This window comes from Rhizobium sp. 21-4511-3d, from assembly GCF_053522545.1.
On the sequence record NZ_JBNWCF010000007.1, the window covers coordinates 110,470 to 164,917 of the forward strand.

The window sequence follows — 54,448 nt, forward strand, 5'->3', positions numbered from 1 at the left end:
CGCCGATGACGACGCCGGCGAGGCCGAAAGCCCTGACGGCATCGATATCCGCCATCATCGCCGCTTCGTCGGCCGCGTCGAAGATGAACGGGCCGGCGTGCGGGCGGATCATGGCGTAAACGGGGATAGGCGCTGCGGCAGCGGCCTTCATCATGCCCGCGACCGGGGTCAGGCCGCCGACTTCGAGAGCAGAGCAGAGCTCGATGCGGTTGGCGCCGCCTTCGATTGCGGCGGCAAGGCCCTTGGCACTGTCGACGCATACTTCAAGCAAAACCGGCATCTCTCATCTCCCTCGTATTGGCGCGCCGAACGCTCTACGCCATGGCCGGCGATTTTGCGATGGGCTGGCGGACGATTTTGCGGACAGCCTCGATGATCATCGTGCAGGCATCGGCCGAGGCCTTCCGGTGATTGAAGGCGACATGATAAGAAATCGGGATCGGCTCAGCGAGATCGACGATCCGGACGCGATCAGCGATCGGCAACGCGCTGACGCGGCCAAGGAACGAGACGTAGCCGTGATTGGCGACGAGATCGACGATCACGGGCAGGGAATCCGCCGCCCGGATATCCTGATTGCGGAAGCGGCGGCTTACCATGCCGGCGCGGCTTAGTTCCGTTGCAGCGTCACCCAAGCCGGTGCGCTCGCTCGGCGTGCAGATCGGGTGGGCGGCGACCAGCGCTGCGACATCCGTCTCCGTGCTGCCGGGCGGGGCGATCGCGACGAGATCGGTGCGCAGCAGTTCGCGGTTCTGGAAGCTTTCGAGGCCGAAGACGGAATCGAGGATGGCGACGTCGATGCGGCCGGATTTCAGCGCTTCACGCAAATCGTCGGCGGTCATCGAAATCAGCGAGATGGCATTCTTGTTGCGGCCGCTATTCCAGTCGGCGACGAGCGCGCCAAGGCAGCGGGCCACCCAGCTTTCCGCACCGGTCGGGATGATCGAGCCGATGCGCAGCGAGCGCGCCGTGCGCTGATAGCGTTCGTCGGCCGCCGATTTCAGGTCGTTCCAGGCCTGGCTGATTGCCGAGAAGATCGCGTAGGCGCGCCTGCCATCCTCCGTCAATGCCGAGCCCTGGGCCTGCCGCTCGAAAAGCTTCTGGCCGGTGAACTTCTCCAGATTGGCGATCTGCAGCGAAAGCTGCGGCTGACCGAGGCCGAGGCGGCGGGCGGCGCGATTGATGCTGCCCTGATCGGCGACTTCGAGGAAGCGCTCCATCGTGGCGATCTTCACCGGGATGCGCGCGGCCCAGCCTTCGAACTCTTCCGGCGCCTCTCCGGATAGCTCGGCGAGCTGCGCGATCGCCTCCAGTATCGGCGTCAATCCCTGGCGCACCTGGCTGCTTGCGATCAGCGTCACCAGCTCTCCGGCGCTGCGCTCCGTCAGCTTCAGCGCCAGCTCGCTTTCGAGGTTCGAGACGGCCGCAGAGACCGTCGACGCAGCAAGCGAGAAGCGCCGCGCCGTCTCCCTGACCGACCCCGACGAGAGGACGTGGCTGGCGATAAAAAGAGCGCCAAGATGCAAAGCGCCGACCTCCGGAAGTGACTGAAAAGCGGACACTATTGTGTGTTCACGAAAAAAGATATCCCTTTTCGGAATCCGCAGGCTATCGTCACCGGACAAGAAAAGCGGGGCCGGTGGCTGATGGAGCGATTGAGCACCCGATGATCGTGGAAACACGCAAGGGGACAAAAACAAATCGCTGCGGCGTTGCAGAACGAAATGCAATTGCGCGCATGGCGTTGCTTTCACGGCGATAATCGCGCCGCGATCGCAAATACTGGAGAGGGGTTGCATCGATTTTTCGAGAGCGCACACTATTTCCATGATGCTCGTAGGTCCGGCATTCCGGCGGGTTGTCCGTCTGGGCCGGGGGATTTCACGCGTGGAGCTTTCCGCCAGGGTCTCCGCGTTCGTAAACGGTGTTAACCAAGGGGACACTCCATGCTGAAGAAACTCGCGCTTGCCGTTTCTATTTCCGCCTTCGCGGCGGGTGCGGCCCATGCTGCCGACGTCGTCGTTTCGTCGAAGATCGATACCGAAGGCACGCTGCTCGGCAACGTCATCGCGCTCGCCCTCGAAGCCAACGGCATCAAGACGCAGGACCGCATCGCGCTCGGCGCAACGCCTGTCGTTCGCAAGGCGATCACCGCCGGCGAAATCGACATCTATCCTGAATATACGGGCAATGCCGGCTTCTTCTTCAACAAGGCTGATGACGCCGCCTGGAAGAATATCGACCAGGGCTACGAGATGGCCAAGAAGCTGGACTATGACGCCAACAAGATCGTCTGGCTGACGCCCTCGCCCGCCAACAACACCTGGGCTCTCGCTGTACGCAGCGATGTCGCCGGCCCGAACAATCTTAAGACCATGTCCGATTTCGGCAAGTGGGTTGCCGGTGGCGGTGCTGCCAAACTCGCGGCATCCGCCGAGTTCGTGAACTCCGCCGGCGCGCTGCCCGCCTTCCAGACGACCTACGGCTTCAAGCTGACGGCTGATCAGGAAGTCGTTCTCTCCGGCGGCGATACCGCGGCGACGATCAAGGCTGCAGCCGACCAGACAAACGGCGTCAACACCGCAATGGTCTACGGCACCGACGGCGCTATCGCGGCGGCCGAACTCGTCGTTCTCGAAGACGACAAGAGCGTGCAGCAGGTCTATGCGCCGACCCCGATCATCCGTGAAGAAGTGCTGAAGGCCAATCCGAAGATCGAGGAAGTTCTCGCGCCGATCTTCAAGAGCCTGACGGCTGACGAGCTCCGGAAGCTCAACGCCAAGATCCAGGTCGATGGCGAACCGGCAAAGTCCGTTGCCGAAGGCTACCTGAAGGAAAAAGGTTTCCTGAAGTAATTCGCAGTGCTCCGCCCTCCGGGGCGGAGCATCCTTCTTTCCGGACAGGGATGGATCGATGGAAGAAACCTTAGCGGTCCGCAAACTGGACCGGCTCGGCGTGGTTCTGGTGATTGCTGGCGTTCTTGCCACTGCACTTCTGCCCTTCATCTATGTGAAGGCAAACCGCATTGCCTCAGGCAAGCCGATGCTTCTCACGCAGCTTCTCGACCAGCCCGCCGCCATCATTCTCACCCTCCTGCTCGTCGCCACCGCCTTTGCAGCGCTCTTCCTGCAGAATGCCGTGCTGCGGCTTGCGATCGGCACGCTGGCGCTTGCGGCGCTGATCGCCGCGATCGGCTTTGCCGCCACCGCCTTTACGCCGCCGAACAGCAATGCCGCGCGCATGACGCCCGGCGGCAGCTTCTGGATCCTGCTCGGCGTCGTCGGCCTGATCATCTCCGATGCGCTGGTCAAGATCCGGCTGACGCCCTGGATGCGGGTTGGCGCTCTCATTGCCTACAGCGCGCTGCTGGCCGTGTGCCTGACATCCGGGCTGCTCGACAGCCTGTCGATCATGAAGGAATTCGCCACGCGTTCGGCGCAGTTCTGGACGGAAGCCAAATCGCATCTTCTCCTGGCTTTCGGTTCGCTGGCGATCGCCATCGTCATCGGCCTGCCGCTCGGCATCTTCTGCTTCTGGGTGCCTAAACTTCGCGCCGCCGTGCTGCAGGGTCTCAGCCTCATCCAGACGATCCCGAGCCTGGCGCTCTTCGGCATCCTGATGCTGCCGCTCGGCTACATCGCCACGCATGTGCCGCTGGCCGCCGAGCTCGGCATTCGCGGCATCGGCACGGCGCCGGCGCTGATCGCGCTCGTGCTCTATTCGCTGCTGCCGATCGTCGCCAATACCGTCGTCGGCCTCGAAGGCGTCGATCTCTCGGTGCGCGATGCGGCAGCCGGCATGGGCCTGACGCGACGCCAGATCCTGACCGGGATCGACCTGCCGCTGGCCCTGCCCGTCATCGTCACCGGCATCCGCATCGTGCTCGTCCAGGCCATCGGCCTCGTGACCATTGCCGCACTCATCGGCGGCGGCGGCTTCGGCATCTTCATCTTCCAGGGCATCGGCCAGACGGCGATGGATCTGGTGATGCTCGGCGCCGTACCGACAGTCTTCTTCGCCTTCTCATCGGCCGTCATCCTCGATGCGGTCATCGACAGCATACGGGGATCCGCCGCATGACCATGATCGAGATCAGGAACGTCACCAAGCGCTACGGCGCCGCCACCGTTGTCGACAATGTCTCGATGAGCGTCGAAAAGGGATCGGTGACCGTCATCGTCGGCACGTCCGGCTCCGGCAAATCGACGCTGATGCGGATGATCAACCGGCTGGTGCCGATCACCGAAGGCGAGATTTTCGTTGCCGGCCGGAATGTCATGGACGCGCCGGTGACCGAGCTTCGCCGCAAGATCGGTTATGCGATCCAGGGCCACGGCCTTTTCCCGCATCGCACCGTCGCGCAGAATATCGCGACCGTGCCGCAGCTTCTTGGCTGGGATGGCGCGCGGATCGCCAAGCGCGTCGATGAGTTGCTCGGCCTCTTCAATCTAGACCCGGCCACCTTCTCCGAGAAATACCCGCATCAGCTCTCCGGCGGCCAACAGCAGCGTGTCGGCGTCGCACGCGCGCTTGCGGCAGAGCCGGAAGTGCTGCTCATGGACGAGCCCTTCGGCGCGCTCGACCCCGTCATTCGCGGCAAGGCGCAGGACGATCTGCTGGCGATCCAGAAGCAGTTCGGCACGACCGTCATTCTCGTCACCCACGACATGGACGAGGCCTTCCACCTCGGCAACCAGATCGCCGTGATGAGCGGCGGCAAGCTGCTGCAATGTTCGACGCCGGAGAAGATCCTCACCGAACCTGCCGATCCCTTCGTGCAGCAACTGACGGGCACGTCTGACCGGGCGCTGAAGCTGATGTCGCTTTCGCCGCTGAAGGAAAGTATGGCGCCGGCAAAGAGCGGCCTCGGCTTTACGCTGCCGCAATCGCTCAGCCTGCGCGATGCGCTGGCCGAGATGATCTGGCAGGGTGCCGATGAAGCGGCGGTAACCGATGGCGCGAAGGCGCCTGTCGGCTCGATCTCGATGGCAAAGCTTCTCGAACTGGGCCGCAAGGCATGAAGTTTGTCGTCGCCAATATCTTCCGTGTGGCGGCTTTCGTGCTGCTCCTGATCCTGCTCTTCAGGACGGAGTGGCTCTCCTTCATGCTCGTGCCGCTGACCAGCAACAACGCCCCACCCGTCTACACGCAGAACAGCCTGCCCTCGCTGGCGCTGGCGCATCTCGAACTCGTCATCGGCTCGATTATTTGCACGGCGATCCTGGCGATCCTCGCCGGTGTCTTCGTCACCCGCAAAAGCGGCGCCGATTTCCTGCCGCTGTCGCGCGCCATCGCCAATGCCGGTCAGACCTTTCCGCCGGTCGCCGTGCTGGCGCTAGCCGTTCCCGCGACCGGTTTCGGCGCCGGGCCGACGCTGATCGCGCTGTTTCTCTATGGCCTGCTGCCGATCTTCGAAAACACCGTTTCCGGCATCCGGCAGGTCAACCCCGCCGTGCTCGATGCGGCCGACGGAATGGGGATGAACCCGACGCAGCGGCTCTTCAAGGTGGAGCTTCCGCTCGCGCTGCCGCTGATCCTCGAAGGTCTGAAGGTGGCGACCGTCATCAATATCGGCACGGCGACGATCGGCTCGACGGTTGCCGCCAAGGGGCTTGGCGAAGTGATCATTGCCGGACTGATTTCCGACAATACCGCCTTCATCCTGCAGGGCGGTCTGATCGTCGGCCTGATGGCGGTGCTGATCTATGACGCGATGGGTGTCATCGAAAGCGCAATTACCCGCAGAATTGGCTTGCGCCCCGCCTGATCCGGCGGCTACCAAGGCTGCCGTGATACGGCAAGAGGAGGCCGCCTTGGCAAAGATGATCCACTCCATGATCCGCGTTCTCGACGAGGCGCGATCCACCGAGTTCTACGGCAAGGTCTTCGGCCTCAAGGTTGCCGATCGCATCGACTTCGAGACCTTCACGCTAATTTACATGAGTAATCCCGAGACCGGCTTCGAGCTCGAACTGACGGTCAACAAGGGCCGCGTCGAGCCCTATAATCTCGGCGACGGCTATGGCCATTTGGCCGTCTCGGTCGATGAAGTGGCTGTCGAACACACGCGGCTGGGGAAGGCCGGGCTCAATCCGGGCAAGCTGGTCGAACTCAACCGCGACGGCAAACTCTTCGCCCTGTTCTTCTTCATCACTGATCCCGACGGCTACAAGATCGAAGTCCTGCAGCGCCACGGCCGTTTCCAGTAAGAGCATCCGCATGATCGAGAAAACAGAGCTTCACACCGGCTGGACCCTTTCCTGCAACGATACAGCCCGGCCTGGACTGCCCGAAGCCATCCCCGCCACGGTGCCCGGCTGCGTCCATACCGACCTGCTGGCGGCCCGCCTCATTCCGGACCCCTATCTCGATGTCAACGAGATCACCAACGACTGGATCGGCCGCTGCGAATGGGTCTACCGGCTCAGCTTCGATGCGGCGCCTGAAACCGGCAAGGTGCAGGAGCTGGTCTTCGACGGGCTGGATACGATCGCGACGATCCGGCTGAACGGCGAAGAGATCGGCCGGACCTTCAACCAGCATCGCACCTATCGCTTCGATGTTTCGAGCCGCCTCGAGGCCGGATCCAACGAGCTGACCGTCACCTTCCATTCCGCCTATGCTTATGGCGCGGAGATGGAAAAGCAGTACGGCTACCGGCCGAACAACTATCCCGGCCCCGGCAACCTGATGCGCAAGATGGCCTGCAACTTCGGTTGGGACTGGGGTCCGACGCTGGTGACGGCCGGTATCTGGAAGCCGGTGCGGCTGGAAAGCTGGGATCGTGCCCGGTTGGCGGAGACGCGCGTTTCCGCGACGCTTGCCGGGGGTGATGGCGTCGTGACGATCAACGCGAAGATCGCTGCTGAGCAGGACGGTTCGGGCTGCTTGATCGTTGCGCAGATCGGCGGCATTTCGCGAACGATCGAGGTCGATGCTTCAGGCGAGGCAAGCGTCCAGGTGACGGTTCCCTCACCGCAGATCTGGTGGCCGCATCATCTTGGTGGGCAACCGCTCTACCCGCTCTTGATCGAACTTCGCGATAGCGATGGCCATATGCTGGACAGCTATTCCAAGGAGATCGGTTTCCGTTCCGTACGCCTCGACACCGCGCCCGATGAGCACGGCTCAGCCTTCACATTCGTCGTCAACGACGTTCCGCTCTTTGCCTGCGGCGCCAACTGGATCCCCTACGATTGCTTCCCGTCGCGCGTCACCGCCGAGCGCTATGCGGCGCGGATCGACGAGGCGAAGGCGGCCAATATCAATCTGCTGCGCGTCTGGGGCGGGGGCATATTCGAGCGGGACGAATTTTACGAGGCTTGCGACCGGGCCGGCATGATGGTCTGGCAGGATTTCCTCTTTGCCTGCGCCTCCTATCCCGAGGAGGAGCCACTGCGCAGCGAAGTGGAGGCCGAGGTTCGCGACAACGTTGTCCGCCTGATGCCGCATGCGTCGCTGATCGTCTGGAACGGCAATAACGAGAACATCTGGGGCTTCGACGAATGGGGCTGGCGCCCGATCATCAAGGACGGCGTCAGCTGGGGTCTCGGCTACTATCTCGATGTCCTGCCGAAGCTCTGTGCCGAACTCGACCCTGACAGGCCTTACTATCCCGGCAGCCCTTACTCGGGCACGATGGATATCGAGCCGAACGACGATCGTCACGGATGCAAGCATATCTGGGATGTCTGGAACGATGTGGGCTGGGAGGTCTACCGCAACTATATCCCGCGCTTCTGCTCGGAGTTCGGCTGGCAGGCGCCGCCAAACTGGGCGACGCTGGAGGAGAGCGTGCATGATGCGCCCCTGACGCCGCAATCGCACGGAGTCTTTCATCATCAGAAAGCGACGCAGGGCAATGAGAAGCTGATCCGCGGCCTTGCCGGACACCTGCCGGTGCCCGAGACCATGGATGACTGGCATTTCGCGACGCAGCTCAATCAGGCACGCGCCATCCGCTTCGCGATCGAGCACATGCGCTCGCACCGGGCGATCTGCAAGGGTGCTGTTGTCTGGCAGTTCAACGATTGCTGGCCGGTGACCTCATGGGCAGCCCTCGATTCCGCCGGGCGGCGCAAGCCGCTCTGGTATGCGATGCAGCAGGCCTTCGATCCGCGCCTGCTGACCATCCAGCCGCGTGGCGACAAGCTCGCGGCCGTTGCCGTCAATGAGCGGACGCTGTTCTGGCGATCGAAAATCTCGGGCAAGCGCGTTCGGCTCGACGGCACGGTGCGGGCCGAGTTCGAATTCTGGCGGCTGCTCTGCGACCGGTTCGAAGCGAAAGAGTTCGAGCTTGCAGACGATATTGCGACGCCTGACAACGCGGCGAACGAGGTCGTGGTGGTGCAGATGCTCGACAAGCGCGCCTTCCACTATTTCGTCGAGGATATCGATCTGAAATTGCCGAAGCCTCAGATGCAGGTTTCAGTGAGCGCCGTTGCTAATGGCGCCGATGTGACGGTCACGGCAGGCACCTTCCTGAAAGATCTTTGCCTGATGGCCGACCGGCTGGATCCGGCTGCCGTCGTCGACAGCATGCTGATCACTCTCCTGCCGGGCGAAAGCCATACCTTCTCGATAAAGACAGGGAAGATGTTCAAGGCTGAGGACATCACGCAAGGCGTCGTCCTGCGCTGCGCCAACGATCTGCTGCCCTAAAACGCCAAAAGGCCCCGCACGCGGCGGGGCCCTTTCCGGCTCGTCCTAGCGAACGACTTACATCCAGTACGGCGGCACACCGTAATAGTCGTAAACACGGCGGCCATTATCGTTGTACCAGGTGTCGTCATCGTCCGCATAGCTCGGCGCGCCTTCGATCTGCTCCTTGGTGAGATCGATGCGGTAGCCGTCGAGCTGCGTATCGTAGTTCAGCTTTTCCCACGGCAGCGGATAGTGATCGTGGCCGATCCCCAGGAAGCCGCCGAAGCTCAGTACGGCATAGGCGACACGGCCATCGCGCTTGCCGATGATCAAGCGCTCGATCGAGCCGATATGCTTGCCATCTGCACCATAAACGCGGGTGCCTTCCACGCGGTCGCTGGCAATCAGCGAATGCGTGTCCTTGACGTTGGGATCGCGGCGGCTGGCGTCTGTACCCTGATTAAGCATTTTCAGCTCCTTTGCTGTTTGCATGATTGGAAAACGCCAGGCCGGAATCATTGTTCCCGCGTCCGTTTCAAATGTACGGGGGTGAATTGTTGACGTTTACGTCAAAGTTAGTGTAACGCTTATAGCGGCTTGAACCGTTCGGCCATTGGCATAAGCTGCCCGCAAGGATGATGGAGGATCGTCCGGCCGGCAGCCGCGAACCGGCACCGTGGCCGGATAGGGAGAGAGACACGATGAACAGCATTTCCGTGCATCCAGGTGGCGAAGAGCGGCAGAAGCCCTGGCTCGCGACCTATCCGGATATCGTACCGGCCGAAATTCCGCCGCTGGAATACGAATCGGTTGCCGAACTGCTGGAAAAGTCCTGTGAGCGCTATGCCGATCGCGTCGCCTTCTCCAGCATGGGGAAGATGCTGACCTATCGCGATCTCGAAGCGCAGACCCGCAAGGTCGCCGCCTGGCTGCAGAGCCTCGGCCTGCAGAAGGGCGATCGTGTCGCCGTGATGATGCCGAACGTGCTGCAGAACCCGGTCGCCGTCTATGGCATCCTGCGCGCCGGCCTCACCGTCGTGAATGTCAATCCGCTTTATACGCCGCGCGAGCTCGAACATCAGCTGCGCGATGCCGGCGCGAAAGCGATCTTCGTGCTGGAGAATTTTGCGCGCACCGTGGAGCAGGTTCTCGTCAAGACCGACGTTCGCCATGTCGTGGTCACCTCGCTCGGCGAGATGCTCGGCGCCAAGGGACTGATCGTCAATCTGGTGGTGCGCAAGGTCAAGAAACTCGTGCCATCCTGGTCGATCCCGCAGCACAAGACCTTCAAGCAGGTTGTGTCGGAAGGTGCAGGCCGCTCGCTGCAGCGCCCGACACTCAGCGGCGATGATATCGCCTTCCTGCAATATACCGGCGGCACGACGGGTGTCGCCAAGGGCGCGATCCTGACGCATCGCAACCTGCTCGCCAACAAGCTGCAGCTGCAGCTCTGGCTGAAATCGGCCTTCGACAAGAAGAAGCAGCCGGATGTGCTGAACTTCCTCTGCGCCCTGCCGCTCTACCATATCTTCGCGCTGACGGTGAATTCGCTGATGGGCATGTCGCTCGGCGCGCATAACATCCTGATCGCCAACCCGCGCGACATTCCGGGCTTCGTAAAGGAATTCAGCAAGGCCAATGTCCATATCTTCCCCGGCCTCAACACGCTCTTCAACGCGCTGATGAACAATGCCGAGTTCGCCAAGCTCGACTTCTCGTCGCTCGTCATGTCGCTCGGCGGCGGCATGGCCGTGCAGCGGCCGGTGGCGGAGCGCTGGCTGAAGATGACCGGCTCGCACATCACCGAAGGCTATGGTCTTTCGGAGACGTCGCCTGTTGCTACCGCCAACCGCTTCGATTCCTCAGAATTCACCGGCTCGATCGGCCTGCCCATACCGTCGACCGAACTTGATATCCGCGACGAGGACGGCAATTCGCTGCCGCTCGGCGAAATCGGCGAGATCTGCATTCGCGGACCACAGGTGATGGCCGGCTACTGGAACAAGCCGGATGAGACGGCGCGCGTGATGACCCCGGACGGCTATTTCCGCACCGGCGACATGGGCTTCATGGACGAGCGTGGCTATACCAAGATCGTCGACCGCAAGAAGGACATGATCCTCGTCTCCGGCTTCAACGTCTATCCGAACGAAATCGAGGAAGTGGCGGCCATGCACCCGGGCGTTCTGGAATCGGCAGCCGTCGGCGTGCCGGACGGCCATTCGGGCGAGACGGTCAAGCTCTTCGTCGTGCGCAAGGACCCGAACCTGACCGAGGCCGACGTGAAGGCGCATTGCGCCGCCAACCTCACGAACTACAAGCGGCCGCGGATCATCGAATTCCGTGACGAGCTGCCCAAGAGCCCGGTCGGGAAGATCCTGCGCAAGGATCTGCGCGGTTGATCCTCACGCACAATTGAAAGCAACCATAAGATGTGATTTCATCAGCCCGTTTCAATAGCAGAAGCAGCATGGGCCGAGACCAGCCGGCCCACCGGTGAGGATGGGCCGCACCGGCTTTGGCAAGAGCCTTGCTTTGCGAAACGGAGGTAATGCCATGTGGTATAAACCGCTAAGCGTTACGCTTATGGTGCGGAGAACCCGGACGAGCTGGTCAGTGTCCGTCCGGGTCACAATCCAAAAGTCATAGGCAACGGCAGGCGGAGCTCGAACTCCGCCTGCCACTCCCCAAATATACCCGCACTCTCCCTTTTCATCAAGCGCGGCACAACTTGTGTCATTTTTTGCAGGCAGCTTGTGGCTGAACTTGATTTGCGCCCTACAAAGCGAATAGTTTCCGCAACCCTCTCCGCCTCCAAAGGAGCCTCCCATGAATGCCATCGTCGAAAAGCTGAAGAGCACTGCGGCCGCCACCAAAGCCACCGATATCCGCGCTGCCTTCGCCACCGATCCCAAGCGCTTCTCGCGCTTCACCGCCTCCCTCGACGATCTCCTGATGGACTATTCGAAGACCGCGGTGAACGACGAGATCCTGGCGCTGCTCGTCAAGCTCGCCGAAGAAGGCGGCGTCGCGAAGAAGCGTGACGAGATGTTCTCCGGAAAGGCGATCAACTTCACCGAAGATCGCGCCGTGCTGCACACAGCGCTGCGCAACCGCTCCAACACGCCAGTGCTCGTCGACGGCAAGGATGTCATGCCTGACGTCAACTCGGTGCTCGCCGCCATGGGCAAATTTGCCGATGGCATCCGCTCGGGCGCGCTGAAGGGCGCGACCGGCAAGAAGATCACCGATGTCGTCAATATCGGTATCGGCGGCTCGGACCTCGGTCCGGTGATGGCGACGCTGGCGCTGGCGCCTTTCCATGACGGTCCGCGTGCGCATTTCGTGTCCAACATCGACGGCGCGCATATTGCCGACACGCTGAAGCTCGTTCAGCCTGAGACCACCCTTTTCATCATCGCTTCGAAGACCTTCACGACGGTCGAGACGATGACCAACGCGCAGACGGCGCGCAACTTCATTGCCAAGGCTCTCGGTGACGCCGCCGTTCAGTACCACTTCGCCGCCGTTTCCACGGCGCTCGACAAGGTCGCCGCTTTCGGCATCGGCAGCGAGCGGGTCTTCGGCTTCTGGGATTGGGTCGGCGGGCGTTATTCGCTCTGGTCTGCCATCGGCCTGCCGATCATGATCGCCATCGGCCCTGACAATTTCGGCAAGTTCCTCGATGGCGCCCATGCCGTCGACAACCATTTCCGCAAGGCGCCTGTTACCGAAAACCTGCCGATGCTGCTCGGCCTGATCGGCTTCTACCATCGCAACGTTCTTGGCTATCCGACGCGCGCCGTGCTGCCCTACGACCAGCGCCTGTCGCGCTTTCCGGCTTATCTGCAGCAGCTCGACATGGAATCGAACGGCAAGGGCGTGACGATCGACGGTACGCCGGTCGAAGGCAATTCCGGTCCGGTGGTATGGGGCGAGCCCGGCACCAACGGCCAGCACGCCTTCTACCAGCTGATCCATCAGGGCACGAGCATCATCCCGGCCGAGTTCATGATCGCCGCCAATGCCTTCGAGCCCGAGCTGCGCCACCAGCACCAGCTGCTGATGTCAAACGTTCTGGCGCAGTCGGAAGCGCTGATGAAGGGCCGCACCTTCGAGGAAGCCAAGAAGCAGCTGACCGACAAGGGCATGGACGACAAGAAGGCCGACTTCATTGCGCCGCACCGTGTCTTCACCGGCAACCGCCCGTCGATCACCTTCGTCTATGACAAGCTGACGCCCTACGCGCTCGGCCGCCTGATCGCGCTCTATGAGCACCGCGTCTTCGTCGAAGGCGTGCTCTTCCGCATCAACTCCTTCGACCAGTGGGGCGTCGAGCTCGGCAAGGAACTGGCGACCGGCCTGCTGCCTGTCGTCGAAGGCAAGGAAAGCGCTGCCGGCCACGACTCCTCGACGCAGGGACTCGTCGCCGCTCTGGCAAAGCTTGCCAAGTAAGGCACCTTTCGATCGCTTTTCGAGCCCATCCGCCAGCGCGGGTGGGCTTTTTTGTTTGATGCTGTCGAATGACGGGCCATCTATTCGTCCTATGGGAAATGCACGAGGAGATGCCCATGGAATTCACCGACAACGAGCTTTTCAAATTCGATGAACAAGGCGCCGAGCCGCTCCCCGCCTCCGGCGCTGAAGGCCGGGTTTCGAATGATGGCGCGGAGATCTGGTACGCCAGCTATGGCGCCGGTCCGGCGGTGATCCTGCTGCATGGCGGGCTCGGGAATGCCGGGAACTGGGGCTATCAGGTGCCGGCCCTCATCGATGCCGGATATCGTGTCATCGTCATCGACAGCCGGGGCCATGGCCGCAGCACGCGCGATGACCGGCCGTTCAGCTATGTGCTGATGTCCGGCGACGTGCTTGCCGTGATGGATCGTCTGGAGATTGAGAAGGCATCGGTCATCGGCTGGAGCGACGGCGCGTGTACGGCGTTGATCCTTGCCGACCGGCATCCGGAGCGCGTCTCGGGCGTGTTCTTCTTCGCCTGCAACATGGATGCGACTGGAACGCTAGAGTTCCGCCCGACGCCCGTCATAGACCGCTGCTTCAGCCGTCACCGGAAGGACTATCAGGCGCTTTCGACAACACCTGAGGATTTCGAAGCTTTCGTGGCGGATGTCGGGAAGATGATGCAGAGCGAGCCGAATTATACGGCGGGAGAACTAGCGGCGCTCAAAGTGCCGGTCACTGTTGCGATCGGCGAGAGCGATGAGTTCATCCGCCGCGAACACATCGATTATCTCGCGAAAACAATCCCTGACGCCGAGCTTGTTCTCATACCCGGCGTCAGCCATTTTGCGCCGCTGCAGCGGCCAGCCCTCTTCAATCGCGAGGTGCTGGCCTTTCTCGGCAGCCAGACCTGATCTCAGAGGCCGATTTCGCGCGCCCATGGCGGGTTCGCGCCAGCACGGGAGACGGTGACGGCCGCAGCCTTGGCGCCGAGCGCCAGGGCATTGCCCAGTGCCTTCTCATCGAGAGAGGCGACCTGCGCCTTGGTCAGCAGGTTGTCCATCTTCAGCGACGCCAAGACGCCGGCATCGAACGTATCGCCGGCGCCGACCGTATCGACCACGGTGACGCGCTCGCTCGGCACGGTAACCTTGCGCTCGTTGGTGTAGCCGGATGCGCCCTCGGCGCCCTTGGTGATGACCACGAGCTTGGCGCCGTGCTTCAGCCAGTAGGCCGCGAGATCGTCATGGCTGCCTTCGAGGCCGAACCATTCGAGGTCCTCGTCGGAGAACTTCAGGATATCCGACTTGGCGGCCATGCGCTTGATGCGCGCCATGTGGGCTTCCTTGTTCTTGATGAAGCCCGGGCGGATGTTCGGATCGAGCGAGATGACGCGCTTGGCGGCTTCGCGATCGAGCAGCGCCTCATAGGTCTCGCCGCAGGGGCTCGGGATCAGGCTGATGGCGCCGAAATGCAGCGCTTCGCAATCGTCACCGAGAACAGGAAGGTCATCGGTGGTGATCATCCGCCCTGCGGTGCCCTCGTCGTAGAAGGCGTAGGTCGCCTGGCCGTTGACGAGCTTGACGAAGGCGATGGTCGAAGGCCGCGGCGTGATTGCGCAGGGGCTGTAGTCGACATTGCTGGCCTTCAGCGTGCCGAGCAGGATTTCGCCCATCATGTCATCGGCAATGCCGGTGAAGAAGGCCGTCGGCACGCCGAGGCGGCCGAGCGCGATCGCGGTGTTGAAGATCGCGCCGCCGGCATAGGGCGCGAAGCCCTTTTCGCCCAGCGTCGTCTCACGCGGCAGCATGTCGATCAGCGCTTCGCCACAGCACAAAATCATCGCAATTCCTCCCAGAAGGCTCTTGTTGCCTCAATCCAATAAGTGAGCTTTTGTCAAAAGGCTAGAGCGAAAGCTCACTGACGCCGCCATTCCGGCCGGACCAGGCAAGCGGCGCGTCCAGGAAGGCTTCCACTTCGCTCAGCGTCTTTTCGTCAAACAGCTTCTGCTCCTTGGCGACGGCCAGAACGTTGCGCCAGGTAGCGATATGGTGGAGCTTCACCTTGCCGTCGGCAAAGCGCAAGGCGCCTTCGTTGAAGATGCCGTAATAGAAGAGCGCCATGCCGTGATCGACGATGCCGCCGGCCGCGCGGATCGCATCGATGAAGGTGAACATGCTGCCGCCGGCGGTCGTCAGGTCCTCGATGACGAGAACGCGCGACCCCTCGGGCATATGACCCTCGATCTGGGCATTGCGGCCGTGACCCTTCGGCTTCTTGCGGACATAGATCATCGGCAGGCTGAGGCGATCGGCCAAGAGCGCTGCGAAGGGAATACCCGCCGTCTCGCCGCCGGCGATGCAATCGAAGCGCTCGAAGCCGGCGTCGCGGGTGATGACGCTGGCGGCGAAATCCATCACCGCCGAGCGGACGCGCGGATAGGAGAGCAGCTTGCGGCAATCGATATAGACGGGGCTGGCCATGCCTGATGCCAGCTTATAGGGCTGCTCGGCGTTGAAGTGGACCGCCTTGATTTCCCAGAGCATCTTGGCAAGGAGTTCCGCCATAATGGCGCGGTCGGGAAATGTCGTCTTGGTCATGGCTCTCTCCTTCGGCTTACGGTGCTATGCGGCAATAGCAGCAACGAAAAAATCTTTCCAGTGCCGGAACTTTTTGCACGTTCGACGCGGGCGCGAGCGCCATCCGGAACGGCAAAACCATAGCGCGTTCGCAGCGTAGAGCCCTCGATTTTTTCCACAAATCCGCGCAAATTTAAGGACCTACTGATAAATATTGGGAACCAAGGCTTTTGGCCTTACCGGACCGGCAAACCACCGGTATTCGCTAAAATTCTAATGGATGCCTTAGGATTTGAAAAACACCTGACAGGCCAATTTCTGCGCGGTTCTGAAAGCCGTGCAAGGAGTCCGGAATGAATCTGGCGGTGTCCGAAATCACTCAGAAGTTCAACGCGTCACTCACTTTCAAGATTTTCTCAATATGCTTTGCATCGACGCATATCCCCCTACTCGCCCTGATCACCTACCTCGTCACCGGCTTTCGCAGCGAAGCCATCCCGGTGCTTGGAACGGTGTTGGGCGCCACGCTCATCGGCACGGCGTTCTGCCTGGCATCGGTCTGGATGCTGATCAAGCCGCTGCATGAGATCGCAAAGACTGTAGAGACCTATCGCGCCAACGGCGCGGTCAAGCCGGTGCGCAGCAAGCGCACGGATGAGGTCGGTGTCGTCACCAACGGCATTTCGGTTCTCATTGTCGAGCTGGACGCCACCCTCTCGCAGCTGCGCCGTCAGGCGACGACAGATGTACTTACCGGCCTCGGCAATCGCCGCTGGCTGAAGGATATCGGCTCGATGGAGATCGCCCGGGCCGCTCGCGAGAGCACGGCAATCAGCGTTGTCGTCTTCGACCTCGACCATTTTAAATCGATCAACGACGAATTCGGCCACGATGTCGGCGACCAGGTGCTGATGGCGGCGGGCGCGACGATCCAGCACAATCTGCGGCCCTACGATATTGCCGCCCGCATCGGCGGCGAGGAATTCTGCCTGGTTCTGCCTCGGACTGGTACCACGGCAGCGATCGCCATTGCCGACCGGCTGCGCAAGGAACTGGCCGCCAAGGCGATTGGGCCGCTTCCGGCCGGACGCGTGACCGCAAGCTTCGGCGTCTATCGTGGTGACCCCAAGAGCGAGAGCTTGAAGGTGATGCTGACGGCAGCAGACCGGAAACTCTATTCGGCAAAGAACAATGGCCGCAACGCCGTGCACTGGGCGGCAGCCCGGTCGGTCTCCGGCGAAAGCGTCGCCAGCTAGACCAAGCGCTCGAGATCGGCGGGCAGCATCTTCTTGTAAAGCGCGATCGCCGTCTCCCCCTCCTCATCATCCAGCGAGATCGCATAGCGCACGGCCGCCGCCAGCAGCTGCATCAGCAGCCGCGCGGCCGGCAGCAGGTCACTTTCCCTCCGTTCGGGCCAGAGGCGCTTCAGCACCGAAAACAGTGCCTGCGCATGAAACTCCATGTCTTCGGCATCGACGGCTCGCAGCAAACGGTCTGCCTGCGTCGCATGCCAGATATCGCGCATGACGGGCTCGCGGCGGAAGAACTGGTAGTATTCGTCGGTGATCGTGCCGAGCGCCCGGTGCAGCGAGGCGGCATCCGTTACCTTCGACAGCTCCTCCTCGACGCACCGCCTGCCCTCTTCGTTGAACCGCTCGGCAAGGGTGCGGATGATCGAGGTCTTGTCCGGGAAATACTGATAGAGGGCACCGAAGGAGAGCTCCGCCTTCTCGACGATCTCGCTCATCTTCAGGGCATCGCTGCCGTTTTTCCCTATCAGCTCGGCAGCCACAGCCAGAATCTTCTCAAAGCGATCGCGGCCGCGCTGCTGGCTCGGGATGCGTCGGGGTTGCCCCACGGGCACGGCTTGCCGCCTGCGCCGCACCGGCGTCTTGTCGTCCATGCGCATCCCTCCTCGGTTGACAAGGAAAATAAGAGAGTTTATCTCATTTTGCAAATGAGAGATTTTCTCTTGTTTTATGGAGGGGTTTCGCCATGGCATTCATTCTTCCCATCCTGCTCGTCGCCGCGGCGATCGGTAGCGGCCTGATCGCCGGCATATTCTTCGCCTTCTCGACCTTCATCATGACGGCCTTTGCGCGTATCCCGCCCGAGCAGGGCATCGCGGCAATGAACTCGATCAACGTAACGATCGTGCGCTCGCCCTTCATGCTGCTGTTCATCCCGGTCGCGATCCTCTGCATCGCGATTGCGGTCATGGCGTTCATGGATTGGCGGGGGAATGCCAGCATCTGGATGATCGGCGGCGCGGCCGCCTATATCTTCGCCTCTTTCATCTCCACCATTGCCTTCAACGTGCCGATGAACGATGCATTGGCGAATGTCAGCGGTAACGGCAGCGAAGCCGTGACGCTCTGGAACCGCTATCTCAGCGACTGGACCTGGTGGAACCATGTGCGCACGCTGGCGTCGCTGGCTTCCGCCATCGCTTTTGTCCGTGCGCTGATGATCCTTTGAATGAGGCGGGAGGGCATTCATCCCGCCCTCACCGTCACTTCTTTTCGCAGAAGGCGATCCGGTTGCTGAACGGATCGGTGACCGTCATCTCAAGCCCCCAGGGCGCGTCCTCGACCCCCGGCTTCATGTAGCGATAGTCCTTGGCCGACAGTTCTGCCTGGAAGGCGCGCACGCCTGTCATCCACACGAATGCCTTGGCGCCTGGGCTCGCATCGCCGGAATGCTCGCTGAGATGCATGATCAGCTTGCCGCGCGAAACCTGGCAATAGAGCGGGAAGTTCTCGCCGAAGCGGTGTTCCCAATCGAGCGTGAAGCCGAGGAAGCCGCAATAGAATTCCATGGCCTTTGCGACATCGAAGATGCGGAAGATCGGGATCGGCGGCTCCAGCGCAATCGCTGAACTCGAGCCTTCCGCCTCGTCCAGCTTGGCGGCGAGGATATTCCATTGGTCGAAGCCGAATTGCCGGGCCACGATCTCCAATGTCTCGCTATGGGTGAGGGAAATATCGCGGCAAGCCAGCGCTTGCCGCAGTGCTTTTGCCATGATCTTGGCATCGCGAAAATCGCGCATGGTTCATCCTTCCATCGGCAGCGAACAGGAAGATCAGTGCCCGCGTCTGCTGACCCGTTCGCCATCGTTTGCCATTGGCAAGGATGTGAAGGATTTCATCTGGATGCATTCACCTTAGCGCTTGCGCGCCGCGGGACGGCTGGCTGCATCCGGCCAGTCCCGACATTAGCAACTCGTGCCGGATGATCAAGAGGCGCTGCGCACCGAGGGCGCGGCCGGAACCGCCTGCAGGTGGTTTGCAAGCTCGACGCGGTTGCGCCCGGCGCGCTTGGCGGCATAGAGCGCCTTGTCGGCCTCGCTGAGCATGGTATCGAAATCCATCGGCGCGGCACGGCCGGGCGCGACACCGATCGAGACGGTGCATTTCAGCACTTCGTCATCGATATAGATTTCACGTTCCTCGAAAGTACGGCGGATGCGCTCGGCGATCATCTCGGCGCGGCCGGGCATGATCTCCTTGAGAACGAGCGCGAATTCTTCACCGCCGAGGCGGGCAGCGGTATCGCCCGAGCGGCAATGGGCGGCGAGTTCGCCGGCAAAGATCTTGAGAACGCGGTCACCGGCGGCATGACCATGACGGTCGTTGATCGACTTGAAATGGTCGAGGTCGAAGATGATGACGGCGGTCGACGAGCCCATCTGGCGTTCGCCATGACGATCGAAGAGCGCGCGGCGATTGAGAAGGCCGGTCAGAGAATCGGTGATCGCCTCCTGGCGGTGCCTGGCGGCAAGCCGCCACTGGTGCAGCGCCAGCGATAAGGCGCCGATGCCGGTCATGCTGGCGATGCAGACCGCGAGGCTCAGATCCTCGGCCCAATTGTTGGGCGCCACCCCCAGCACCAGCTTGCCGTCCCAGATCAGCACGGCGGCGCAGAGCGCAAAGGATACGCCAGTCAGCGTGTAGAGCACCGTGATGCCCATGATCGGCGCGGGCGCCTCGGCTCTTGCCCGCCAGTATTGAAGCGCGGTCGCCAGCAGCAGCAGGGTGATCGAGGTGTTGTCGGCGATGAAGCCGAGGCCGTCATACCCGGTCGCCATCGCGCCCACCGGCAGAAGCATGGCCGACAGTGCGCGGATGAGGATTCCCGCGAGCGGCAGACGGTTGGTGCGAAACTGATAGCCGGCGCCCCAGATCGCGGCAAAGCCCGCCTGAAAAAGCACAAAGCTCGCGATACCCATGACAATGCCGGGCGACGAAACATAGATGCTGTAGACGAAGATGCCGCTGACGACGAGCACGAGGCCGCAGGTGCATGTGAGCAGGAAGGTCTCGGCACGGCGTGCGAACCAGCTGCCCATCAGGGTCACAGCCAGACACGTTGCTGAAACGCCGAGCGCCGAAGGGAATTATAATCCAGCATCATGCTTTGGTAACTCCGCGGCTCCTGCCGCGCCCAATAATCCGTCCACAGGCTATCGTGCCACTGGTGACGAATGTCTTACGCATTCTGTTAAAAAATCATGGACCGCGAACACGAATGTTAGAGCGGTAACAATTACACAGTAAAAGCGGCGGGAATACCCGCCGAAATTGACAGTTTTCGCGCTTTATTCAGCGCTTTACGTCCCAATGAAGCGGGAACATCGGGTCGAAGACCGTTACCGGCCCTGCGCCAGTCTCGATCTTTGACGGAACCGTAATCGCTTCCTCGCGCTTGACCAGCGTGATCGTCTCTTCATTCGGCTGCAGGCCATACCAGGCCGGACCATTCAGCGAGACGAAGGCTTCGAGCTTGTCGAGCGCGTTCTCCTGCTCGAAGACATGCGCCACGCAGCTCATCGTGTTGATCGAGGTATAGATGCCGGCGCAGCCGCAGGCGCATTCCTTCAGCGGATCGACATGCGGCGCGGAATCCGTACCGAGGAAGAAGCGCGGATCGCCGCTGACGGCGGCGGCGCGCAGCGCCAGGCGATGGTTCTCGCGCTTGGCGACCGGCAGGCAATAATAATGCGGGCGGATGCCGCCGACGAGGATGGCGTTGCGATTGATGATCAGGTGATGCGTGGTGATCGAGCCGACCAGATTGGCCTTGGACGACTTGATATAGTCGATGCCATCGGCCGTCGTCACATGCTCCATCGTCACCTTCAGTTCCGGCAGACGCTTGCGCAGCGGATCGAGCACGGTTTCGATGAACACGGCTTCGCGATCGAAGATATCGATTTCAGGCGTCGTGACTTCGCCGTGGACGCAAAGCGGCAGGCCGATCTTCGCCATGCGCTCCAGAACCGGCATGGCCTTGTCCATATCGCGCACGCCGCCATGCGAATTGGTGGTGGCGCCGGCCGGGTAGAGCTTCACCGCGGTGATCAGCCCGCTCTTCTTGCCCTCTTCGACATCATCGGCGCTGGTATGCTCCGTCAGGTAAAGGGTCATCAGCGGCTCGAACCGGTCGCCTGCAGGCAGAGCCTTCATGATCCGCTCGCGATAGGCGCGCGCATCCGTGGTGGTGACGACGGGAGGCACGAGGTTCGGCATGATGATGGCACGCGCGAAATCACGGCTGGTATCGCCGATCACCCCCTCCAGCATGGCGCCGTCGCGCAGATGCAGATGCCAGTCATCGGGACGGCGGATGGTGATCGATTGCATGGGAGCCTCCGGAGCGCTGCGGGTGGCGCTTCGATAGCATCAACAGGCCGATGGAAACAACCGTTTAGACAGCGCGGCAATCACTTGTGAGCGACGGCTGCAAACCGGCCGACGATAACGCCCAAAGCGGAGGCGCAGACGGCATAGCATGCGTAGGCGGCGGCCTGGCTCGCGAGCGGAATGCCGGCATCCAGCAGCTTTCCGGCTACCAGCGGAGCGCCGCCGGTAACGACGATCCGGATCGCCTCGAAGCGCGAGCGGACATAGCCAAACTGCCCGGCACCGAAGAGATCGGCCCAGAGGATGGTGCCGAGCTTCAGATCGATCGCGGCGGACATGCCGAGGAGGCTCATATAGACGGGCGCCGCCCAGAAGCCGTCGAAGAGTGCGATCAGGCTCAGCCCTAGTGCGAGCGGCAAGAGGAAGACCGGCAGGATGCGGACGCCGCGAATCCTGTCGATGACGGGTGCCACGAGAGCCGATGTCGCCGCCTGCGCGATGGCAAAAACGGAAAAGCAGGCCGCCAGCCATTCGAGCGGCCAGCCCTTTTCAGCTGCAAGGACGGCCTGATGGAAGATCATTGCCGTCAGGATGAAGGAGACCGCCAGCATCGTCGGGCACAGGAGCAGCATCAATGCGAGCTTCGGCCGGGCTGCTTGCGGCTTCGCCGCCTGAACACTGGTCTTCGCCGCATTGCCGGACGCATCATCCCGCGGTAGCAGCAGGCACGATGCGCAGACACCGAGAGCGACCGCTACGCCCGTCAGCAGCCACGTCCCCCGCCAACCCGCGACGCCTATGACGGCAACCGCAACGGCCGGAATGAAGACCAAGGCCGCCGAATAGGCGAGGCTGACGACGGCCATCGCCTTTCCGCTGTCGGCCGGGAAGAACCGGACCATCGACGTCATTGCCGTGTGCACCATCAAGCCCTGACCGGCAAGCCGAAGCAGGAAGAGGCAGACGGCAAAGAAGAGAACCGACGCAGGAGAGAGCGCAATCATCGCGCAGGCGATGCCGAGCAGCAGGCCGGCGCCGAGCGTGAAGCTGCGAAGGCTTACCCTGTCGATTTTCTGGCCTAGGGAGGGCAGCGCCAAGGCCGACGCGAAAGTCGCAATGGCAAACACTGTTCCCAGACTGCCGTCACTGAGCGCGTAGTGGCTGCGGAACGCCTCAGAAAACAGCGAGAAGAAGAATGTCTGTCCGGCGCTCGACAGGACCATCAGGATGACCGCGTAACCGAGGAGCCGGGGGTTCTGGCGTGCAAAGGCAAGATAGGATCGCAGCATCGGCAAAGGCAGACTTGAAAATCGCGTGAGGCTTGAAAACAGATGCCTGCCGCTGAAAATGAAAAACCTCCGGCTCTAAAGCCAGAGGTTGAATGGATGTCGCGATTCTCGCCGGTCGGCAAGTGCCGCAATGATGAGCCCTAGAGCGCGATCTCGAGGGTGACATCGGACGGACGGCGGTTCTCCAAAATGAGGCGGCCGTTTGGAAGGTCGTTGCCGTAGACCTTGGCGCTGGCTTCTTCTTCGCTGAGCTTGTAGCCGCGCCAGCGCTCCCAGAGGCGCTGTTCGAGAACCTCGATCGGCGGGGCGAGCATGATGGTGAAGTCGAAGATGCCGTCGAGATCGGCCCATTTACCCTGTGTGAAGAGCAGGTAGTTGCCTTCAATGATGATGAAGCGATCGTGGGGTGAGATGGGGCGGGCGGAGGCGATGGCGAGCTCGCGTGAGCGGTCGAAGACCGGGACCAGCACTTCCTGATCGGCCGGGCGGACGGCGCGGACGATGTCGAGGAAACCGCGGACATCGAAGGTCTCGGGGATACCCTTTCGGGCAAGCAGGCCGCGCTCGATCAGCACGGCATTGTCCATGTGGAAGCCGTCCATCGGCAGCACGGCCGCAGTCTCCCCGCGGGCCTTGAGGCCATTGGCGAGATTATCGGCCATTGTCGACTTGCCGGCACCGGGCGGACCGGCGATGGCGATCAGGAAGCGCTTCGCAATTCCGGCGCGGTCGAGCACCGCGCCGGTAATCTCGTCCATCCTCAGGTTCATGCGGCGACCGTCTCCTGGGGAGCGGCCTTGGCGCCGGTCATGAAGGCGACGGCATCCGACATCGTGTATTCCTTCGGATTGATCACCGTGAGACGGCGTCCGAGACGGTGGATGTGGATGCGGTCGGCGACTTCGAAGACATGCGGCATGTTGTGCGAGATGAGCACGATCGGGATGCCGCGCGAACGGACATCGAGAATGAGCTCCAGAACGCGGCGGCTCTCCTTGACGCCGAGGGCGGCCGTCGGCTCATCAAGGATGATGACCTTCGAGCCGAAGGCTGCGGCGCGGGCAACGGCGACACCCTGGCGCTGACCGCCGGAGAGCGTCTCCACCGCCTGGTTGATGTTCTGGATCGTCATCAGGCCGAGCTCGGAAAGCTTGGCACGCGCCTGCTTTTCCATCGCCGAATGATCGAGCTTTCGGAAAAACTGGCCCATGAAGCCGGGTTTGCGGAGCTCGCGTCCGAGGAACATGTTGTCGGCGATCGACAGCGCCGGCGACAGGGCGAGGTTCTGATAGACCGTTTCGATGCCGGCCTTGCGAGCCTCGATCGGCGACGAGAAGTGGATCGGCTGGCCTTCCAGCCGGATCTCCCCCTCGTCGGGACGGATAGCACCCGAGATCGCCTTGATGAGCGAGGACTTGCCCGCGCCGTTGTCGCCGATCACGGCGAGGATTTCGCCGGGATAGAGATCGAAATCGGCATGATCGAGGGCAGTGACGCGACCGTAGCGTTTGACCAGGCCGCGTGCCGTGAGCAGAGGTTCGAGTGCCATCAGCCTGCTGCCTTTCTGATCCACTGATCGATTCCAACTGCGGCGATGATGAGCACGCCGATCAGGAGGTAAGTCCATTGCACGTCGGTGCCGAGAAGGCGAAGACCGAGCGAGAAGACGCCGACGATAAGCGCGCCGAACATCATGCCGAGAATGGAGCCGCGGCCACCGAAGAGCGAGATGCCGCCGATCACCACGGCGGTGATGGATTCGATGTTGGCGAACTGGCCGGCAGTTGGAGACACGGAACCGATACGGCCGATGAGAGCCCAGCCGGCCAGCGCACAGATTAGGCCCGACAGGACATAGGTCGATACCAGCATGCGCTTGACGTTGACACCGGAAAGACCGGCGGCCTCAGGATCGTCGCCGACGGCATAGAGATGCCGGCCCCAGGCCGTGTGGTTCAGGACATACCAGAGAACCGCCACGAGCAGGACCATGGCGATGACGCCATAGGTAAAGACCGCGCCGCCGATGCGGAAGGTATTGCCGAAGAGCTGCAACAACGGCGCCTGGGTTTCGATATCCTGCGCACGGATCGTCTCGTTGGCTGAATAGAGGAAGTTCGTGGCAAGCACGATCTGCCACATGCCGAGGGTGACGATGAACGGCGGCAGCTTCATCCGGGCGATCAGCAGGCCGTTTATGTAGCCGCAGAGGGCGCCGACGGCGAAGCCGCAGAGAACGGCGAGCTCGACCGGAAGACCATAGCGGAACACGAACTGTCCCATGACCACCGACGAGAGCACCATGATGGCGCCGACGGAAAGATCGATGCCGGCCGTCATGATGACAAGCGTCTGCGCGGCGCCGACGATACCGGTGATCGCCACCTGCTGCAGGATCAGCGTCAGCGAAAATGCCGAGAAGAACTTGGTCCCCAGAAGGGCGCCGAAGATGATCAGCGACAGCACAAGGACGATCAGCGATACGGCCGATGGCGACGAGTGCAGGAAATGCCTGAATTTCTGGATGACCGAGTTGTCGTCCGTGTCAAAGGAAGCAACGTCCTTCGAACTGTCCTTGAGGACTTTTTCATAATCGTGATGCGGTGCGGCTGTTGTCGGCTCGCTCATGGAAATCCTCCGCGTGACCCCACTCCCTAAGGGGCATCCCGCCACTTTCAGGCAGGACGTGGGATAAGCTGCACCCAATTCGGCGCGCTGTCAAAGATGAGCAGGGAGCGGAGATGCCGCTTTGGCATCTCCGCGTTTTGGTCAGGCTAGGCGGGGATCAACCCCAGCACTTGCCCAGGCCTTCCTTCGTGTCGATCGACTTGACGCCGGAAACCGGCTTGTCGGTCACGAGGGTAACGCCGGTGTCGAAGAAGTTCTTGCCTTCGGTCGGCTTCGGCTTCTCACCGGAGTCGGCGAACTTCTTGATCGCTTCGATGCCGAGAGCGGCCATCTGCAGCGGGTACTGCTGCGAGGTGGCGCCGATGACGCCATCAGCAACGTTCTTGACGCCCGGGCAACCGCCGTCGACGGAAACGATCAGCACGTCCTTCTCACGGCCGACAGCCTTCAGCGCTTCATAGGCGCCGGCAGCAGCCGGTTCGTTGATGGTGTGGACGACGTTGATGGTCGGGTCCTTCTGGAGAAGGTTTTCCATCGCGGTACGGCCGCCTTCTTCGTTACCGTTGGTGATGTCGTGGCCAACGATGCGCTTGTCGTCTTCGTCGCCGATCTTGTTCGGATCCTTCGGGTCGATGCCGAAGCCCATCATGAAGCCCTGGTCGCGCAGAACGTCGACGGACGGCTGGGACGGGGTGAGGTCGAGGAAGGCAACCTTGGCATCGGCAGCCTTGTCGCCGAGCGTTTCCTTGGCCCACTGGCCAATCAGCTTGCCGGCGAGCAGGTTGTCGGTTGCGAAGGTCATGTCGGCAGCGTCGATCGGCTCAAGCGGGGTGTCGAGAGCAATGACCAGCAGGCCGGCGTCACGCGCCTTCTTGATGTTCGGAACGATGCCCTTGGTGTCCGAAGCGGCGATCAGGATACCCTTGGCGCCGTCAGCGATGCAGGTTTCGATTGCGGCGACCTGGCTTTCGCTGTCACCGTCGATCTTGCCTGCATAGGACTTCAGGTTGACGCCGAGTTCCTTGGCCTTGGCCGTCGCGCCTTCCTTCATCTTGACGAAGAAGGGGTTGGTATCGGTCTTGGTGATCAGGCAGGCCGAAACGTCGGCGGCCATTGCCGGAGCCGAGAAGGCGACGCCGAGTGCGAGCGCGCCGAAAGCGAGAACTGATTTCTTCATGAGAACTCCTCCCAGAGATTAACCGGATCGCCACGATGGCCGAACCCGTATTTTCAAGCACGAACGCGGCCGCGGATTTCGCGTTTAGCCTCCTCCCAGGCCGCTCGATGCCGTTCACGTTGGCGATTAAAAGCGAAAAGAAAATCGCTTGTCAATAAATAAATCCAATTGAATTATTAATTCGGTATGGCATGCTGGTTGAAAATCAGGCATAGGCCGATGGTCGGGAGGAGTGGCCAATGGCATCCCTGGAAGGCCCGGTGCACGCACCGGCCCAACCGCCAATATTGAACCCCGCCGGGGGCGCGAACCAGATCCGGGTGCGCGCCTACAACGAGCGGCTCGTGCTTTCGCTGGTGCGCCTCTACGGCGCGCTGTCGAAGGCCGATATCGCACGCCGCAGCGGTCTATCGGCGCAGACGGTTTCCGTCATCATGCGGGAACTTGAGAGGGAAGGTCTGCTTTCGCGCGGAGCGCCGATACGCGGGCGTGTGGGCCAGCCATCGATCCCGATGCATCTCAATCCAGACGCCGTCTATTCCTTCGGCGTGAAGATGGGCCGGCGAAGCGCCGACCTGGTGCTGATGGATTTCGTCGGCAATATCCGCATGCAGCTGCACAAGACCTATGCCTATCCCCTGCCCGGCGATTTTCTCGATTTCATCGTATCAGGCATTGCCGAGCTTGAGGGACGGCTGGATGCGCAGCAGCGCGGACGGATTGCCGGGATCGGCATCGCCGCCCCCTTCGAGCTCTGGAACTGGGCCGAGGAAGTCGGTTCGCCGCCCGGCGCCATGGATGTCTGGCGCGGCTTCGACCTGCAGGGCGAGGTGACCAAGCGGGTTTCCTACCCCGTCTTCCTGCAGAACGACGCGACGAGCGCCTGCGGCGCCGAGCTCGTTTTCGGCGTCGGCCCCTCCTATCCCGATTTCGTCTATTTCTTCATCGGCTCGTTCATCGGGGGTGGCATCGTCCTGAACTCGGCCATCTTTTCCGGCCGCACCGGAACGGCGGGTGCCATCGGCCCCCTGCCCGTGCGCGGCAAGAACGGAGAGACGCTGCAGCTGCTTGAAATCGCTTCGATCTTCGTGCTCGAAAACATGCTGCGCGAACGCGGCATCGATCCCGAGCCGCTCTGGTATTCCGCCGACGACTGGGTGGATTTCGGCGAGGCCATGGAGCTCTGGATCCAGGATTCAGCCAAAGCGCTGGCGCAGGCGATCGTTGCGGCCGCCTCGATCATCGACTTCAGCGCCGCCGTGATCGACGGGGGCTTTCCGGGCTGGGTGCGCGAGCGGATCGTTCGGGCGACAATGCGTGAAGCCGAGAAGCTCGACCTTCAAGGCGTCGTCATGCCCGAGATTATCGAGGGCGCAGTTGGGTCGCAGGCACGCGCGATCGGCGGGGCGAGCCTTCCGATCTTTGCGCGCTATCTGACCGATCAGAACGTGCTGTTCAAGGAGATTGAAAATGCTGAAGGGGCTTGATCCGCTCTTGAGTCCGGAACTGCTTTCGACGCTGCGCGCCATGGGCCACGGCGACGAAATCGCCATCGTCGACGGCAACTATCCGGGCGTCGAACATGCCCGCCGCCTGATCCGTCTTGACGGCCATGGCCTCATCCCCGTGCTGGACGCCGTGCTCAGCGTGCTGCCGATCGATGACTTCGTGCCTGAAGCAATCTTCCGCTCGACGGTCAAGGCCGAGCGCGACAAGCTCGATCCCGTGCATGAAGAAATGATCGACTGCTGCGCCCGCCACGAACCGCACCGCGCCGTCACGCCGCTCATCGGCCAGGATTTCTACGGCCGCGTCCGCGCCGCCCACGCCATCATCCAGACGAGCGAACCGCGGCTCTACGCCAACATCATCCTGCGCAAGGGCGTGATCTATCCGCAGACTGCGGACCAGCATGGCAACGCCAAAGGCAAGAGCGATCCTTTCGAGTATTGAGGTCATTTGCGATGCGTTGCAAACTTCAATAAAGTAGCTACATTAAATTCATGAAGATCGTCTGGGACGAGCCGAAGCGGCAGTCAAATCTTGATAAGCATGGATTTGACTTTGCCGATGTCGATGAGCTCGACTGGCGCCGCGCTGTTATCGAGGTGACCAAGCCTGACGCCGAGGGCAAACAGCGGATGAAGGCAATTGGCTACTATCGTGATGGGACAGCCGTTGTGATTTTCGCGACGCTCGGAAATGAAGCCATATCCATCATCAGCTTTCGAAAGGCTAACGCGAAGGAAAGGAGCAAGCTTGAATGGCCAAAACCCTAAAGACATTTCAGCCCGGCCGTGGCTACTCCAAGGATGATTGGGACGCCGTCGATTCACCACCACTGACGGACGAAGAACTTGCCGCCATGCGTCCCGCGCAAGACGTTTTGCCCAAAGCATTTTTCGATGCAATGGACGAGCACCGGCGCGCACGCGGCCGGCCACCGATCGAACATCCCAAGAAGCAGATCACACTGCGCATTGACGAGGATGTCGTCGCGAAATTCCGTGAGAGCGGCAAAGGCTGGCAAGGACGAATGAACGCCGCCCTGCGGAAAGCTGCCGGGCTCTGAGCCCGGCATTATTCCTTAGATCTCACCCGCTTGGGGACCCCAGACATCGGTCAGGGCGAAGCCGCCCGGGTGCGGGTCGAAGGGGTCGAGGGCGACCTGTGAGAGGCCGAAGGTGAAGCCGCGGCCGGTGATGGTCGGGATGATTGCCGGGCGGCCCGCGACTTCGGTGACGGACTGCAGGCCGACTTCGAATTCCGAGCCGATGATCGAGCGCGACGTGAAGATGTCGCCGGGCTTTGCCTTGCCGCGCGCATGCAGGGTGGTGAGGTTTGCCGAGCTGCCGGTGCCGCAGGGTGAGCGGTCGGCGCGGCCGGGCCACATGGTCGTGCAGGTGCGCACGGCGCCATCCGGCTCGATATCGCGGAACATCACATAGGCGACGCCCGAGATCGCTGGGATCTCAGGATGGACGACCTGGATGTCGCGGTTGATGATGTCCTTCAGCACCATGCCGGCGCGAACCAGCTCGGCGGCATTGGACTTCTCGATCTTCGAGCCGATCTGGCCGACATCGACCAGCGCATAGAAGATGCCGCCGTAGCAGAGATCGACTTTGATCTTGCCCCATTCCGGCGTTTCGACCTCGACATCGAGCTCGTGGACGAAGGCCGGAACCATCGTCAGGCGCACCTTTTCGCAACGGCCGTCGCGGCAGGTGGCGACGGCCTTGACCAGACCGGCGGCCGTTTCGAGCGTGACGACCGTTTCCGGTTCCTTCATCTCGACGATACCGGATTCGAGCAGCGCGGTCGTGACGCAGATCGAATTCGAGCCGGAGCTCGCATGTGCCTGGTCGGGCTGCAGGATGATGAAGGCCGCATCGGCATCCGGATGCTTCGCCGGCAGCAGGAGATTGACGGAGCCGATCGGCGCGCCGCGCGGCTCGAGGCAGAGAAAGCGGCGAAGCTCGGTGCCCTTGGGATCGGTGTTCAGCCAGTGCAGCTGGGCCGCCACGGTTTCGCCCGGGATTTTCGGCACGCCGCCGATCGCGACCTTGCCGATTTCGCCTTCGCAATGAACGTCCAGAAGCTGGATCGTGCGCTTCCATCTCATCTGCCTAGTCCTTCCAATGCGAGCTCAGGCTCGTCATGCAAATCAATATCTATCGATGCGGAACGGCTTCATGTCGATCGCCGGCTTCTCTCCGGAGACCATATCGCCGATCAGCTGCGCCGTCGTCGCTGCCAGCGTCAGGCCGAGATGGCCATGGCCCGTCGCGTAGAACACGCCGGGCACCTTCGACGAAGCCGAGATGATCGGGATCGTGTCCGGCAAGGCCGGGCGATGGCCCATCCACTCGCTGGTGTCCTCGACCTTCAAGCCGGGAAGCACGCGCTGTGCATGGCGTACCAGAACACGCGGGCGGCGGAAATCGGGCGCGGCATCAAGACCGGCGAGTTCGACATTGCCGCCGATGCGGATCCCCCCCGCGGTCGGCGTGACCATGAAGGCGCGGTGCGGCCAGATCACCGAATAGCGCATGGAAATGCCGGGCTTCATGATCTGCGTGTGGTAGCCGCGCTCGGTTTCGAGCGGGATCGGCTCGCCGAGTTTTTCGGCAAGCGTGCGCGTATGGACACCGGCGGCTAGGACGACCGAACCGACCTCGATACGCCCGCCGCTTTCCAGGATGACGGTTTTAGTTCCATCGGGCTTGCGCTCGATTCCCTGCACGCTGCCGGACAGGAAGCGCGCACCGGCCGCCTCGGCCGCGGCTGCAAGCTTGACGACCAGCTGGTAGGGATCGCGGATCGACTTGTTGTCGGGCAGCAGCACCGCCTTGGCGACCTTGGACGACAGCGTCGGCTCATAGTGCTGGATCGCGCCGCCGTTCAGCACTTCGAACTCGAAGCCGTAGCGCTGCATCATCTCGATATGACCGCGGTCGCCGGCAAATTCGGCTTCCGTCTCGTAGATCGCCAGGCAACCTTCATCGGCCATCAGGTCAGGCGCGCCGATCGCCGAGAGCATGGTGCGGAAGTCGCCGAGCGCGCGGCCGGTCAGCAGCATGCCGGCATCCTCGATCTCGCGCAGGCGCGATGGGCGGCCGGCGGCGATGAAGCGCAGGAACCAGGGCAGCATCTTCGGCGCATAGGACGGGCGCAGCCAGACCGGGCCTTCCGGATCCAGCAGCCAGCGCGGGATCTTCTTCCAGGTCGTGGGGCCGGAGCCGGCCGCGAAATCGAGCGCGATGCTGGCCATATTGCCATAGGAGGTGCCGCGACCCGGCTCGCCCTTGTCGATCAGCGTCACCTGGAAGCCGCGCCGCTGGAGCTCGAAGGCAATCGAGGCGCCGATCACACCTGCGCCGACCACGGCAACCGTTTGCTTCACATTATCCGTCATCGCGCCATCCATTCCCATCGGCGCCATGCAGATCGCCGCCAAAGGACGTGATATATCAGATCAATCCACTTGCCTACGGGAATTTTATTGGCTGGGCAGCCCGGCGCCGACGCTGTCTCCGACGGAGCCTGCGGTGTTCTCCACCGACTGGCCGAGTCGCTTCAGCTGGGCATCGTAATTGCGCCGGGTGCGCGGATCGAAGATGGCGATCGGCGTGCTGACGGCAACGCTGGCGGCGCTGCCGACCGTTTGCGCCGCGCCGATGGCGACGGCCCCGACAGCTTCGCCGAGACCGACATTCGAATCCGTGATCGTCTGTCCCGCAATCAGGCGATCGCCGATCAGCTTCACTACTTCCGGGCTCTCGGCGAACTTGCCGTGGTTCAGGCGGTCGCCGCCCTTGAGCTTGGTAAGATCGAGCACTGTGATGCCCGCCGCTTCGAGTTTGCTGCGGTAAGGCTCGACCGAGGGATCGATCTGGCCGAGGCGATCGACATTGCCCGAGATGCGGCGCGACAGGGCTAGCGCCCGGTCATCCCGTGAGACGAAGATGGTGAAATGCGGCTTGTCCTTGCCGAGGCTGACAAACTGGCGGCCGAAGACATCGACATCGAGATCCGGCGACGCCAGGATGACATTGTTGATCTTCGGGGCCACGCGTCCATCGCGGATCGCCATCTGCCGCAGCGCCTCGACGGTCAGCCAGGTGCCCATCGAGTGCGCCATGATCGTTACGTCGCTGACGGCGGGGTTCTCGGCGGTACGGCGCAGCAACTCTTCCAGCGCATCGCGGGAATAGTTGGTGCTTTCCTTGTCATAATTGTAATCGAAAATCGAGCCGCGCGACGGCCAGGTGAAGACGACGGGCGCGACGTCGGCATGCGAGTCGTGAACGATCTGCGCGAAGCGGTAGACCGCATCCTCATAGAGATTGTTGAAGCCGTGAACGAAAATCAGCACCCGGCGGCTCTTCGGCATATGGCCCTTCAGCCAGCCCTCGCCCGCCTTCTCGCCCTGCAGCGGATCGACAGAGACAGTGACGAAATCGCGCAGCGGATCGGCGGGCAGCCGCTTCGGCCACTGGACCTGGCCGACCTTGCGATTGGCATCCGGCGGGATCGAGACATCGACAGCGTTGACCATCAGACCGGTTCCGCGCTCGCCGGAGAACAGAACGCCTGGATCGGTATCCGGTGCACGGGTGGTCGCGACCAGCAGATTGACCTGAGAGGTGCCTGGCTGCGTCGCGCCTACGGGGGTCATGACGCCGACGGCACGGCCACCGCAGCCGGTCAGCAGAAAGGCTGCAAGCGTCATCGCAGCAAGCGTCTTTTGCATCGCCCCTGATCCGCCGAGCATGCCATCTCCCCGTTACTGCCGACAGTCCGGCCGCCCGCCAAATAAGACGGCCAATGCAGCGGAGTCAAATAAGGCAGGCCGATCGCGTCCGGGTGAAACTTTATCTTCGTCTTGTCCGTTCTTCACCCAATACTCATGGATAGATGGACGGATGCAATGAAGGCTATTCTGATCGCCCTCGCCTCGGCGGCATTGCTGATGCCGTCGCTCGCGCATGCGGAACGGCTGGCGGAAGACGACATCCGGCGCGATATTATCGGCAAGACGATCTATCTCGCCACACCGCTCGGCGGTGAGCTGCCGCTCAACTATCACACATCGGGCGCCGTCGACGGCAGTGGCAAGGCGATCGGTCTCGGCCGCTATTTCAAGCCCAGCGATACCGGCAAATGGTGGATCCAATCGGACCAGCTCTGCCAGAAATTTCAGACCTGGTACAAGGGCGCACCGATGTGCTTCCAGCTGGAGCGCGCAGGCCCCGGCAAGGTGAAGTGGACGCGCGACAACGGCGAAACCGGCGTGGCGCGGATCGGCGACTGATTTTCAAGGACTGAAATAGAAAAGAGCTCGGTGCGGGAGGAGGTGCACCGAGCTCTTGATCTTGACTGGCAACTGGGAGGAGGAGTGTTACCAGTCTTCGTAAGAGCGCTGGGAGGAGGAGTGCGCTACTTACGGAGATATAGATAGCCCATTCATTTGATCAGGAATAGGGATATTACCGCAACGCAGCAATGCATCATTCGCATAGCTAACTGTAGCACATTTGCGAAGTCGCCTCATTTTGCAGCAATTTTAATCAACCGGTCAAATTCCTGACCGATTTTCGGCCGGATGCGGGGCATGGCGACGGTTGCCGCCACACCTTTCGTCACAATATCAGGCGGCCTTGAAAAGCTTCTTGCCCTCGGCATCGAGCGCAGCGAACTCCTCATCCGACAGCGTGATGCCGACAGCGGCAACGTTTTCTTCCAAATGCTTGACCTTCGAGGTGCCGGGGATCGGCAGCATCACGGGGCTGCGCTTCAGCACCCAGGCAAGGGCGATCTGGCTCGGCGCCGCGTTGTGCTTCCTGGCGATCGTATCGAGCAGCGAGCCCGGCTTGGCGAGGTCGCCAGCGGCGAGCGGATACCAGGGGATGAAGCCGATATTGTGCTTTGCCGAATAGTCGAGCACATCCTCGCTGGTGCGATCGACCAGATTATAGCGGTTCTGGACGGTGGCGACCTTGAAGTATTTCGATGCCGCCTCGATATCGGCGACGGAGACTTCGCTCAAACCCGCATGGCGGATCAGACCGGAGGCCTGCAGCGACTTGATCGCATCGAACTGCTCACCGGCCGGGACCTTCGGGTCGATGCGGTGGAGCTGCCAGAGATCGATCCTGTCGACGCCGAGATTGCGCAGGCTCTTGTGCACCTGCTGGATCAGATATTCGGGACGGCCGACGGGAAGCCAGATATTCGGGCCATGCCGGGTCAGGCCGCCCTTGGTGGCGATGATGGAACCCTTGCTGTAGGGATGAAGCGCTTCCTTGATCAGCCATTCGGAAATGTCGGGGCCATAGGAATCGGCAGTGTCGATGAAATTGACGCCGAGTTCCGGAAGGCGCTTCAGCGTACGGATGGATTCGGCATGATCGGCCGGCTGGCCCCAGATACCGTCGCCGGTGACGCGCATGGCGCCGAAGCCGAGCCGATTGACCTCGAGATCGCCACCGATCTTGAAGGTGCCGGATTGTGCAGCATTCAAAGCGGACATTGTCTTTCCTCTCTTATCGATGCGTGAAAACAATCAAAACGGACGAGAGGCAGCAGCCGGAGCTGGCCGGACATCCAAATGCGCACAGCTCGGCAATTCCGCTTCCGGCGGCAAGGCAGAACAATGCTGAAGATAGATGGGCAGCGACCATGTGCGGGGCAATATGCTGCCCTCGTCAGCCGGCACGTTTTTGAGAGGTGTTGGGGCGCCTACACGGTCTATTGATCGTAGACGGCCCGATAGCCTTCCGACGAGGCGCAGGCGGTGTAGGCACGGCGCGCGGCACTACGCGAGACCGCCTTGCCTTCATCCTCATCATATTGACCGCTGATCTGCGAGCGCTCCTTGTAGAGCCGCATCGATTCGTCATAGGCCGCATTGCCCTCCCCCATGCACATCGCATGCGCGACGAAGGACGGATTGGTAGGCGTACCAACAGGATAGAGAACCGGAGAATTGGCACGATCGACGCAACCGGCAAGCAAAGCCGCCATACTGGCGACCGAAACCACAACCAAACCACTTGCCTTCATTGCATTCTCTCCTGCGCGCGAAGATCTCGCAGATACCGCCTGAAGATTGCGCGAAGCTAGGCTGGAGCGCAGACGCATCGCAAATCAATAAAGTTCAAATCGCGGACACTGCCGCAATAAAAATTGGCAGTCGCGGCGCGCTTTACTTTGTCATATAGATTTTTCTTTATCTGAACTTAGATAATTCGAATTTTAATCAAATCTAAATGACGAATACCCTAAAATCTTTGGGCCATGATATTTGGCGAATCCTTCATTTGAACAGCCCCCGTATGAGGAAAAAATGATCAAGTTTGTAAAGCGTCTATTCAGAGACGAGTCTGGCGCCACCGCAATTGAATATGGTCTTATTGCAGCGCTCATTTCCGTCGCGCTGATCGCAGGCGCCTCAAGCCTCGGCAACTCGATCAACGCCACCTTCGGCGGCGTATCTACCAAAATGGCGAATGCGACGAGCGGTCAATAAACACCGCGACAGCTCACACGAACGACTCGCCCGCTGTCATGCGCGGCGAGTTATCTCGAAGACCACCTGATCCGAATGATCCGCCAGGCGCGAGGATGTCATTTTTCACGGCGCAGCGTCAAACGTGCACTTCTAGCTTCGGTCTAAATTTAGATGAGAAGAGAGAGTGGCGCACCCGAAGAGATTCGAACTCCTGACCCCCAGATTCGTAGTCTGGTGCTCTATCCAGCTGAGCTACGGGTGCGTCTCGAAGCGGCTGAACCGCTTGCGTGGCGATCCTCTAAAGGGTCCTCCGGGGGAATGCAATAGGGTTTGTGAAAAAATCGCGACTTTCGTTCCACAGAGCTGATCTGCGGAATTTGCATTACTTTTCAGCGTGGCTGCGGGAGCGGTAATCGTCCAGGGAAACCGGGCGATCCGGGATCTCGATGCGGAATTGCGTGCCGGCCGCGGGTTTTTCCACAAGCGCGATGGTGCCGCCGTGGGCGAGGACCAGCTCGCGGGCGATCGTCAGGCCAAGTCCCGTGCCACCGGAGCGGGCAGAGCCGCGGAAGGCCGTAAAAAGGTTCTGACGCGCCTTCAGCGGCATGCCTGGACCGGTATCGTCGACAATAATGCTTACGACGCTGCCGACGCGCTGGCCCGAGACGGTGATTCGCTTGATCCCATCCATTCCGAGCTCGCCCGGCATCATCAGCGCCTGCAGCGCATTGCGGCAGAGGTTGTGGATGACACGGAAGAGCTGCTCGCTGTCGCCGTCGATCTCGAGATCAGTCGACATCTGCTCGACGAACTCGACGCCGCTTGCCGGATCGATCGCCAGCATGTCGCGGACATCCTGGGTGAGCTCGTAGAGACGGATGCGGCGGCGGCGCGGCGCCGATTCGCTCGCCTGGCCGTAAGAGAGCACTTCGGTCGTGTAGCCGACGGCGCGGTCGATGGTTCTGAGCAGCTTCGGCGCGAAGCTCTTGACCATGGGATCATCGACATCGACGAGACGGTCGGACATCAGCTGAGCCGAGGCCAAGATATTGCGCATGTCATGATTGATCTTCGAGACGGCAAGGCCGAGTGCGGCAAGGTTCTTCTGCTGCTTCAACGTCTTCTGCAGTTCCACCTGCATTGCGGTCAGATGGCGCCCGGCAACGGCCAGTTCGTCGCGCCCGCCCTCGCCGACGAAGACGTTCTGCGGATTTTCGGGATCGGCCGAGAAGTCCTGCATGCTGCCGGTCAGATTGCGGATCGGCCGGATGAGAATGCGGTTGATGACGAAGAAAACCAGCGTTGCCGTGAACAGCGAGATCAGGATCGACAGCAGGAGAACGTTGCGGGCATAGACGAACATCGCATTGCGCAGTGCCCGGTCCTTCATGACCACTTCGACCCCGGTCGCGGTATCGCCGACAGGGCCGTAGACGCGGATCATCCGGTTGCCGCCGAAGATCAAGGTATCCAGCGCATCGCAGATGGCGCTGACGGGCGTCACCTTGGTCAGATCATATTGCTCGTCGACCGATGTCGGCATCTCGCTCATCGCCAGCAGGCGGGAGGTGCCGTCCTTGCGTAGAACGATCGCCTTGGTGCCGGTGGCTTCCAGCGTTTCCTTCTGGACGGAGCGCGGCAGCTCCACGGGCTGCAGACCATCGATGACGATCGCGGCGGCGGCAGCTGTGTTCAGCTTGTCGTCCAGCCAGCGGATACGCATGCTGGCGATGGAGGGGAAGAAGATCAGCACTTCGGCGAGCATGATGAACAGCACGATCATCCAGAGCAGCTTGCCCGAGAGACCACTGAGCCACCCTGCCGGGCGTTCACCGCCAGCAGCCATCGTTACATTTGTTGAAATTCCGCTTTGGTCTTGCACCGGCATCGCTGTTTCCGTTCGGCGCAAGCGCCTGCGAGGCAGAGACTTATATTAGACGGATTATTTTGCACTTTCAAATCTTCGCGAGGCGCGGCAGTTCGTCACAAAAGAAAACGCCGCCCGGAGGCGGCGTTTCCTGAATTCGAGCGCGTCTGGCGATCAAAACTCTTCCCAGCTCTGCTCGGCGACCGCAGCATTGCCGTTGAAGGCACGAGCGACGGTGTTCATGGCACGGCGAGCGGGCGAAGCGACCGGGCGATGCTCTTCGCGGCGGGCAACAGCGACCGGAGCCGCAGCATGGCCCGTATTCGACACCTTGAAGCGCGAGATGAGGCGCACCAGGCCGTCGGCCTCTGCCGAGAGCTTGTGGGTCGCAGCCGAGGTTTCCTCGACCATCGCGGCGTTCTGCTGGGTCACCTGGTCCATCTGGTTGACGGCAGTGTTGACTTCCTTGAGGCCGGTCGACTGTTCCTTCGCCGCGGTTGCGATCGAATGGATATGGTCGTTGATGGCGATGACGCGGGTTTCGATTTCGGAGAGCGCCTCGCCCGTTGCCTGCACCAGCTTGACGCCGACATTGACTTCATCGCCCGACTTGGTGATGAGCGCCTTGATGTCCTTGGCGGCGGTGGCAGAACGCTGCGCCAGTTCGCGGACTTCCTGTGCGACGACAGCAAAGCCCTTGCCGGCTTCACCGGCACGCGCTGCCTCGACGCCTGCGTTCAGAGCAAGCAGGTTGGTCTGGAAGGCGATTTCATCGATCACGTTGATGATCTGGCTGATTTCGCGGGATGCCTGCTCGATACGGCCCATGGCGTCGACGGCGTTGCGGACGACGACACCGGAGGCGCCGGACTTGTCCTTGGCTTCGGAGACCATAACGCTGGCTTCCTGAGCGCGTTCCGTCGAGTTCTGGACGACCGCGGTGATCTCATCGAGTGCGGCAGACGTCTCTTCGAGTGCAGCGGCCTGCTGCTCGGTACGCTTCGACAGATCGTCGGTCGCAACGCGCAGTTCGTTGGTGTTGCCGTTGATCGCTTCGGTGGTTTCGCGAACTTCGCGCATCGTCGTCTGCAGGGTGACGAAGGTGCTGTTGACGTTCTGCTGCAGTTCGGCAAAGGCGCCCTGGAACTCGCCGCGCATCGTCTGCGTCAGGTCGCCCTCGGCGAGGCTTGCAATAACGCGGCGGGTTTCGTTGACACCGCTATCAACGCTCGAAAGCAGCGAGTTGATGTTGCCGGCAAAGTGGTTGAGGCTGTCGTCCTCGTAGTCCTTCTCGATGCGGCGGCTGAAATCGCCGGCAGCAGCGGCGGCGACGACGACTGACATGCTGGACTGCAGGTCGTCGCTCTTGGCGCGCATCGCGGCTTCCTGAGCATTCAGGCGCTTCACGGCGAGACCGTTCTGCTTGAAGACGGCGACGGCAGCGGCCATGTCGCCGATTTCGTCCTGGCGGCCGGCATAAGGCACTTCGGCGTCGAAATTGCCATCGGCAACTTCCTTGATCGCGGTCGTGACCTTCTTGATCGGATGGCTGAGGTGGCTGGTGCCGATGTAGAAGCCGAGGCCGACGCCAGCGGCAATGCCGAAGGTGGTGATGGCAAGCACGAGCCAGAAGATGGACTCACGGAACGCCTCGATCTCGTCGTCAACGGCATCGAGTTCAGCGCGGTCGGTCTTGACGATGGCGTCGATCTCGGCCTGGAAGGCCTTGCGGTTGGCGCGGTTGGCGTCGTTGTTGCCCTGATCGTTTGCGGCAGCCGGGCTCACTTCAGTACCAAGACGAGCGGTCTCGGTTCGGAAGGTGCGGAATTCCTTGGAGCGATCGACGAGCTTGCTGAAGGTATCCTTCTGGCTATCGGGCACGAGCGGCGCCCAGCTGGCGATAACCTTGTCGATCTCGTCGAGATCGGTTGCAATGCCCTTGGCGAAGGGTGCGACGTCCTTGACGTCCTTGGCAGCGTAGATGCCGCGGGCCTCCATGACGACAGCCGTCACGAAACGGTTCAGGCGCTCACCGGCATAGGCGCGGCTGGAAGCGCTTTCATATGCGGTCAGCTTATTGTTGTATTCGTTCATAGCGAACAATGCCGTGGCGCCGATAACGAGCGCAACGCCGGCCATCACGCTGACCAGCAAATTGATCTTTCCACGAATTTTCAAAGTATAGTCTCCCTGGGGGTGAAGAGAGCCTGGAAAGCAATTTCCCAGCCGATGAACAAAATATCGGCGAAATTTCTTAAAGTTATGTTTCGGATTTTAGTTGTTCCGACTACAAGAAATTATCCCTATTATTCCGGAACGCAGCACGATTTTCGCAAAAATTGCAGGCGTTGCGGCCGAGACACCGGAAAATCGTAACGGCAGCCACACATCTGCCGCAAAATTCAACCTTTCCGGGCTCTGTCGTAGTCGTTAACACCAATGTGCGACTTTTTGCATTGTGCAACTTTGATGGGCAGCGCCGGCAAGATCATTTACGCTGGTATAATTGACTTCCGGGGTCACCATCCGTATAAGCCGCCGCACGTCCGGTCATTCAAGGTCTCTGACCTCGTCCGTTCGCAAAACAACGCTCCTTGCACTTTGCAAAACTTAAGAAGGGCCGCACTCCGCGGTGTTTAAATAAATGAAGCGTACCTACCAACCATCCAAGCTTGTCCGCAAGCGCCGCCACGGCTTCCGTGCGCGTATGGCCACCAAGGGCGGTCAGAAGGTTCTGTCTGCTCGCCGCGCCCGCGGCCGCAAGCGTCTTTCGGCCTAAGGCCGGAATTGCCCGATAAGAGATGGCGGGCGAATTGACGACCAAAAAAGAACAAGAAAAATCGACTGTCGGGCGGCTGAAAAGCCGCCCGCAGTTTCTTGCTGCGCGCAATGGCGAAAAACGTCGCGGCGGCTTCTTCCTTCTCGAGGTCCTTGACCGGAAGGAACCCGACACCGAAGCCCGTGTCGGCTTCACAGTCACCAAGAAACATGGCAACGCAGTCGAGAGAAACCGCATGCGGCGGCGTCTTAAAGAGGCCGTGCGGCTTCATGCAGGGTTTGCAATGCAAGCCGGACACGACTATGTGGTTGTCGCAAGAAGGGATGTCTTGAAGGCATCTTTCCAACAGTTGACTGCGGAGCTCAAAGCCCGCGTTGAAAACAAGCCGAAACAAAAGCGGTCGAATGAAGGCCGCTCCAGGAACGTATGATGCAAAACAACCGCAATTATTTCATTGCGATCGCTCTTTCCGTGCTGATCGTTCTTGGCTGGCAGTTCCTTTATATGAACCCGCGCATCGAAGCGCAGCGCAAGGCGCAGGAAGCCCAGAAGGCGCAGCAGACCACCGAACAGACGCAGACGCCCGCCGCTGGTGGCGCTCAGCCGCAGACGAATGGCGCCGCACCGACCGGCCAGGCGGTGGTGACGACCACGCGTGAAGAAGCGCTTGCCAAGTCGCCGCGCGTCGTCATCGACACCGCTGCTCTCTCGGGCACCATCAACCTGACGGGCGCGCGCCTCGACGACCTGAAGCTCAAGGGCTATCACGAGACCGTCGACAAGAGCAGCCCGATCATCACGCTGTTCTCGCCGGCTGAATCGAAGGACGGCTACTTCGCCGAGCTCGGTTATGTCGGCAACGACCAGACGGGCACGGTTCCCGGCGCATCGACGGTATGGACGGCACCCGAGGGCGCCAAGCTGACGGAAAAGACCCCTGTCACGCTGACCTATACCAACGACAAGGGCCTGACCTTTGCCCGTACGATCTCGGTCGACGAGCGCTACATGTTCACGATCACCGACAAGGTGACGAACAGCGGCGCCGGCGCGGCATCGATCTCTTCCTATGGCCGCGTCACGCGCAACAACAAGCCGACGACGCCTTCCGTCTACGTTCTGCACGAAGGCTTCATCGGCGTCATCGGTGACGATGGCCTGGTCGAAACCAAGTATAGCGCCGCCGAAAAGGAAGCCGTTACGCCCGCCAAGTCCACCGGCGGCTGGCTCGGCATCACCGACAAGTATTGGGCTGCGACGATCGTTCCGCCGCAGAAGTCGGCCTATGAAGCCCGCTTCGCCTACTATGCCGGCGAGCGGCCGACCTACCAGGCAGACTACAAGGAAGACGCCGTCAGCATTCCGGCCGGCCAGTCTGTCGAGCTGAAGAGCCTCGTCTTCGCCGGCGCCAAGGAAGTTCCGGTCATCGACGGCTACGAAACCTCCTACGAGATCCCGCGCTTCGACCGTCTGATCGACTGGGGCTGGTTCTACTTCCTGACGAAGCCGATGTTCAAACTGATGGACTTCTTCTTCCGTTACTTCGGCAATTTCGGCGTGGCGATCCTGCTGACCACCATCGTCGTCAAGGCGCTGTTCTTCCCGCTCGCCAGCAAGCAGTACGCTTCGATGGCGAACATGAAGCGCATGCAGCCGAAGATGGAGGAGCTGAAGGCGAAGTTCGGCGACGACCGCATGGGGCTGCAGCAGGCGATGATGCAGCTCTACAAGGAAGAGAAGATCAATCCGGTTGCGGGTTGCTGGCCGATCGCGCTGCAGATCCCGATCTTCTTCTCGCTCTACAAGGTGATCTACATCACCATCGAAATGCGCCACGCGCCGTTCTTCGGCTGGATCAAGGACCTTTCGGCTCCGGATCCGACCTCGATCGTCAACCTCTTCGGCCTGCTTCCCTTCGAGGCACCGACCCTGCTGCATCTCGGCGTCTGGCCGCTGATCATGGGCGTCACGATGTTCCTGCAGATGCGCATGAACCCGACGCCTCCGGATCCGACCCAGGCAATGATCTTCAACTGGATGCCGCTGGTATTCATGTTCATGCTGGCAAGCTTCCCGGCCGGTCTGGTCATCTACTGGGCCTGGAACAACACGCTCTCGGTCATCCAGCAGTCGGTCATCATGAAGCGCCACGGCGTGAAGATCGAGCTCTTCGACAATCTGAAGGGCCTCTTCAAGCGAAAACCGGCACCATCGAAATGACGTTGAAAGCCCCGCTCCGGCGGGGCTTTTTCGTTTCAGGGCGCCCTTACCGCGCAGCCGCAAGGTTGACATTGGGCCGCAAAAGCTGAATGCGGTAGCTGACAGATTTCTGATACTGGATAAGGGCCGGATGACGGACAAGAACGACAAGCCACTCTTCGGACGCCCGTGGATCTTTATCCGCGGCGTGCCGTCCATGAAATTCCTGCCGCCGGAAGGACCTTTCGAGGTTGCCTTTGCCGGGCGCTCGAATGTCGGCAAGTCGTCGCTGATCAATGCGCTTGTCGGCCACAAAGGTCTGGCGCGCACATCGAACACGCCGGGCCGCACCCAGGAGCTCAATTACTTCGTGCCCGACGGCTATACCGGCGAAGGCGGCGACCTGCCGCCGATGGCGCTGGTCGACATGCCGGGCTACGGCTATGCCCAGGCGCCGAAGGATCAGGTCGACACCTGGACGAAACTGGTCTTCGATTACCTGCGCGGCCGCGCGACGCTTAAGCGCGTCTATGTGCTGATCGACAGCCGCCACGGCATCAAGAAGAACGACGAGGACGTGCTGACGCTGCTCGACAAGGCGGCCGTCTCCTACCAGATCGTTCTGACCAAGACCGACAAGATCAAGCCGCCGGCTGTCGTCAAGCTGCTCGCGGAGACCGCCGAGAAGATCAAGAAGCGCCCGGCCGCCTATCCTTTCGTGATTGCTACCTCTTCTGAGAAGAGCGACGGACTGGACGATTTGCGCCAGGCGATCGCCGAAACAGTCGAAATCAGCAACTGGAAATGAAAGAGGCGCCCCGAAAGGCGCCTCCCCACATTCTCCTGCCTGCAATCATTTACATCTTCGGCAGAAGCACCTTGTCGATGACGTGGATGACACCGTTCGACTGCTTTACGTCGGCGATCGTCACATGAGCCACGCCGCCGTTTTCATCGGTCAGCGTGATCTTGCCCATGCTTTCCTTGGCCTTGATGATGCAACCGCCGACCGTCTTGATGTCGTGCTCGCCGCCATCGTCCTTGATCATCTTGGCAACCGTCTTCGACATCGCGTCGGCGGCAACGACGTGGCAGGTCAGCACCTTGGTGAGCTTGGCCTTGTTTTCAGGCTTCAAGAGCGTATCGACTGTGCCCGCGGGAAGCGCGGCAAAGGCTTCGTTGGTCGGCGCAAACACCGTGAACGGTCCCTTGCCTTCGAGCGTGGAAACCAGGCCCGCCGCCTTCACGGCTGCAACGAGCGTGGTGTGATCCTTGGAGTGAACGGCATTCTCGACGATATTCTTCGTCGGGTACATGGGTGCACCGCCGACCATCGGGTTCTTCGCCTGGGCCGCAAAGGCGATCCCGGATACGGCGGCGGCAAGCGCGATGGTGCGCATAGCGGACTTGAGCATGATCTTCTCCTCCAAACCGGCCGCGTAACGCTGGCCTGATGCCTCGCGCCGCCCGGTCAGGAGAGCTACGGAGGCTTTCGGAAAAGAGTTTCAGACGGGACCGAAGTTTTTACGGATGGTGTGCCGCGCCGCTGGCGATCACGGGTCCGGTCGGCAAGCCCGTGGTCGAGCCGCCGAAGGGTTCGAGGCTGACGGCGAGCGTCGCGCCTTCGCCGATCTGGCTGCGCATATTGGCCGGGATCAGGAGATCGCCGCCCTCGCCCGGCTGGAAGACGCCCAGAGACTGCGGCGCACCGCTGCCCGGGACGAGCCAGAGCTGCAGCGATTTTTCTTCGGGCTTGCCGGCCGCGACAGGGACGATGCGAAGACGACCGGTATCTGCCTGATAGGAAGCCAGCAGATTGACCTGGCTGCCTGCGGCCGACAATTCCGCCACCAGCGGCACTGCCCCCTGCGGCGGCGGCACGATGCCGGAGGCGAAGATGATCGCACCGGCGGCAACGACCAGCGAGGCGAAGGTCAACGATCGCCAGAAGACTGCCGAATTCCAGAGGCCGCGCGAGAAGGAGGGCGAATGCGCCGCATCGCCGAAAAGCCGGGCCTCGACCTGCTTGAAGGTCTCGCGGCTCGGGGCGACGCTTTCATATTCATCGTTGAAGGCGGAAAGATTCGTTTCCCAGCGGCTGACGATGGCGGCAAACTGCCGGTCGCGGCGCATGCGTTCTTCGACGACCCGCCGATCCTGGTAAGAGAGAACGCCAAGAACATACTCGCCTGCGAGCACTTCGTCGCGAGAGCGGCCTCCCTTGCTTTGATCAGGCGATGTCATCGTTCCATGCACTCTCTCAGCTTCAAAAGGCTGCGCCGCAGCCATGTCCGCATGGTGTTGAGCGGAACGCCGAACTGATCGGCAAGTTCCTGGTAGCTCAGTCCTTCGACATAGGCCCGCCTAACCGATGTCGCCCTGTCAGCTTCCAACTCTTCCATGCAGGTGTCAATCCGCCTTCCTTCATCGGATATCATAGCTTGCTTTTCCGGATCCAATCCGGAGTCGGCAAGATCGTAGGCGGTGTCCAATTCGTCGGCGACCGGCTTTCGTGCCCGCATCGTGTCGATTGCCTGATTGCGCGCAATTGCCGCAAGCCAGGAATTGGGAGCGCCCTGCGATGAGGCGAAGGCCTTGGCGCGCTGCCAGATCTTCACATAGATCTCCTGCAACGCCTCCTCGGCTTCCGCCCGATCCTTCAAGATACGCAGGCAGATCGCAAAAAGTTTCGGGCTTGTTTCCCGGTAAAGTGCGACGAACGCCTGGCGGTCGGACATCGCCACGCGGCCAATCAGTCTTGCGAGTTCGTCGCCTGTCATGCCGCTGCCGCTCTCCCTGTGCTCCCCTAGATAAAAGGCAGGGCGCAAAATTGACAAGAGCGCAGCCAACTAATGACCTGCACATTATTCCATCTGTCAAAAACTTGAGATAAAAGGCCCGCGATCCATTCTGCGGGGTAAGCCATGAACCAGTCCGAAAGCGAAATGCAGGCCCATCTTCTCGCGCAGGCGCTGCCTTACATGCAGCGCTACGAGAACAAGACGATCGTCGTGAAATACGGCGGCCATGCCATGGGCAACCCCGAACTCGGCAAGGCTTTCGCCAGCGACATCGCGCTTCTGAAGCAGTCGGGCGTCAATCCGATCGTGGTCCACGGCGGCGGCCCGCAGATCGGCGCGATGCTGACGAAGATGGGCATCGAATCCAAGTTCGAAGGCGGTCTGCGCGTTACCGACGCCAAGACGGTCGAGATCGTCGAGATGGTTCTCGCCGGCTCGATCAACAAGGAAATCGTCGCGCTGATCAACCAGACCGGCGAATGGGCGATCGGCCTCTGCGGCAAGGACGGCAACATGGTCTTCGCCGAAAAGGCGCAGAAGAAGATCAAGGATCCGGATTCCAACATCGAGCGCGTTCTCGATCTCGGCTTCGTCGGCGAAGTGGTCGAAGTCGACCGCACGCTGCTCGACCTGCTCGCCCGCTCCGAGATGATCCCGGTTATCGCACCGGTCGCTCCCGGCCGCGACGGCGCGACCTACAACATCAATGCCGATACGTTCGCAGGCGCGATCGCCGGTGCGCTGAACGCCACCCGCCTGCTCTTCCTCACCGACGTTCCCGGCGTTCTCGACAAGCAGGGCAACCTGATCAAGGAACTGTCCGTTGCCCAGGCGCATGCGCTGATCGCCGACGGCACGATCTCGGGCGGCATGATCCCGAAGGTCGAGACCTGCATCGACGCCATCAAGGCGGGCGTCCAGGGCGTCGTCATCCTGAACGGCAAGACGGCCCATTCCGTCCTGCTCGAAATCTTCACGGAACATGGTGCGGGCACGCTGATCGTGCCCTGATCACCCTTCAAGGCGCGGCGGTGTAAATCGCTGCCGCGGCCTCCTTCAGCTTTTCCATCATCATCCGATAAGGTCCCGGGCCGTAGCTGATACGGCCGACGCCGAGGTTCGCCAGGGTTTTCGCGTCAGGGACGCCCGCGCGCATAATGATGTTGACCGGCAGCGTGGAAGCCGCGCAGATTTTCTCGATGAGCGCAGGATTAGCGAGGCCGGGCACGAAGAGGCCATTGGCACCGGCCGCCGCATAGGCCTTGCCGCGCGCGATCGCCTCGTCGACGAGACCTGCATGCTTGGACTCATCGCGTTCTGCAAGGAAGAGATCGGTCCTGGCATTGATGAAGAACGCGATGCCGCGGGCATCCGCCATCGCCCGGATCGCCTTGATCTTGGCCGCCTGCTTTTCCACCGGATGCAGGCCGCTCCCGCCGACGATCTGATCCTCGAAATTGATACCGATCGCACCGGCATCCATCACCTTGGCGACATTGGCCGCAGCACCATCCGGCTCCTCGGAATAGGCGCCCTCGAAATCGACGGATAATGGCAGATCGGTCGATGCGGCGATTGCTCTCGCCGTATCGATAAGCGCCGCCATCGGCAGTTCCTGACCATCGGCATAGCCCTGCGCGGCGGCAACCGACCAGCTACCAGTCGCCAGCGCCTTGGCGCCGCCCTCGGCGACGGCCTTTGCCGTTCCGGCATCCCAGATATTGTAGAGAACGACCGGCTTGCCCTTCTGGTGCAGTGCTGCGAATGCCTTTGCCTTGTCCGCCTGGTTCATGATGCTTCCTCCATCTGGGGCTTTGCCGCCCGCATTTTCGCTTCGTGTTTCAAAAGCCACTGCTTGCGCCAGAGGCCACCGCCGTATCCGGTCAGCGACCCGTCCGCGCCGATCAACCGGTGGCAGGGGATGACGACGGCGATTTGGTTGGCGCCGTTCGCCCGCCCCACAGCGCGGACGACCTGCGGATTGTCCATGTCGCGGGCGAGATCGCCATAGGCGCGTGTCTCGCCGGCGGGAATGCGGATCAGCCGCGCCCAGATTTCCCGCTCGAAGTCCGTGGCAAAACTCAGCGCCAAGGGCGTCTCAAATTCCGTCAACCGGCCGTCGAAATAGGCTTTCATCTCCGCCTCTATCCGCTCGATCGCCGACGTCCTTCCGGCTGCAACGGTCGAGCGCGTCTTGCGCTGCAGCTTCTCGAGTTCACCCGGCAAGGCCTTGCGATCGTGAAACTCGAGGAGATGCAGATGCGTCTGGTCGGCGATCGCGATCATCGGCCCGAGCGGCGTATCGAAGATATCGGCAAAGAGCAGTTCGCGGTTCTGCACGATCACGGGCGCCTTGCCGATCATCCGGTGGAAGGCAGCGCGAAAGCTGCTGGCGGATTCATAGCCGGCATCCAGCTGCGCATCGATGACGCGGGCGCCATCGGCCAGCTGCTTGGCGGCCTGACCGAGGCGGCGATAACGGGCGATATCGAGAAAGGTCATGCCGAGTGCGCGCTTGAAGGCGCGGCGAACGGTCGAGGGATCGTAGCCGAGATCGACGAGATCATCCTCCGTCCAGCGCACCGAGGGATCACGATCCAGCGCCTTCAGGAGATCATCGACGATCGCTTCACGCCCCGCCTGCTCCAGCGGCCTGCAGCGCTGACAGGGGCGGAAGCCCGACTGCATGCAGGTGGCGATGGAATCATAGAACAGCGTATTCTCCCGCTTCGGCTTGCGCGCCGGGCAGGTCAGCCGGCAGAAGACACCCGTCGTCTTGACGCAGGCATAAGCGAGCCCCTCGTAGTCGGCGCTCCGGGCAATCAGCGCACCATAGAGCGCATCGTCATCTGGCAGATCAAACAGCATGGCGTCTTTCTACCACCCCACCGACCCGCCGTCCGCCCGAAAACGGGCGTCTATTTTCTGATTGGCGATTTCCCTGATCTTCGCGCCATGCCATAAGGCGCGCATGACAAAGATCGACCGCACTCCGACGACTTCCGATTTTGCGCATGTGAGCGAATGGGTCTTCGACCTCGACAACACGCTCTACCCGCATCACATCAACCTCTTCGCGCAGATCGACAAGAACATGACGGCCTATGTGTCGGCGCTGTTGCAGTTGGAGCGGGACGAGGCGCGGAAGCTCCAGAAGCAGTATTATTATGATCACGGCACGACGCTGCAGGGGCTGATGATCCATCATGGGGTCGATCCCAACGATTTCCTCGAGAAAGCGCATGCGATCGATTACTCCTCGCTGCTGCCGCAGCCGGAGCTTGGCGAGGCGATCAAGGCGCTGCCGGGCCGGAAGTTCATCTTCACCAACGGCAGCGTGAAGCACGCCGAGATGGCAGCGGGCGCGCTCGGCATTCTCGATCATTTCGACGATATCTTCGACATCGTCGCTGCCGATTTCGTGCCGAAGCCGGCGCAGGTGACCTATGACAAGTTCATGGCCCTGAAGCGCGTCGAGACCAGGAAGGCCGCGATGTTCGAGGACCTGCCGCGCAATCTCGTGGTGCCCAAGGCACTCGGAATGGCGACGGTTCTTCTGGTGCCGAACAATCTGGAAGACACCGTCGTCGAGTGGTGGGAGAAGACCAGCGGCGACGAGGATCACATCGATTTCGTCACCGATGACCTCACCGCATTCCTGGCGAAGATTACCGGCTGACTTACGAAAGTTTCATCCAGCTTACCTAGGTTTAATTGGGTTTTCGGGCATCGCAGCCTTACCTTTTGGTCGTGAAGGGATACGAACCGAAAGGAATTCTCATGTATCGCAACAAGCTTATCCTGGCAGGTCTCTCCGCCGCTCTGATCGCCGGAGCCGCCGGCGCGAGCTTTGCTGCCAACGGCAAACATCCCGACCGGCCGCGCCATCACCACGAAATGATGGGCGGGCCGCGCGGCGCCGCCTTCCGTGAAATCGCCTTCGTGCGCATGCTCAAGCAGTTCGACGAGAACAAGGACGGCAAGATTTCCAAGCAGGAGGCGATCGATGGCGTCGACAAGATCTTCGCTGCCGCCGACAAGAACAACGACGGCAGCCTGACGCCCGGCGAAATCCGCGAATACCACCAGGCGCAGTTCAAGGCCTGGCGCGATGCGCACAAGGACGCCAAGAAGGACGGCGGCGACGATCAGCAGATGGCTCAGAATGACGGCAAGGGCCGGCATGGCGGCCCCGATGGCCACCGCTGGGGCAAGCGCCATGGCGGCGAGATGATGTTCGCCGCGATGATGCGCCGCGTCGACAAGGACGAGAACGGCCAGATCTCCAAGCAGGAAGCCGAGGATGCGATGAGCCGCTTCTTCGACCGCCTGGACACCAACAAGGACGGCTTCATCTCGATCGACGACATGCCCGACCGGCCGTTCCTCTAAGAGCGAATGTAAAAATTGGAACCCGCCGCGCCATGCGGCGGGTTTTCTTTATTCCTGATGCTCGTAGAAATCCTGGATGATCTTCCAGGCGGCATCGGCGGTATCGACAAAACTGATGAGATTGACGTCGTCAGGGGCGATGGTGCCGAACTCGGCAAGCGCCTCGAAATTGACGATGCTGCGCCAGAACTTTTCACCGAACAGGATCAGCGGCATCTTTTCCATGCGGCCAGTCTGGATCAGCGTCAGGCACTCGAAGAACTCGTCGAGCGTGCCGAAGCCGCCGGGAAATACCGCGATCGCCTTTGCGCGCACCATGAAGTGCATCTTGCGGATGGCGAAATAGTGGAAATTGAAGCTGAGCTCCGGCGTCACGTAGACGTTCGGCGCCTGCTCGTGCGGCAGCACGATGTTGAGGCCGATCGAAGGGGCGCCTTCATCCGCAGCGCCACGATTGCCGGCTTCCATCACGCCCGGCCCGCCGCCCGTGACGATCACATATTCGTGGAAATCGTGAGCTGCCGAATAGCGCGAGCAGAGACGGGCGAATTTGCGGGCCTCGTCGTAATAGACCGAGGCGGCCTCGAGATTGGCGCGCTGGATATCGTTGCGGGCCGCCCAGGCGCTCTGGCCGGGGGCCGGAATGCGGGCGCCGCCGAACATGACGACCGTCGATTTGATGCCGCGTTCGGCCAGCAGCATTTCCGGCTTAAGCAATTCGAGCTGAAGGCGGATCGGGCGCAGTTCTTCGCGGCAGAGGAAGTCTTCGTCGACATAGGCCAGGCGATAGGACGGCGATAGTGTCTGAGGCGTTTTCGGTACGGCGCGGGCGCGATCCTTGTCGGTTTCGCTCGTCTTCAGCGGATCCCAGACCCCATCCTTGCGCCGGAGCCTGCCATTCTTACCCTTTGCCATTCTCAAATGCCTTTCAGTCCTTACCAAGCGACGTCTTTAACGCCTTGAATCCAGAACGATCTGGTTCGAAAAATCATTCCATTTTGGGCGTCCATGCGATAGAGCAGATCGCATCTTGCAGATCACAATTCCCGGAGGCGCTGTAGCCTTCAGGATAAAGTTCGAAGTTTAAGGAATCCTCATGAGCGCTACCGATCTCGCATCCCTCGAAAAGACCATCGAAGCGGCCTTCGACAACCGCGACAACGTCAGCACGTCGACCAAGGGCGAAGTTCGCGATGCGGTGGAAGCTGCGCTCGAACTGCTCGATGGCGGCAAGGCTCGTGTGGCCGAGCGTGGTGCCGATGGCGCCTGGACGGTCAACCAGTGGCTCAAGAAAGCCGTGCTGCTCTCCTTCCGCCTGAACGACATGGAAGTCGTCAAGGGCGGTTCGGGCAACTCGACCTGGTGGGACAAGGTTCCCTCGAAGTTCGAAGGCTGGGGCGAGAACCAGTATCGTGACGCGGGCTTCCGCGCCGTTCCGAACTGCGTCGTGCGCCGCTCGGCCTTCATTGCCAAGAACGTCGTGCTGATGCCCTCGTTCGTGAACCTCGGCGCCTATGTCGGCGAAGGCACGATGGTCGACACCTGGGCGACGGTCGGTTCCTGCGCGCAGATCGGCAAGCACGTGCATCTCTCCGGCGGCGTTGGCATCGGCGGCGTTCTGGAGCCGATGCAGGCCGGCCCGACGATCATCGAAGACAATTGCTTCATCGGCGCCCGCTCGGAAGTCGTCGAAGGCTGCATCATCCGCGAGGGCTCGGTCCTCGGCATGGGTGTCTATATCGGCAAGTCGACCAAGATCGTCGATCGCGCCACCGGCGAAGTGATGTATGGCGAAGTACCGCCCTACTCCGTCGTCGTCGCCGGCTCGATGCCTTCGGGCAACAAGACCATGGCGAACGGCCTGCCGGCACCGCATCTCTACTGCGCCGTCATCGTCAAGCGCGTCGATGAGCAGACCCGCTCGAAGACCGGCATCAACGAGCTGCTGCGCGACTAAGCTGCAGTGACAGCCGGACCGCGATCCGGTAAACAGACGGCACCCTCTTAACGCGAGGCGGTCTCCGCCTCGCCATGCCTTTGCCATTCCTGCCGGATAATTCGACCGTCATGACCGCTACCGATCCCGTCGCCAATCTCCAGACCCTCATCCGCTGCCCGTCCGTTACGCCCGCCGAAGGTGGCGCGCTCTCGGCGCTCGGCGCGATGCTTTCGCCGCTCGGCTTCAAGGTCGACAAGGTGATGGCCACCGAGCCGGGCACGCCCGATGTCGAGAACCTCTATGCGCGGATCGGCAATGACGGCCCGCATCTGATGTTTGCGGGACATACGGATGTCGTGCCTGTCGGTGACGAGGCGGCGTGGACGCACCCGCCTTTTGCGGCGGAAATCGCCGGCGGCGAAATGTTCGGCCGCGGCGCCGTCGACATGAAGGGCGGTATCGCCTGCTTCGTGGCAGCTGTTGCGCGCCATGTCGAAAAGCATGGCGCTCCGAAGGGCTCGATTTCCTTCCTGATCACCGGTGACGAGGAGGGCCCCTCGATCAACGGTACGATCAAGCTGCTGCAATGGGCGGCGGAACGCGGCGAGCGCTGGGATGCCTGCGTCGTCGGCGAACCGACCAATCCCGATGCGCTCGGCGACATGATCAAGATCGGCCGCCGCGGTTCGCTTTCGGGCAAGATCACCGTTCACGGCGTTCAGGGCCATGCCGCCTATCCGCATCTTGCGGACAATCCGGTACGCGGATTGCTGCAGCTGACGACGGCGCTGATGGATCCGCCCTTCGATGGCGGTACCGAGAGCTTCCAGGCCTCCAATCTCGAAGTGACGACCGTCGATGTCGGCAACCCGGCGACCAACGTCATTCCGGCGAAGGCGACGGCGAGCTTCAACATCCGTTTCAACGACACCTGGACCGCCGACACGCTGCAGGCGGAAATCATCCGCCGTCTCGACGCCGCTGCGGCCGACGGCGCACTGCGTCCGGGCCGCGAGCCGGTTCGCTACGAGATCATCTGGGCTGATCGTCCCAGCCACGTCTTCCTGACGCGCAACAATGCGCTGATCGCCTCGCTCTCCTCGGCCGTCGAGAACATCACCGGCAAGGCCCCGAAGCTCTCGACGACGGGCGGCACATCGGATGCGCGGTTCATCAAGGATTACTGCCCGGTCGTCGAATTCGGTCTCGTCGGGCAGACCATGCACATGGTCGACGAGCGCGTTTCGGTCGCCGACCTGGAGACGCTGACGCAGATCTATCAGACCTTCATCGAGCGCTGGTTCGAGAATGCCGGGGCTTAGGGAAGTCCAATATTATCTGGCGGGGCTCTGGCTGCTGATCCGCATGGATCCGCGCGGCTTCCGCTTTCTCGACGTCTCGGATCGCGGCGTCAACCGATCCTTCTGGGCGATGGTCTGGTGCCTGCCGCCGATGGGGATTTCCTGGCTCTGGTGGCGCCAGGCGTTCCTCCAGACGATGCCGCCACATTACGATGTCGGCCTGCCCTTCTATTTCCGGCTGGGAATGGTCGAGATCGCCAACTGGTTCGTGCCGCTTGTTCTCACCGGCATCCTGCTGCTGATCTTCAAGATGGGCAACCGCTTCGCCGCCGTCGTCGTCAGCGTCAACTGGCTGGGTGTCCCGCTCTCCTACATCAACGGGCTGTTGCTGGCGCTGGTGTTCTTCATTCCGGGCACGGTCAGCATCGTTTCCATCCTGCTGCTGATCCTGATGATCGCGCAGGTTTTCATCCTGGCGCGCATCCTAAGGATGATCTTTCACGGCCACGGGCTGATGGTCGGGGCGCTGACGCTGGCACTTCTGGTCCCGACGATGATGCTTGCCGAATATCTGCAGAAGTTTCTCGGGATCTACCCGGCCTGATTTCGGCCGGGAACGACTTCGCCATCTTCCTTTGTGAAGGTCACGATATCGGCATTGGGAAGGATGTCGAGCACCAGTTCGGACGGACGGCAGAGGCGCGCACCCTTCTCTGTCACCACGATCGGCCGGTTGATCAGGATCGGATGGGCAATCATCGCATCGACCAGTTCATCGTCCGAGAGCACGGGATTATCGAGGCCGAGCTCGTGATAGGGCGTGCCCTTCTCGCGCAGCAGGTCGCGTGCTGAAATCGCCATACTTGCGATCAGGGCGATCAGCTCCTCGCGCGATGGCGGCGTCTTCAGATACTCGATGACATCGGGCTCCTCGCCTGACTGGCGGATCATCGCCAGAGTGTTGCGCGAGGTGCCGCAGGCCGGGTTATGATAGATCTTCACCGTCATCGCTGCTCTCCGCCGTTGCGCGCCTATCCGTGATCACATCGGGGTAGTCGACCTGCATGAAATAGAGACCATCCGGCGGCGCCACCGGGCCACAGGCCTTGCGGTCGCGGGCTTCGAGCGCGGCCTGCACATCGTCAGGCGTCCATTTTCCTTCACCGGCGAGCTTCAGCGTTCCGGCAAAGGAGCGGATCTGGTTGTGCAGGAAGCTCTGCGCCGTCGCCCTGATCTCGATCAGCTCGCCACTACGGGTCACATCCAGCCTGTCCAGCGTGCGCACCGGACTGTTCGCCTGGCAATGCGCCGAGCGAAAGGTCGAGAAATCATGGTTGCCGACGAGGCGCTGGGCGGCCGCATGCATGGCCTCGTGATCGAGAACCTTCGGCACCCACCAGGCCTTTCCGGCCTCGATCGCCAGCGGCGCGCGGCGGGTGATGATGCGGTAGAGATAATGGCGACGCAGCGCCGAGAAGCGCGCGTCGAAGAGATCGCTGACGGCCTCTACATCGAGGATGGAAACCCGCTCGCCGGCGAGCTTCAGATGGGCATTCAGGGCATTCTGCAGCTTGAAGGGTGACCATTCCCTGGCGAGATCAGCATGAATGACCTGGCCGAGCCCATGAACGCCGGAATCGGTGCGCCCTGCGCCGCGGATCGAAACGGTCTCGCCGCTGAGCGACAGGATCGCGGCCTCGATGGCGCCCTGTACGGACGGGCCGTTGTCCTGGCG

Annotated in this window: 55 protein-coding genes, 1 tRNA gene and 1 pseudogene (2 of these 57 running past the window's edge); 27 read left to right on the forward strand and 30 right to left on the reverse strand. The window is 61.5% G+C overall.

Features of this window, described 5'->3' with window-relative positions; all coding sequences use genetic code 11:
* Both ACQZ5H_RS16780 and ACQZ5H_RS16785 read right to left on the reverse strand, forming a co-directional pair.
* A protein-coding gene (locus tag ACQZ5H_RS16780) for a copper homeostasis protein CutC (RefSeq protein WP_449098438.1) crosses the window boundary here: on the reverse strand, positions 1–280 show its 5' portion. The gene continues 443 nt to the left of window position 1, outside the view; the window shows 280 of its 723 coding nt (coding positions 1–280); it begins with the start codon at positions 278–280; its stop codon lies off the left edge, out of view.
* A gap of 34 nt (positions 281–314) precedes the next feature.
* A complete protein-coding gene (locus ACQZ5H_RS16785; protein WP_449098439.1) occupies positions 315–1,526 on the reverse strand; it encodes a LysR family transcriptional regulator in 1,212 nt (403 codons plus the stop codon).
* 420 nt (positions 1,527–1,946) lie between these two features.
* On the opposite strand from ACQZ5H_RS16785, the gene osmF reads away from it, so the two are divergent.
* The 6 genes from osmF to ACQZ5H_RS16815 are packed head-to-tail and all read left to right on the forward strand — an operon-like array spanning position 1,947 to position 8,661.
* Positions 1,947–2,855, forward strand: coding sequence for a glycine betaine ABC transporter substrate-binding protein OsmF (gene osmF, locus ACQZ5H_RS16790; RefSeq protein WP_203429657.1), 909 nt, complete (start codon positions 1,947–1,949; stop codon positions 2,853–2,855).
* Between the two features lie 58 nt (positions 2,856–2,913).
* Positions 2,914–4,080, forward strand: a complete 1,167-nt coding sequence (locus tag ACQZ5H_RS16795; RefSeq protein ID WP_449098440.1) for an ABC transporter permease — start codon at positions 2,914–2,916, stop codon at positions 4,078–4,080.
* Complete coding sequence (locus ACQZ5H_RS16800) at positions 4,077–5,021, forward strand: ABC transporter ATP-binding protein (protein WP_449098441.1); 945 nt, start codon at positions 4,077–4,079, stop codon at positions 5,019–5,021. Before ACQZ5H_RS16795 ends, ACQZ5H_RS16800 begins: the two co-directional genes overlap by 4 nt.
* Positions 5,018–5,767 carry an ABC transporter permease gene (locus tag ACQZ5H_RS16805; RefSeq protein ID WP_449098442.1) on the forward strand — a complete coding sequence of 250 codons (750 nt, stop codon included), beginning with the start codon at positions 5,018–5,020 and terminating at the stop codon, positions 5,765–5,767. The genes ACQZ5H_RS16800 and ACQZ5H_RS16805 overlap by 4 nt, the downstream gene beginning before the upstream one ends.
* A 46-nt stretch (positions 5,768–5,813) precedes the next feature.
* Complete coding sequence (locus ACQZ5H_RS16810) at positions 5,814–6,209, forward strand: VOC family protein (RefSeq protein ID WP_449098443.1); 396 nt, start codon at positions 5,814–5,816, stop codon at positions 6,207–6,209.
* A 10-nt stretch (positions 6,210–6,219) separates the two neighbouring features.
* Positions 6,220–8,661, forward strand: a complete 2,442-nt coding sequence (locus ACQZ5H_RS16815; RefSeq protein ID WP_449098444.1) for a glycoside hydrolase family 2 protein — start codon at positions 6,220–6,222, stop codon at positions 8,659–8,661.
* A 57-nt stretch (positions 8,662–8,718) separates the two neighbouring features.
* On the opposite strand, the gene ACQZ5H_RS16820 is transcribed toward ACQZ5H_RS16815, so the two are convergent.
* Positions 8,719–9,111, reverse strand: a complete 393-nt coding sequence (locus ACQZ5H_RS16820; RefSeq protein ID WP_112714372.1) for a PRC-barrel domain-containing protein — start codon at positions 9,109–9,111, stop codon at positions 8,719–8,721.
* 233 nt (positions 9,112–9,344) lie between these two features.
* Here ACQZ5H_RS16820 and ACQZ5H_RS16825 point away from each other — a divergent pair, with 233 nt between their 5' ends.
* The 3 genes from ACQZ5H_RS16825 (at position 9,345) to ACQZ5H_RS16835 (ending at position 14,018) form a co-directional block, all read left to right on the forward strand.
* A complete protein-coding gene (locus ACQZ5H_RS16825) occupies positions 9,345–11,045 on the forward strand; it encodes a long-chain-fatty-acid--CoA ligase (RefSeq protein WP_449098445.1) in 1,701 nt (566 codons plus the stop codon).
* Between the two features lie 427 nt (positions 11,046–11,472).
* The gene (pgi, locus tag ACQZ5H_RS16830) at positions 11,473–13,098 is read left to right on the forward strand and encodes a glucose-6-phosphate isomerase (RefSeq protein WP_449098446.1); all 1,626 of its coding nucleotides are present in this window, start codon (positions 11,473–11,475) and stop codon (positions 13,096–13,098) included.
* Positions 13,099–13,214: 116 nt separating this feature from the next.
* Positions 13,215–14,018, forward strand: a complete 804-nt coding sequence (locus ACQZ5H_RS16835; protein WP_449098447.1) for an alpha/beta fold hydrolase — start codon at positions 13,215–13,217, stop codon at positions 14,016–14,018.
* Between the two features lie 2 nt (positions 14,019–14,020).
* Here ACQZ5H_RS16835 and ACQZ5H_RS16840 read toward each other — a convergent pair whose 3' ends face one another.
* Together ACQZ5H_RS16840 and ACQZ5H_RS16845 are read right to left on the reverse strand one after the other, a co-directional pair.
* The gene (locus tag ACQZ5H_RS16840) at positions 14,021–14,947 is read right to left on the reverse strand and encodes a carbohydrate kinase family protein (RefSeq protein WP_449098448.1); all 927 of its coding nucleotides are present in this window, start codon (positions 14,945–14,947) and stop codon (positions 14,021–14,023) included.
* A 61-nt stretch (positions 14,948–15,008) separates the two neighbouring features.
* Positions 15,009–15,704 (reverse strand): orotate phosphoribosyltransferase, encoded by a 696-nt coding sequence (locus ACQZ5H_RS16845; RefSeq protein WP_112713601.1) that lies wholly within the window; start codon positions 15,702–15,704, stop codon positions 15,009–15,011.
* 332 nt (positions 15,705–16,036) lie between these two features.
* Here ACQZ5H_RS16845 and ACQZ5H_RS16850 point away from each other — a divergent pair, with 332 nt between their 5' ends.
* Positions 16,037–16,939 (forward strand): GGDEF domain-containing protein, encoded by a 903-nt coding sequence (locus ACQZ5H_RS16850; RefSeq protein ID WP_449098449.1) that lies wholly within the window; start codon positions 16,037–16,039, stop codon positions 16,937–16,939.
* On the opposite strand, the gene ACQZ5H_RS16855 is transcribed toward ACQZ5H_RS16850, so the two are convergent.
* Positions 16,936–17,586 carry a TetR/AcrR family transcriptional regulator gene (locus ACQZ5H_RS16855; RefSeq protein ID WP_449098450.1) on the reverse strand — a complete coding sequence of 217 codons (651 nt, stop codon included), beginning with the start codon at positions 17,584–17,586 and terminating at the stop codon, positions 16,936–16,938. The genes ACQZ5H_RS16850 and ACQZ5H_RS16855 overlap by 4 nt on opposite strands.
* Before the next feature lie 92 nt (positions 17,587–17,678).
* Between ACQZ5H_RS16855 and ACQZ5H_RS16860 the strand changes: the two genes are divergently transcribed.
* Complete coding sequence (locus tag ACQZ5H_RS16860) at positions 17,679–18,161, forward strand: anthrone oxygenase family protein (protein ID WP_449098451.1); 483 nt, start codon at positions 17,679–17,681, stop codon at positions 18,159–18,161.
* Positions 18,162–18,195: 34 nt separating this feature from the next.
* Here ACQZ5H_RS16860 and ACQZ5H_RS16865 read toward each other — a convergent pair whose 3' ends face one another.
* From ACQZ5H_RS16865 to ACQZ5H_RS16900, 8 genes and pseudogenes are all read right to left on the reverse strand, one after another.
* Positions 18,196–18,732, reverse strand: coding sequence for a glyoxalase superfamily protein (locus ACQZ5H_RS16865; protein ID WP_449098452.1), 537 nt, complete (start codon positions 18,730–18,732; stop codon positions 18,196–18,198).
* 186 nt (positions 18,733–18,918) lie between these two features.
* Positions 18,919–20,096, reverse strand: a pseudogene (locus ACQZ5H_RS16870) (GGDEF domain-containing protein).
* Positions 20,097–20,284: 188 nt separating this feature from the next.
* A complete protein-coding gene (gene pyrC, locus ACQZ5H_RS16875) occupies positions 20,285–21,325 on the reverse strand; it encodes a dihydroorotase (RefSeq protein WP_449098453.1) in 1,041 nt (346 codons plus the stop codon).
* A gap of 80 nt (positions 21,326–21,405) precedes the next feature.
* A complete protein-coding gene (locus ACQZ5H_RS16880) occupies positions 21,406–22,614 on the reverse strand; it encodes an MFS transporter (protein WP_449098454.1) in 1,209 nt (402 codons plus the stop codon).
* A gap of 140 nt (positions 22,615–22,754) precedes the next feature.
* Positions 22,755–23,384: a nucleoside triphosphate hydrolase gene (locus ACQZ5H_RS16885; RefSeq protein WP_449098455.1), complete on the reverse strand. Its 630-nt coding sequence runs from the start codon at positions 23,382–23,384 to the stop codon at positions 22,755–22,757.
* Positions 23,381–24,163 (reverse strand): ATP-binding cassette domain-containing protein, encoded by a 783-nt coding sequence (locus tag ACQZ5H_RS16890; RefSeq protein ID WP_112713619.1) that lies wholly within the window; start codon positions 24,161–24,163, stop codon positions 23,381–23,383. The genes ACQZ5H_RS16885 and ACQZ5H_RS16890 overlap by 4 nt, the downstream gene beginning before the upstream one ends.
* Positions 24,163–25,242 carry an ABC transporter permease gene (locus ACQZ5H_RS16895; RefSeq protein ID WP_449098456.1) on the reverse strand — a complete coding sequence of 360 codons (1,080 nt, stop codon included), beginning with the start codon at positions 25,240–25,242 and terminating at the stop codon, positions 24,163–24,165. The genes ACQZ5H_RS16890 and ACQZ5H_RS16895 overlap by 1 nt, the downstream gene beginning before the upstream one ends.
* A gap of 157 nt (positions 25,243–25,399) precedes the next feature.
* Positions 25,400–26,419 carry a sugar ABC transporter substrate-binding protein gene (locus tag ACQZ5H_RS16900; protein ID WP_112713623.1) on the reverse strand — a complete coding sequence of 340 codons (1,020 nt, stop codon included), beginning with the start codon at positions 26,417–26,419 and terminating at the stop codon, positions 25,400–25,402.
* 239 nt (positions 26,420–26,658) lie between these two features.
* Between ACQZ5H_RS16900 and ACQZ5H_RS16905 the strand changes: the two genes are divergently transcribed.
* From ACQZ5H_RS16905 to ACQZ5H_RS16920, 4 genes are read left to right on the forward strand one after another with little or no spacing between them, the layout of a single operon-like run.
* A complete protein-coding gene (locus ACQZ5H_RS16905; RefSeq protein ID WP_449098457.1) occupies positions 26,659–27,906 on the forward strand; it encodes an ROK family transcriptional regulator in 1,248 nt (415 codons plus the stop codon).
* Positions 27,890–28,372 carry an RbsD/FucU family protein gene (locus tag ACQZ5H_RS16910; RefSeq protein ID WP_025555520.1) on the forward strand — a complete coding sequence of 161 codons (483 nt, stop codon included), beginning with the start codon at positions 27,890–27,892 and terminating at the stop codon, positions 28,370–28,372. Before ACQZ5H_RS16905 ends, ACQZ5H_RS16910 begins: the two co-directional genes overlap by 17 nt.
* Before the next feature lie 50 nt (positions 28,373–28,422).
* Positions 28,423–28,698, forward strand: a complete 276-nt coding sequence (locus ACQZ5H_RS16915) for a BrnT family toxin (RefSeq protein WP_025555519.1) — start codon at positions 28,423–28,425, stop codon at positions 28,696–28,698.
* Positions 28,683–28,991, forward strand: coding sequence for a BrnA antitoxin family protein (locus tag ACQZ5H_RS16920; protein WP_025555372.1), 309 nt, complete (start codon positions 28,683–28,685; stop codon positions 28,989–28,991). Before ACQZ5H_RS16915 ends, ACQZ5H_RS16920 begins: the two co-directional genes overlap by 16 nt.
* Positions 28,992–29,006: 15 nt before the next feature.
* On the opposite strand, the gene ACQZ5H_RS16925 is transcribed toward ACQZ5H_RS16920, so the two are convergent.
* The 3 genes from ACQZ5H_RS16925 to ACQZ5H_RS16935 form a co-directional block, all read right to left on the reverse strand.
* The gene (locus ACQZ5H_RS16925; protein WP_199626079.1) at positions 29,007–30,044 is read right to left on the reverse strand and encodes a proline racemase family protein; all 1,038 of its coding nucleotides are present in this window, start codon (positions 30,042–30,044) and stop codon (positions 29,007–29,009) included.
* Positions 30,045–30,086: 42 nt separating this feature from the next.
* Positions 30,087–31,355 (reverse strand): NAD(P)/FAD-dependent oxidoreductase, encoded by a 1,269-nt coding sequence (locus ACQZ5H_RS16930; protein WP_449098582.1) that lies wholly within the window; start codon positions 31,353–31,355, stop codon positions 30,087–30,089.
* Positions 31,356–31,421: 66 nt separating this feature from the next.
* Positions 31,422–32,675, reverse strand: a complete 1,254-nt coding sequence (locus ACQZ5H_RS16935; protein ID WP_413710894.1) for an alpha/beta hydrolase — start codon at positions 32,673–32,675, stop codon at positions 31,422–31,424.
* Between the two features lie 177 nt (positions 32,676–32,852).
* Between ACQZ5H_RS16935 and ACQZ5H_RS16940 the strand changes: the two genes are divergently transcribed.
* Positions 32,853–33,236, forward strand: coding sequence for a hypothetical protein (locus tag ACQZ5H_RS16940; protein ID WP_025555417.1), 384 nt, complete (start codon positions 32,853–32,855; stop codon positions 33,234–33,236).
* A 336-nt stretch (positions 33,237–33,572) separates the two neighbouring features.
* On the opposite strand, the gene ACQZ5H_RS16945 is transcribed toward ACQZ5H_RS16940, so the two are convergent.
* Entirely contained in the window at positions 33,573–34,454 is an 882-nt protein-coding gene (locus ACQZ5H_RS16945) for an aldo/keto reductase (RefSeq protein ID WP_449098458.1), read from the reverse strand.
* 218 nt (positions 34,455–34,672) lie between these two features.
* Positions 34,673–34,987 carry a hypothetical protein gene (locus ACQZ5H_RS16950; protein ID WP_449098459.1) on the reverse strand — a complete coding sequence of 105 codons (315 nt, stop codon included), beginning with the start codon at positions 34,985–34,987 and terminating at the stop codon, positions 34,673–34,675.
* 283 nt (positions 34,988–35,270) lie between these two features.
* On the opposite strand from ACQZ5H_RS16950, the gene ACQZ5H_RS16955 reads away from it, so the two are divergent.
* Positions 35,271–35,453, forward strand: coding sequence for a Flp family type IVb pilin (locus ACQZ5H_RS16955; protein WP_112713635.1), 183 nt, complete (start codon positions 35,271–35,273; stop codon positions 35,451–35,453).
* Between the two features lie 167 nt (positions 35,454–35,620).
* Here ACQZ5H_RS16955 and ACQZ5H_RS16960 read toward each other — a convergent pair.
* The 3 genes from ACQZ5H_RS16960 to ACQZ5H_RS16970 form a co-directional block, all read right to left on the reverse strand.
* A tRNA-Arg gene (locus tag ACQZ5H_RS16960) sits at positions 35,621–35,697 on the reverse strand.
* Positions 35,698–35,817: 120 nt separating this feature from the next.
* A complete protein-coding gene (locus ACQZ5H_RS16965) occupies positions 35,818–37,323 on the reverse strand; it encodes an ATP-binding protein (RefSeq protein ID WP_449098460.1) in 1,506 nt (501 codons plus the stop codon).
* Positions 37,324–37,476: 153 nt separating this feature from the next.
* Positions 37,477–39,480 (reverse strand): methyl-accepting chemotaxis protein, encoded by a 2,004-nt coding sequence (locus tag ACQZ5H_RS16970; protein ID WP_449098461.1) that lies wholly within the window; start codon positions 39,478–39,480, stop codon positions 37,477–37,479.
* A gap of 466 nt (positions 39,481–39,946) precedes the next feature.
* Here ACQZ5H_RS16970 and rpmH point away from each other — a divergent pair, with 466 nt between their 5' ends.
* The 4 genes from rpmH (at position 39,947) to yihA (ending at position 43,088) form a co-directional block, all read left to right on the forward strand.
* Positions 39,947–40,081 (forward strand): 50S ribosomal protein L34, encoded by a 135-nt coding sequence (gene rpmH, locus ACQZ5H_RS16975; protein WP_025555461.1) that lies wholly within the window; start codon positions 39,947–39,949, stop codon positions 40,079–40,081.
* Positions 40,082–40,103: 22 nt separating this feature from the next.
* Positions 40,104–40,511, forward strand: a complete 408-nt coding sequence (gene rnpA, locus ACQZ5H_RS16980) for a ribonuclease P protein component (RefSeq protein WP_130279171.1) — start codon at positions 40,104–40,106, stop codon at positions 40,509–40,511.
* The gene (gene yidC, locus ACQZ5H_RS16985; protein ID WP_449098462.1) at positions 40,511–42,301 is read left to right on the forward strand and encodes a membrane protein insertase YidC; all 1,791 of its coding nucleotides are present in this window, start codon (positions 40,511–40,513) and stop codon (positions 42,299–42,301) included. The genes rnpA and yidC overlap by 1 nt, the downstream gene beginning before the upstream one ends.
* A 130-nt stretch (positions 42,302–42,431) precedes the next feature.
* Complete coding sequence (gene yihA / locus ACQZ5H_RS16990) at positions 42,432–43,088, forward strand: ribosome biogenesis GTP-binding protein YihA/YsxC (protein WP_025555361.1); 657 nt, start codon at positions 42,432–42,434, stop codon at positions 43,086–43,088.
* A gap of 49 nt (positions 43,089–43,137) precedes the next feature.
* Here the strand turns inward: yihA and ACQZ5H_RS16995 are convergent, their stop codons facing one another.
* The 3 genes from ACQZ5H_RS16995 to ACQZ5H_RS17005 form a co-directional block, all read right to left on the reverse strand.
* The gene (locus ACQZ5H_RS16995) at positions 43,138–43,695 is read right to left on the reverse strand and encodes a fasciclin domain-containing protein (RefSeq protein WP_112713641.1); all 558 of its coding nucleotides are present in this window, start codon (positions 43,693–43,695) and stop codon (positions 43,138–43,140) included.
* Positions 43,696–43,804: 109 nt separating this feature from the next.
* Entirely contained in the window at positions 43,805–44,524 is a 720-nt protein-coding gene (locus ACQZ5H_RS17000) for an anti-sigma factor (protein ID WP_203429673.1), read from the reverse strand.
* On the reverse strand, positions 44,521–45,060 hold the full coding sequence (locus ACQZ5H_RS17005) for a sigma-70 family RNA polymerase sigma factor (RefSeq protein ID WP_130279461.1): 540 nt from the start codon (positions 45,058–45,060) through the stop codon (positions 44,521–44,523). Before ACQZ5H_RS17005 ends, ACQZ5H_RS17000 begins: the two co-directional genes overlap by 4 nt.
* 144 nt (positions 45,061–45,204) lie before the next feature.
* On the opposite strand from ACQZ5H_RS17005, the gene argB reads away from it, so the two are divergent.
* Entirely contained in the window at positions 45,205–46,092 is an 888-nt protein-coding gene (gene argB / locus ACQZ5H_RS17010; RefSeq protein ID WP_025555365.1) for an acetylglutamate kinase, read from the forward strand.
* A gap of 7 nt (positions 46,093–46,099) precedes the next feature.
* Here the strand turns inward: argB and ACQZ5H_RS17015 are convergent, their stop codons facing one another.
* Positions 46,100–46,873 carry an isocitrate lyase/PEP mutase family protein gene (locus tag ACQZ5H_RS17015; RefSeq protein WP_449098463.1) on the reverse strand — a complete coding sequence of 258 codons (774 nt, stop codon included), beginning with the start codon at positions 46,871–46,873 and terminating at the stop codon, positions 46,100–46,102.
* Positions 46,870–47,949, reverse strand: coding sequence for a bifunctional transcriptional activator/DNA repair enzyme AdaA (locus ACQZ5H_RS17020; protein ID WP_449098464.1), 1,080 nt, complete (start codon positions 47,947–47,949; stop codon positions 46,870–46,872). Before ACQZ5H_RS17020 ends, ACQZ5H_RS17015 begins: the two co-directional genes overlap by 4 nt.
* 103 nt (positions 47,950–48,052) lie before the next feature.
* Here ACQZ5H_RS17020 and ACQZ5H_RS17025 point away from each other — a divergent pair, with 103 nt between their 5' ends.
* Together ACQZ5H_RS17025 and ACQZ5H_RS17030 are read left to right on the forward strand one after the other, a co-directional pair.
* Complete coding sequence (locus ACQZ5H_RS17025) at positions 48,053–48,760, forward strand: pyrimidine 5'-nucleotidase (RefSeq protein ID WP_025555369.1); 708 nt, start codon at positions 48,053–48,055, stop codon at positions 48,758–48,760.
* A gap of 101 nt (positions 48,761–48,861) precedes the next feature.
* A complete protein-coding gene (locus ACQZ5H_RS17030; protein WP_449098465.1) occupies positions 48,862–49,473 on the forward strand; it encodes a calcium-binding protein in 612 nt (203 codons plus the stop codon).
* Positions 49,474–49,521: 48 nt separating this feature from the next.
* On the opposite strand, the gene ACQZ5H_RS17035 is transcribed toward ACQZ5H_RS17030, so the two are convergent.
* A complete protein-coding gene (locus ACQZ5H_RS17035) occupies positions 49,522–50,388 on the reverse strand; it encodes an LOG family protein (RefSeq protein ID WP_199626066.1) in 867 nt (288 codons plus the stop codon).
* Positions 50,389–50,569: 181 nt separating this feature from the next.
* Between ACQZ5H_RS17035 and dapD the strand changes: the two genes are divergently transcribed.
* From dapD to ACQZ5H_RS17050, 3 genes are all read left to right on the forward strand, one after another.
* Positions 50,570–51,430: a 2,3,4,5-tetrahydropyridine-2,6-dicarboxylate N-succinyltransferase gene (gene dapD / locus ACQZ5H_RS17040; RefSeq protein ID WP_199626065.1), complete on the forward strand. Its 861-nt coding sequence runs from the start codon at positions 50,570–50,572 to the stop codon at positions 51,428–51,430.
* Between the two features lie 110 nt (positions 51,431–51,540).
* Positions 51,541–52,734 carry a succinyl-diaminopimelate desuccinylase gene (gene dapE / locus ACQZ5H_RS17045; RefSeq protein ID WP_449098466.1) on the forward strand — a complete coding sequence of 398 codons (1,194 nt, stop codon included), beginning with the start codon at positions 51,541–51,543 and terminating at the stop codon, positions 52,732–52,734.
* Positions 52,721–53,317: a hypothetical protein gene (locus ACQZ5H_RS17050; protein ID WP_025555447.1), complete on the forward strand. Its 597-nt coding sequence runs from the start codon at positions 52,721–52,723 to the stop codon at positions 53,315–53,317. Before dapE ends, ACQZ5H_RS17050 begins: the two co-directional genes overlap by 14 nt.
* Here ACQZ5H_RS17050 and arsC read toward each other — a convergent pair.
* Positions 53,305–53,721, reverse strand: coding sequence for an arsenate reductase (glutaredoxin) (arsC, locus tag ACQZ5H_RS17055; protein WP_449098467.1), 417 nt, complete (start codon positions 53,719–53,721; stop codon positions 53,305–53,307). The two genes, ACQZ5H_RS17050 and arsC, sit on opposite strands and share 13 nt — an antisense overlap.
* Positions 53,699–54,448, reverse strand: the 3' portion of a protein-coding gene (truA, locus tag ACQZ5H_RS17060; protein ID WP_413710881.1) for a tRNA pseudouridine(38-40) synthase TruA. 57 nt of this gene lie beyond the right edge of the window; only the last 750 of its 807 coding nucleotides appear in the window; the start codon falls outside the window, past its right edge — the gene reads right to left on this strand; its stop codon occupies positions 53,699–53,701. Before truA ends, arsC begins: the two co-directional genes overlap by 23 nt.

What these genes read in the sequence shown, in the direction of transcription:
- ACQZ5H_RS16905 (WP_449098457.1), top strand. Translation starts at nt 26,659, where the DNA reads ATGGCATCCCTGGAAGGCCCGGTGCACGCACCGGCCCAACCGCCAATA.
- ACQZ5H_RS17035 (WP_199626066.1), bottom strand. Translation starts at nt 50,388, where the DNA reads ATGGCAAAGGGTAAGAATGGCAGGCTCCGGCGCAAGGATGGGGTCTGG.
- argB (WP_025555365.1), top strand. Translation starts at nt 45,205, where the DNA reads ATGAACCAGTCCGAAAGCGAAATGCAGGCCCATCTTCTCGCGCAGGCG.
- ACQZ5H_RS16945 (WP_449098458.1), bottom strand. Translation starts at nt 34,454, where the DNA reads ATGTCCGCTTTGAATGCTGCACAATCCGGCACCTTCAAGATCGGTGGC.
- rpmH (WP_025555461.1), top strand. Translation starts at nt 39,947, where the DNA reads ATGAAGCGTACCTACCAACCATCCAAGCTTGTCCGCAAGCGCCGCCAC.
- yihA (WP_025555361.1), top strand. Translation starts at nt 42,432, where the DNA reads ATGACGGACAAGAACGACAAGCCACTCTTCGGACGCCCGTGGATCTTT.
- yidC (WP_449098462.1), top strand. Translation starts at nt 40,511, where the DNA reads ATGCAAAACAACCGCAATTATTTCATTGCGATCGCTCTTTCCGTGCTG.
- ACQZ5H_RS16805 (WP_449098442.1), top strand. Translation starts at nt 5,018, where the DNA reads ATGAAGTTTGTCGTCGCCAATATCTTCCGTGTGGCGGCTTTCGTGCTG.
- ACQZ5H_RS16950 (WP_449098459.1), bottom strand. Translation starts at nt 34,987, where the DNA reads ATGAAGGCAAGTGGTTTGGTTGTGGTTTCGGTCGCCAGTATGGCGGCT.
- ACQZ5H_RS16955 (WP_112713635.1), top strand. Translation starts at nt 35,271, where the DNA reads ATGATCAAGTTTGTAAAGCGTCTATTCAGAGACGAGTCTGGCGCCACC.
- osmF (WP_203429657.1), top strand. Translation starts at nt 1,947, where the DNA reads ATGCTGAAGAAACTCGCGCTTGCCGTTTCTATTTCCGCCTTCGCGGCG.
- ACQZ5H_RS17030 (WP_449098465.1), top strand. Translation starts at nt 48,862, where the DNA reads ATGTATCGCAACAAGCTTATCCTGGCAGGTCTCTCCGCCGCTCTGATC.
- ACQZ5H_RS16995 (WP_112713641.1), bottom strand. Translation starts at nt 43,695, where the DNA reads ATGCTCAAGTCCGCTATGCGCACCATCGCGCTTGCCGCCGCCGTATCC.
- ACQZ5H_RS16855 (WP_449098450.1), bottom strand. Translation starts at nt 17,586, where the DNA reads ATGGACGACAAGACGCCGGTGCGGCGCAGGCGGCAAGCCGTGCCCGTG.
- ACQZ5H_RS17050 (WP_025555447.1), top strand. Translation starts at nt 52,721, where the DNA reads ATGCCGGGGCTTAGGGAAGTCCAATATTATCTGGCGGGGCTCTGGCTG.
- ACQZ5H_RS16885 (WP_449098455.1), bottom strand. Translation starts at nt 23,384, where the DNA reads ATGAACCTGAGGATGGACGAGATTACCGGCGCGGTGCTCGACCGCGCC.
- ACQZ5H_RS16840 (WP_449098448.1), bottom strand. Translation starts at nt 14,947, where the DNA reads ATGATTTTGTGCTGTGGCGAAGCGCTGATCGACATGCTGCCGCGTGAG.
- ACQZ5H_RS16880 (WP_449098454.1), bottom strand. Translation starts at nt 22,614, where the DNA reads ATGCTGCGATCCTATCTTGCCTTTGCACGCCAGAACCCCCGGCTCCTC.
- rnpA (WP_130279171.1), top strand. Translation starts at nt 40,104, where the DNA reads ATGGCGGGCGAATTGACGACCAAAAAAGAACAAGAAAAATCGACTGTC.
- ACQZ5H_RS16925 (WP_199626079.1), bottom strand. Translation starts at nt 30,044, where the DNA reads ATGAGATGGAAGCGCACGATCCAGCTTCTGGACGTTCATTGCGAAGGC.
- dapE (WP_449098466.1), top strand. Translation starts at nt 51,541, where the DNA reads ATGACCGCTACCGATCCCGTCGCCAATCTCCAGACCCTCATCCGCTGC.
- ACQZ5H_RS16860 (WP_449098451.1), top strand. Translation starts at nt 17,679, where the DNA reads ATGGCATTCATTCTTCCCATCCTGCTCGTCGCCGCGGCGATCGGTAGC.
- ACQZ5H_RS17005 (WP_130279461.1), bottom strand. Translation starts at nt 45,060, where the DNA reads ATGACAGGCGACGAACTCGCAAGACTGATTGGCCGCGTGGCGATGTCC.
- ACQZ5H_RS16965 (WP_449098460.1), bottom strand. Translation starts at nt 37,323, where the DNA reads ATGCCGGTGCAAGACCAAAGCGGAATTTCAACAAATGTAACGATGGCT.
- ACQZ5H_RS16865 (WP_449098452.1), bottom strand. Translation starts at nt 18,732, where the DNA reads ATGCGCGATTTTCGCGATGCCAAGATCATGGCAAAAGCACTGCGGCAA.
- ACQZ5H_RS16910 (WP_025555520.1), top strand. Translation starts at nt 27,890, where the DNA reads ATGCTGAAGGGGCTTGATCCGCTCTTGAGTCCGGAACTGCTTTCGACG.
- ACQZ5H_RS16835 (WP_449098447.1), top strand. Translation starts at nt 13,215, where the DNA reads ATGGAATTCACCGACAACGAGCTTTTCAAATTCGATGAACAAGGCGCC.
- ACQZ5H_RS17025 (WP_025555369.1), top strand. Translation starts at nt 48,053, where the DNA reads ATGACAAAGATCGACCGCACTCCGACGACTTCCGATTTTGCGCATGTG.
- ACQZ5H_RS16935 (WP_413710894.1), bottom strand. Translation starts at nt 32,675, where the DNA reads ATGCAAAAGACGCTTGCTGCGATGACGCTTGCAGCCTTTCTGCTGACC.
- ACQZ5H_RS17000 (WP_203429673.1), bottom strand. Translation starts at nt 44,524, where the DNA reads ATGACATCGCCTGATCAAAGCAAGGGAGGCCGCTCTCGCGACGAAGTG.
- ACQZ5H_RS16845 (WP_112713601.1), bottom strand. Translation starts at nt 15,704, where the DNA reads ATGACCAAGACGACATTTCCCGACCGCGCCATTATGGCGGAACTCCTT.
- ACQZ5H_RS16820 (WP_112714372.1), bottom strand. Translation starts at nt 9,111, where the DNA reads ATGCTTAATCAGGGTACAGACGCCAGCCGCCGCGATCCCAACGTCAAG.
- ACQZ5H_RS16825 (WP_449098445.1), top strand. Translation starts at nt 9,345, where the DNA reads ATGAACAGCATTTCCGTGCATCCAGGTGGCGAAGAGCGGCAGAAGCCC.
- ACQZ5H_RS16815 (WP_449098444.1), top strand. Translation starts at nt 6,220, where the DNA reads ATGATCGAGAAAACAGAGCTTCACACCGGCTGGACCCTTTCCTGCAAC.
- ACQZ5H_RS16895 (WP_449098456.1), bottom strand. Translation starts at nt 25,242, where the DNA reads ATGAGCGAGCCGACAACAGCCGCACCGCATCACGATTATGAAAAAGTC.
- ACQZ5H_RS16900 (WP_112713623.1), bottom strand. Translation starts at nt 26,419, where the DNA reads ATGAAGAAATCAGTTCTCGCTTTCGGCGCGCTCGCACTCGGCGTCGCC.
- ACQZ5H_RS17020 (WP_449098464.1), bottom strand. Translation starts at nt 47,949, where the DNA reads ATGCTGTTTGATCTGCCAGATGACGATGCGCTCTATGGTGCGCTGATT.
- ACQZ5H_RS16800 (WP_449098441.1), top strand. Translation starts at nt 4,077, where the DNA reads ATGACCATGATCGAGATCAGGAACGTCACCAAGCGCTACGGCGCCGCC.
- pyrC (WP_449098453.1), bottom strand. Translation starts at nt 21,325, where the DNA reads ATGCAATCGATCACCATCCGCCGTCCCGATGACTGGCATCTGCATCTG.
- ACQZ5H_RS16890 (WP_112713619.1), bottom strand. Translation starts at nt 24,163, where the DNA reads ATGGCACTCGAACCTCTGCTCACGGCACGCGGCCTGGTCAAACGCTAC.
- ACQZ5H_RS17015 (WP_449098463.1), bottom strand. Translation starts at nt 46,873, where the DNA reads ATGAACCAGGCGGACAAGGCAAAGGCATTCGCAGCACTGCACCAGAAG.
- ACQZ5H_RS16915 (WP_025555519.1), top strand. Translation starts at nt 28,423, where the DNA reads ATGAAGATCGTCTGGGACGAGCCGAAGCGGCAGTCAAATCTTGATAAG.
- ACQZ5H_RS16920 (WP_025555372.1), top strand. Translation starts at nt 28,683, where the DNA reads ATGGCCAAAACCCTAAAGACATTTCAGCCCGGCCGTGGCTACTCCAAG.
- pgi (WP_449098446.1), top strand. Translation starts at nt 11,473, where the DNA reads ATGAATGCCATCGTCGAAAAGCTGAAGAGCACTGCGGCCGCCACCAAA.
- arsC (WP_449098467.1), bottom strand. Translation starts at nt 53,721, where the DNA reads ATGACGGTGAAGATCTATCATAACCCGGCCTGCGGCACCTCGCGCAAC.
- ACQZ5H_RS16940 (WP_025555417.1), top strand. Translation starts at nt 32,853, where the DNA reads ATGAAGGCTATTCTGATCGCCCTCGCCTCGGCGGCATTGCTGATGCCG.
- dapD (WP_199626065.1), top strand. Translation starts at nt 50,570, where the DNA reads ATGAGCGCTACCGATCTCGCATCCCTCGAAAAGACCATCGAAGCGGCC.
- ACQZ5H_RS16930 (WP_449098582.1), bottom strand. Translation starts at nt 31,355, where the DNA reads ATGGGAATGGATGGCGCGATGACGGATAATGTGAAGCAAACGGTTGCC.
- ACQZ5H_RS16850 (WP_449098449.1), top strand. Translation starts at nt 16,037, where the DNA reads ATGAATCTGGCGGTGTCCGAAATCACTCAGAAGTTCAACGCGTCACTC.
- ACQZ5H_RS16795 (WP_449098440.1), top strand. Translation starts at nt 2,914, where the DNA reads ATGGAAGAAACCTTAGCGGTCCGCAAACTGGACCGGCTCGGCGTGGTT.